The organism is Bradyrhizobium sp. CCBAU 53421, from assembly GCF_015291625.1.
GTDB lineage: Bacteria > Pseudomonadota > Alphaproteobacteria > Rhizobiales > Xanthobacteraceae > Bradyrhizobium.
Genome location: NZ_CP030047.1, coordinates 5,374,098 through 5,429,989 on the forward strand (window position 1 = coordinate 5,374,098; position 55,892 = coordinate 5,429,989).

Genomic DNA, 55,892 nt, shown 5'->3' on the forward strand with positions numbered 1-55,892 from the left:
GGCATCGGGCTTGCCCATGTCCGCGCACTTGTGCGCAGACTGGGCGGCACCATGTCGGTAGCATCGGAACTTCACAACGGCAGCACGTTCACGATCACGCTGCCTATCAAATGGTCAGGCAAGAACTCAAGCAAGAACCGGGACAAGGAATCATGAGCGATCCAGTCACCATCATCATGATCGAGGACGACGAGGGCCATGCCCGCCTGATTGAGCGGAATATCCGGCGCTCAGGTGTCAACAATGCGATCGTTCCGTTCACCAACGGTACAGAGGCGGTGAACTACCTGTTCGGCAAGGATGGCAGCGCGGTCGAGCGCAAGGGCCAGGCCCTGCTCATCCTGCTTGATCTCAATCTGCCTGACATGACCGGCATCGATATTCTGAAGCGGGTCAAGGAGAACAAGCATCTCAAGTCGACGCCGGTGGTCGTACTGACCACGACCGACGACTCCCAGGAGATCAAGCGTTGCTACGAACTCGGCTGCAACGTCTACATCACCAAGCCGGTGAACTACGAAAGCTTTGCCAACGCCATTCGCCAGCTTGGCCTGTTCTTTTCCGTGATTCAGGTGCCGCCAGCTTCGATATGACCAGCGCAACGCCGACACTGCTCTATATCGACGACGACGCGACGCTGGCGCGCCTGGTCGAACGCGGGCTGACGCGCGCCGGCTACAAGGTCGTGCATGCCGCGAGCGGCCAGGACGGCCTCGAGCGGCTCGCGCAGGGCGGCATCGACGTGGTCGCGCTCGACCAGTACATGCCCGGCCTCGACGGGCTGGAGACGCTGGAGCAGATCCTCAAGATTGCCGACGCGCCGCCGGTGGTGTTCGTCACCGCTTCGCAGGATTCGGCGATCGCCGTCACCGCGCTGAAGGCCGGCGCGGCGGACTATCTGGTCAAGGACGTCAGGGGCGAATTCATCCCCCTGCTCCAGGTCGCGGTAAACGGCGCGGTCAAGCGCGCCGCGATCCAGAAGGCGCGCGACGAGGCCGAGGCCGAGGTGCACGCCTCACGCGACCGCTACGCCGCGCTCGCCGCCGAGCGCGAGGTGCTGCTGCGCGAGGTCAACCATCGCGTCGGCAATTCGCTGCAGATCATTGCCTCGCTGCTGCATCTGCAAGCCAATTCCGCGAGCCAGCAGGATGTCAAGGCGGCGCTCACCAATGCGATGGGGCGCGTCGCGGCCGTCGCGCAGGTGCACCGCCGCCTCTACACCTCGCACGACTTCAAGACGGTGATGCTCAATCAATATCTCGAGGCGCTGCTCGAGGATCTCAGGCGATCGGCCGAAGGCAACAGGATGTCGCGGCTGACGCTGAAGGCCGACCCGGTCGAGATCGATCCCGACCGCGCGGTCGCGATCGGCATCATCGTCAACGAGCTGGTGATGAACGCGGTGAAGTACGCCTATCCCGATGGCGCCGGCCCGATCCATGTCGAGCTGAAGCCGCAGGCGGACGATTTGCAGCTCGCGATCAGTGATGAAGGCGTCGGCTACTCCGACAAGGCCGATCCACGCGGCACCGGCATGGGCCAGCGCATTGTCGCGGCGATGGCTGCCAAGCTCGACGCCAGCGTCGAGCGCGACCCTGGCCACAAGGGCACCCGCTTCGTGGTGCGGTTTGCCCGCGTCAGCCCGGCGCCGGCGAAATCGACCAGCGCCGCCGCCAGCTAGACTGCTGCCGGCTAGCGGATCGGTCGATTTTTCACGTTGGCCTTAACGGCCGCCTCACCCTGTTGTTCGATAGCCGCCGCCTGCCCTGACCGGTTAAGACAAATCTGGGCATTGTTTGCCACGCTTTTCCCCCAGCTTGGCAGGAACGGCACGCAATGTTCGAGCGCAGGGTGGTTTTCGGAAAGAAGCAGGTGATCTCGGGCGACCTCAAGGAGCCCGTGCGTCCGGCGCCGGATGCCGACGCCGCGCCGCCCGCCTTTCACAAGAAGCAGTGGGACGATCCGCGGATCGGGTCGATGTTGCGCGATGCGGGTTTCGCGCCCGATGACACAGCCAGCATCGCGCCGACGGCGGACAATCGCCTCGCCGTGTTCGCGGCGGCCAACCAGCGGCTGCAGCAGCGCACCGAGGCCTTCAACCGCGACATGACGGCGCGCCACGGCCACTGCGATGCGTTGCCGTTCCTGGTCATCGACCAGAAGATCTGGGATGGACCGCATGGCGCGTTTCTCTACGCGCAGATGAATCTGGTCGGCTACGACGAGTGGAACGTGATCATGCTGGCGGGAGATCCGCAGACCACGGAAGCCTGCGGCCTGGCGGGCCATCCCGGCTTCGTTCCGTCGGTGACGCAGGTCATGACCGAGCATGTGATCGCCTGGGAGGCGCGGCACAGCGCGCTGCTCAAGACGTTCGGGATCACCGCGAGCGGCGGCCGCCAGCTCCCGAACGAGCAATACGAGATGGAGAAGGACACGCTGCGCCGGGAGATCATCGACAAGGCCGGCTGGATGAAGCCGCGCATCATCGAAGACCTTCTGCGCAAAGGCTAGAAGCGCCGACCGCCTCCGAACGTCACTCTTGCCGATCGCGGTGCCGCCGCGTGCGATGCGGACGGCAATCCTGACATGGCGCGCCGAAGGTCACCTGCGACGGATAGGGCCGCGCGGAGTGATACGGCGTCGAGCCGAACGGGCCCGCCGCGCCGAAGCCCGCGCTGAAGGGATCGGCGGCAAAGCTGCCCGGAAACGAGCCGTTGCTGCTGAAATCGCGGGCGTCGTCCCGGCCGTCGAAATACGCACCGCCGGTGCTGCCGTAGCGCAGCGGCCGTTGCGGCGTGAAGTCCTGTGCCGAGGCTGCGGCCGTGCCGAGCGCGATGGCGGCGCAGGCGATCAGTGCTCTGATGGCGGTCATGCCCAAGGCCCTCATTGCGGAATGGTTCCCCAATCGCCCTTCCAGGCGATCAGGCGTCCCTTGCCGAATTGCAGATAGAGCCCGTCGCTGCGCCTCGACAATATGCTGCCCCTGACGTTGGGCAGTGCGACGAACAGTTCATTGCCCGGTGTGCCGCGCACGTAGTTCAGGGGAACGCCGAGCGACTGGCTGGCCTGGTCGGGGCTCATGCCGAAGGCCAGCGGAACGCTGTTGGGCGGTCGCTGCTGCGCGCGGGCCACGCCGGCCGGCGCGCCCAGCGCAATGACGAGCGTAACGACGAAGAGCGTGACGAGCCGCTGCATGACCGACCTCATGGCACCGCCGCCGCGAGCGTGCCGGCGGGCGTCCAGCCGCCGCCGAGCGCCTGGAACAGGCTGCTCGCCGCCAGCAGCTTGTTGAGCCTGACCGTGACGAGATTGTTTTCGGCCGTGAACAGCGTCTGCTGCGCCTGCAGCACCGTGATCAGGTTGACGGTGCCGCCGCGCAATTGCGTCTCGGCGACCTCGAACGCCTTGCGCGAGGCGGCGACGACGTCGGACTGCAGGCGCTCCTGCAACGTGTACTTCTGCAACGCGATCAGCGCCTTCTCGACGTCGGCGAAGGCCGACAGCACCGCCTTGCGATAGGCCTGCAGGTTTTGCAGCTGCTGGCCCTTGGCGAGCTTGAGTTGGCTCTCCAGCAGGAAGCCGTCGAACAGCGGCTGGGTCAGCCCTGCGGCGAGGGTGTAGTACCAGGCGCCCGGCGCGAACAGCGAGGCGAGCGCCGCGCTCTGGAAGCCCGTGGTGCCGGTCAGCTGGATCTGCGGGAAGAACGCCGCGCGCGCCGCGTCGACGCTGAAATTCGAGGACGCAAGCTGCGCCTCAGCCTGGCGCACGTCAGGCCGCTGGTAGAGCAGTTCCGACGGCAGCCCCGGCGTCACGCGCGGCACCGCGATCTGCGTGGTGCTGCCGCCGCGCACAGTGAAATTGGCCGGCGCGCGCGCCACCAGCACGGCGAGCGCCGCGCTGTTCTGGCCGACCGTCACTTCGAGCGGCGGGATCGCCGCGCGCTGCGTCGCGACGAGCGCTTCCTGCTGCGACAGGTCGAGCTGCGAGGCGGTGCCGCCGGCGAATTGCGACTTGATCAGCGCAAGGATGCGCTCGGCCGCCGCCAGGTTACGTCGGGTGACCTTGATCTGGTCCTGCGCCGCCAGCACCTGGAAATAGGTGTTGGCCACCGTCGCCATCGTGGTCAGCGCGACGACTTCTCGATTATAGCGGGCGCTGGTGGCGCTCTCCTCCGACGCCGACAGCGTCGCGCGGTTCTTGCCCCAGAAATCGACGATATAGCTCGCGCTTAAGCCCAGACTGTACTGCGAGAACGTCCCGCTGCTGCCGCCGAGCACGGAACTCGATCCCGTCGCGACCTTCTGACGCTCGGCATTCGCCGATCCCGAGATCGACGGCAGCAGTGCGGCGCCGGACACGCCGGCCTGCGCGTCGGCCTGCACGATCTGGGCGATCGCCACCGCGATATCGAGATTGTAGAGCTGCGCCGACTCCATCAGCCCGGTCAGCTCGGGCGAGCGGAAGCCGCGCCACCAGGCCAGCGCCGGGACCGCGGCGTCGGCGTCGCCCTTGGCCGCGGTCTTGTAGCTCGCCGGCACTTCGAGGCTGAGCTCGGGCTTCTCCGCCCCGGGAATGCAGCCGGACAGGCCGAGGCTCAGACCAAGGCTGAGGCCGCCGAGCGCAGCCACGCGCAGAACCCGGACCGGTTTCTGCAACTTCCGAGAATATCGCAACGCTGCACCTGTCGGCATTTACTCGCCCGGTTGAAGTGAGGAGCCCGCCATCCGCACGGCGCCGCCGCGACGGACGCGCTGGGCCCACAAGCGGAACCGGTCGAGATAGAGGTAGATCACCGGCGTCGTGTAGAGTGTCAGGACCTGGCTCAGGATCAGGCCGCCGACGATGGCGATGCCGAGCGGCTGCCGCAGCTCGCCGCCGTCGCCCATGCCGATGGCGAGCGGCACGGCGCCAAGCAGCGCGGCCATCGTCGTCATCATGATCGGGCGGAAGCGCAGCAGGCATGCTTCCCTGATCGCTTCCAGCGGCTCCAGCCCGCGCTTGCGTTCCGCCTCCAGCGCAAAGTCGATCATCATGATGGCGTTCTTCTTCACAATGCCGATCAGCAGGATGACGCCGATCAGCGCCATGATACTGAACTCGGTCTTGAATGCCATCAGCGCCAGCAAGGCACCCACACCTGCGGAGGGCAATGTGGACAAGATGGTCAGCGGATGGACGTAGCTCTCATAGAGCACGCCGAGCACGATGTAGATCGTGACAATCGCCGCCAGGATCAGGAACGGCTGATTGCCGAGCGAATCCTGGAACGCCTTCGCGGAGCCCTGGAAGGTACCGCGGATCGTGGCCGGGACGCCGATCCGGTTCATGGTCGCCTCGATGCTGCTGACTGCGGTGCTCAGCGACACGTTGGGCGGCAGGTTGAACGAGATTGTGTTGGCGACCAGCAGGCCCTGGTGGTTGACCGCAAGCGGCGTCGCGCCCTGCTTGAACGCCGCCACCGCTGACAGCGGGATCATGGTCTCGCTGTTGGTCGAGACGGCCGACCCGGTCGAGGCCACGCCCTTCCCGGTCGAACCGATCGAATTGGTGGCCTGGTTGCGCGCGGCCTGGGCGTTGGCCGAACTGGCCGCGCTCGAGGTTCCCGGCGTCACCACGGTGCCGGCCACCGCGTTGGTCGATTGCGAGCCGCCGACCGATCCGCCCGACGTGCTGATGTAGACGTCCTTGAGCGTCTCGGGGTTCTGCCAATAGCGCGGCGCGACCTCCATGATGACGTGGTACTGGTTGCGCGCGACATAGATCGTCGACACCTGGCGCTGGCCGAAGGCGTCGTAGAGGGTGTTGTCGATCTGGCTCACCGTGATGCCGAGCCGGGCCGCGGCATCACGGTCGATCACGAGGTCGGATTCCAGGCCCTTGTTCTGCTGGTCGCTGTTGACGTCGGCAAGGTTCGGGTCACGCTGCAAGGCCGCCGCGATCTTCGGCGTCCATTCATTGAGCTCTTCCAGCGTCGAGCCCTGCAGCGTGTACTGGTACTGCGCGTTGGACTGACGTCCGCCGACCCGGATGTCCTGCACCGCCTGCAAAAACAGGCTCGCGCCGGGCACCACCGCCATCTCGCGGCGCAGCCGCGCAATCACGCCATCGGCGCCGATCTTGCGCTGGTCGAGCGGACGCAGCGAGACGAACACGAATCCCGAATTGGTCTGGCCGCCGCCGGTGAAGCCGACCACGGTCTCCACCGCCGGATCCTTCTGGATGATGCCGACGAACTGCGCGAGCTTCTTCTGCATCAGCTGGAACGACACGCTCTGGTCGGCCTGGATCGAGCCGACCAGCCGTCCGGTGTCCTGCTGCGGGAAGAAGCCCTTCGGGATCACGTCATAGAGATAGAAGTTGAGGCCGAACACCGTCGCCAGGATCAGCATCACCGACAGCGGGTGCGCCAGCGCCGCGGTCAGCGTCCTGCGATAGAAACTCAGCATCGCCTCGAAGAAGCGCTCGCTGGCCCAATAGAGCCGGCCATGGCCGCCGCGGTCCGGCTTGAGCAGCACCGCGCACATCATCGGGGTGGTCGCCAGCGACACCGCGAGCGAGATCAGGATCGAGATCGAGATCACCATCGCGAATTCGCGGAACAGCCGCCCGACGATGCCGGCCATCAGCAGGATCGGGATGAACACCGCGATCAGCGAGATGCTCATCGACAGCACGGTGAAGCCCACCTCGTTGGCGCCCTTCAGCGCCGCTTCGAGCGGGCTCAGGCCGTCCTCGATGTAGCGGGTGACGTTCTCCAGCACGACGATGGCGTCGTCGACCACGAAGCCGGTCGCGACCGTCAGCGCCATCAGCGACAGATTATCGAGGCTGTAGCCGAACAGGTACATCGCCCCGAAGGTCGCGACCAGCGACACCGAGACCGCCACGACAGGGATGAAGGTGGCGCGCAGATTGCGCAGGAACGCGAACACCACGATGATGACCAGCAGCACCGCCAGCACCAATGTCCGCTCGACATCCCGGAGCGAGGTGCGGATGGTCGTCGAGCGATCCACCGCAAGGCCAATGTCGATCGCCGGCGAAATCGAGGCTTGCAGCTGCGGCATCAGCCCCTTCACCAGGTCGACGGTCGAGATGATGTTGGCGTTCGGCTGCCGGTAGAGGATGAGCAGCACCGCGGGCTTGCCGTTGGCGAGCCCGGCATTGCGCAAATTCTCGACGCCGTCGGCCACCTCGCCGACATCGGACAGATGAACCGGCGCGCCATTGCGGTAGGCCACGATCAGCGATCTGTAGTCGTCGGCCTTGTTGGCCTGGTCGTTGGCATAGACCTGGTAGCGCTGGTCGCCGACATCGATGCCGCCCTTGGGGCTGTGGGCGTTGGCGCTCGACAGCGCCGCTCGGACGTCTTCCAGACCGATGCCGTATTTGTAGAGCGCCTGCGGGGTCAGATCGACCCGGACGGCCGGTAGCGAGCTGCCGCCCACCACGACCTCGCCGATGCCCTCGACCTGCGACAGCTTCTGCGCCAGCACCGTGGAGGCGGCATCGTAGAGCGCGCCGCGGGTCAGTGTATCCGACGTCAGGGTCAGGATCAGGATCGGCGCGTCGGCCGGATTGACCTTGCGGTAGGTGGGATTGCTGCGCAGGCTGGTCGGCAGATCGGCCCGCGCCGCGTTGATCGCCGCCTGCACGTCCCGCGCCGCGCCGTCGATGTCGCGGTTGAGGTTGAACTGCAGCGTGATCCGGGTCTGACCGACCGAGCTCGACGACGTCATCTCGCTGACGTCGGCGATCTGGCCGAGGTGCCGTTCAAGCGGGCTGGCCACCGTGGTCGCAACGTCCTGCGGGCTGGCGCCGGGAAGCGTCGCCTGCACCGAGATGGTCGGAAAATCCACCTGCGGCAGCGGCGACACCGGCAGCTTGAAGAACGCGAAAATGCCGGCCGCCGCAAGCCCGAACGTCAACAGCGTGGTTGCGACCGGCCGGCGGATGAAGGGCGTTGACGGATCCATTGGCGCCCCCTGGCTCAACGCGACCCGCTCGCCTCGCCGACCTCGTCAGCCCGACCGGCAAACCGCAACGCCAGGCGATCGAACCAGAGATAGATCACCGGCGTCGTGAACAGCGTCAGCAGCTGGCTCACCAGGAGGCCGCCGACGATCGAGATGCCGAGCGGATGGCGGAGCTCGGAGCCGGCACCGCTGCCGAGCATCAGCGGCAGGGCGCCGAGGACCGCGGCCATCGTCGTCATGATGATCGGCCGGAACCGCAGCAGACAGGCCTGATAGATCGCCTCCCGCGGCGGCTTGCCCTCGTTGCGCTCGGCGTCGAGCGCGAAGTCGATCATCATGATCGCGTTCTTCTTCACGATCCCGATCAAGAGGATGATGCCGATGATCGCGATGATGGTGAGATCCTGCCCCGCCATCATCAGCGCCAGCAACGCACCAATGCCGGCCGACGGCAGCGTCGAGAGGATGGTCAGGGGATGGATGAAGCTCTCATAGAGCACGCCCAGCACGATATAGACCGTGATGATCGCGGCCAGGATCAGGAACAGCTGGTTGGAGAGCGACGACTGGAACGCCAGCGCCGCGCCCTGGAAGCTCGTGATCATGCCGAGCGGCTGGTTGATCTCGGCCTGCGCCTGCTTGATCGCGGTCACCGCCCCGCCGAGCGAGGCGCCCGGCGCCAGGTTGAACGAGACGGTTGCCGACGGGAATTGGCCGAGATGCGAGACCTGCAGCGGCGCGGTCTCCACCCGCATCTTGGCCATCACGGAAAGCGGCACCGGCGTCGAGCCCACCGATGACGGCAGATAGATCGACGACAGCGAATCCAGCGAGTTCTGCAACGACGGATCGGCCTCGAGGATGACGCGGTACTGGTTCGAATTGGTGAAGACCGTGGAGACGATGCGCTGGCCGTAGGAATCGTACAGCGCATTGTCGATCGTCGCTGGCGTGATGCCGAACCGCGCGGCCTGGTCGCGGTCGATGTCCACGAACACCGAAAGGCCCTGCGCGGAGATATCGCTGCTGACGTCGCTGAGCTCGGGCAACTCCCTGAGCTTGTCGACCAGCTTCGGCGTCCATTCCGCGAGCTCGTTCGGATCGGCGTCCTGCAGGATGAACTGATACTGCGTCCGGCTCACCGTGCCTTCGATGGTGAGGTCCTGCACCGGCTGCATGTAGAGCGCGATTCCGGTCAACGCCGCGGTGCTGGCCTTGATCCGGTCCATCACTGTCGAGACGCTGGCCTTGCGCTGCTCATGCGGCTTCAAATTGATCAGGATGCGGCCGCTGTTGAGCGTGGTGTTGGTGCCGTCGACGCCGATGAACGACGACAGGCTCTCGACGTCTGGATCCCTGAGGATCGCGCTGGCGAGCCGCTGCTGCCGCTCGGCCATCGCCGCGTAGGACACCGATTGCGGCGCCTCCGAGATCGCCTGGATCACGCCGGTGTCCTGCACCGGGAAGAAGCCCTTGGGGATCACGACATAGAGCAGCGCCGTGAGACCAAAGGTGGCGAGCGCGATCAGCAGCACGAAGGTCTGGCGGTCCAGCACCCAGTTGAGCATCCGGGCGTAGATCGCGATGACATGGTCGAAGCCTTCGCGGCTGAGCCGCTGGAAGGTGTTCTCGCGCGTCATGCTCTCCGGCTTGAGCAGTTTTGCGCAAGCCATCGGCACCAGCGTCAGCGACACCACGGCGGAGATCAGGATCGTGACCGACAGCGTGATGGCGAATTCGCGGAACAGGCGGCCGACGACGTCGCCCATGAACAGCAGCGGGATCAGCACCGCGATCAGCGACACCGTCAGCGAGATGATGGTGAAGCCGATCTGCTCGGAGCCGCGCAGCGCCGCCTCGAGCGGCGACTCGCCCTCCTCGATATAGCGCGAGATGTTCTCGATCACGACGATGGCGTCGTCGACGACGAAGCCGGTCGCGATCGTCAGCGCCATCAGCGACAGATTGTTCAGGCTAAAGCCGAACAGATACATGGCGCCCAGCGTGCCGACCAGCGAGAGCGGCACCGACAGGCTCGGGATCAGTGTGGCGCGGGTCGAGCGCAGGAACACGAAGATGACCAGCACCACCAGCACCACCGCGAGCGCCAGCTCGTATTCGACGTCGCGGACCGAGGCCCGGATCGTCACGGTACGGTCGGTCAGGATGTTGAGGTCGATCGCGGCCGGCAGCGTCGCCTGCAACTGCGGCAACAGGTCCTTGATGCCCTGCACCACCGAGATCACGTTGGCGCCGGGCTGGCGCTGGATGTTCAGGATGATCGCCTGCGTCTCGTTCATCCAGGCGCCGAGCTTGTCGTTCTGCGCACCGTCGACGACGTTGCCGACGTCGCTGAGGCGGACCGGCGAGCCGTTCTTGTAGGCGATGATCAGCGAGCGGTAGTCGCTGGCATTGCGGATCTGGTCATTGGCGTTGATGGTGTAGGCGCGCATCGCGCCGTCGAAATTGCCTTTCGGCGTGTTGACGTTGGCGTTGCCGAGCGTGGTGCGGAGATCGTCGATGTTGAGGCCGTAGGCCGCGAGCTTGCGGATGTCGGCCTGGATCCGCACCGCGGGCCGCTGGCCGCCGCTGATGCTGACGAGGCCGACGCCGGGCAGCTGCGAGATCTTCTGCGCCAGCCTTGTGTCGACGAAGTCCTGCACCTGGGTCAGCGGCATCGTCTTCGAGGTCAGGCCGAGGGTGAGGATCGGCGCGTCGGCCGGATTGACCTTGGCGTAGATCGGCGGCGCCGGCAGGTCCGACGGCAACAGATTGCCGGCGGCGTTGATCGCGGCCTGCACCTCCTGCTCGGCGACGTCGAGCGAGATCGACAGGCCGAACTGCAGCGTGATCACGGACGAGCCCGCAGAGCTCACCGAGCTCATCTGGTTCAGATTCGGCATCTGGCCGAACTGCACCTCGAGCGGCGCCGTCACCGACGAGGTCATCACGTCGGGGCTGGCGCCCGGATAGAAGGTCTGCACCTGGATGGTCGGATAATCGACCTCTGGCAGCGCGGCGACCGGCAGGAACCTGAATGCCAGCATGCCCGACAGCATGATGGCGATCATCATCAGGGTCGTCGCCACCGGCCGCAGGATGAATGGCCGCGACGGGTTCATTTCTTCTGCCCGTCCTCGGACCGCTTGTGGTCGCCGCCTCCCGCCTTGTCGGGGTCGGCGCCGCCCTTGCTATCTTTCGCGCTGTCGCCCTTGGCGGCCCCACTCGCCGTCCCCTTGGCGGCGGCGGGGTTCGCGGCGTCGGCGGCGGAACGCACCACCACCTTGGCGCCCTCGCGCAGCTTGTCGGCGCCGTCGATCACGACGCGATCGCCGGGAGTCAGTCCCGAGAGCACCTCGACCCGGTCGCCGTCGGTGACACCGAGCTTGACCGGCTTCACCGAGACCGTGCTGTCGGCGTTGACGAGATAGACGAAGGTGCCGGGAACGCCGCGCTGGATGCCGGCGGTCGACATCGTCGTGGCATCCTTGTGGGTGTCGAGCAGCAGGCGGATGTTGACGAACTGGTTCGGATACAGCGTGCGCTTGTCGTTCACGAACTGGGCGCGCAGCTTGATCGTGCCGGTGGTCGCATCGATCTGGCTGTCGAAAGTCTGCAGCGTCCCCTCGGCGAGCTTGTTGGCGCCGCTGCGGTCATAGGCCGCCGTCGGCAGCACCGCGCCCTCCCTCAACCGCTTCGCGACCGCTTGCAAATTGTCCTCCGGCAGCGTGAGCAGCACGCTGATCGGCTCGAGCTGGGTGATCACGACGAGGCCGTTGGTGTCGCCCGGCGTCACGTAATTGCCGAGGTCGACCTGGCGCAGTCCGACCCGCCCGTTGATCGGCGACACGATGTGGCAATACGCCAAATTGACTTCGGCCGATTTCACCGAGGCGCGGTCGGCCTCGACCGTGCCCTGATACTGCGCGACCAGCGCGACCTGGGTGTCGAGCGTCTGATGCGGCACCGCGTTCTGCGCGGCGAGGTTCTGGTAGCGGGTGAGATCGACCTGGGCGCCCTTCAGCTGCGCCTCGTCGCGGGCGAGCTGTCCCTTGGCCTGCGCCAGTGTCGCCTCATAGGGACGCGAATCGATCTCGGCGATCAGGTCACCCTTCTTGACCTCGTCGCCTTCCTTGAAATCGATCTTCATCAGGTAGCCGCTGATCTGGCTCCGGATGGTCACGGTCGCGAGCGACGTCACGGTGCCGAGCGCATTCAGGCTGACGCCGATATCACCCTTGCCGATCGTCTCCGGCACGATCGACATCGGCCCGGCGTTGCGCCCGCCGCCGGCCTGCGGTGGCGCGGCCTGCTGCCGCGTCCACCAGACGATGCCGGCGAGCACCGCCAGCACGACGCATCCGGTCAGGAACCCCCGCCAGCGCGATGGCCGCCTGGTTTGCCCGGGCGCCACGATCAACGGGTCTTTGACATGCTGGTCCATAACTTGCCCACGAAGAAACACGAACGAGCTCGCGCGGCTCTATGTGTCCCCTGACATCCGCGCGCGCCACATCCGAAGAAGCATTTTGAACGCTTCGGTCGGACAAAGCGCGTTAAGAATCGGAAAGGATGGCCCTCCTTCCCGATCGGCCGCTGTTTCTCGCTGGATTGTGGCTATTTTACCCGATCGTCTGTAACCAGGGCAACACGATCAGCAACAATCCGGCAAAGTAGATCAGGCCGAAGATCAGCCCGAACTTCCAGAAGTCGCCTTTGCCGATATAGCCGCTGCCGTAATACATCGGCGCCGGTCCCGTGGCGTAGGGCGAGATCACCCCCATCAGCCCGAGCGAATAGACGCACAGCAGCATCAAGGTCTGCACCGACAGGCCGGGGATGCTGGAGCCGACCGCGAGCACCACCGGCAGCACGGCGGCAGTATGCGAGGTGATGCTCGAGAAGAAATAGTGGATCCAGAAGAAAAAGGTGACGAGCAGGATCATCCCGACCAGCGGCGACGTGCCTGCGAGCGGCTTGGCATAACCCTCGGCCACCCATTTGATGAAGCCGATCTCGTTGAGACCCGACGACAGCGTGAGCAGCGAGGTGAAATAGAAAAATACCTCCCACGCGCTCTTCTCGGCGACGATGTCCTCGAACGCGATCACGCCCGTGAGCAGCATCAGCGAGATCACGACGAACACGACAGTGGTCGCGTTGATGAAGTTCGAGCCGAGCAGCGGCACGCTGATATTGGGATTGGAGCCGCAGATCCACAGGAACATCGCGAGCAGCACCAGCACCGCCATGATCCATTCGTGGCGCGAAGGCGGCCCCATCTTGGCGAGCTCGCCCTCGCTCCAGGTCACGATCTCCGGGCTCTCCTTGATCTCGGGCCGGCAGACGACGTAGCTCAGCAGCGGCACCAGCAGCAGCAGAAGGATGCCGAGCGGCGCGAAGCCGATGAACCATTGCGACCAGCCGACCTCGATATTGACGAGCTTCTTGGCGATCGACAGCGCGGCGGCGTTCGGCGCCAGCGCGGTCAGAAACAGCGAGCTGGTGACGGCCGTGGTCGCGAACGCCGTCCACATCACGAAGGTGCCGATCTTGCCCGCGGTCGGACCGGGCTCGGAGCCGTAGATGCGGGGGATGTTGCTGACGATCGGATAGATGGTGCCCCCCGAGCGCGCGGTGTTGGACGGCGTCGCCGGCGCCAGCACGAGATCGGAGAATGCCACCGCATAGCCGAGCCCGATGGAGCGGCGGCCGAGCCCGCGCACTAGGAGCAGCGCCAGCCGGCGGCCGAGCCCGCTCTTGCGGTAGCCGATCGAGAACACGAAGGCGCCGACGATCAGCCACACCGTGCTCTCGGAGAAGCCGCCGAGCATCCAGCGCAGCGACTTGTTCGGATCCGGCTCGACATAGCCGCCGACGCCGGCGACCGTCAGTCCGATCAGGCCCACCGCGCCGACCGGCATCGATTCCAGAATCAGCCCGGTGATGACGCCGGCGAACACCGCAAAATAGTGCCACTGATTGGCGTTCAGCCCTGACGGCACCGGCACCAGATAGATCACGAGCCAGACCAGCAACGGCGCAAACGTCCGCCATGACGTCTTCATGGAGCGTCCCCCTCACCCAGTGTTGATTGTCGGCGCGCAAACCGCCATGTCCCGGGCGGCGGCGCCATCTTTTTGCGGCAATGTAGCATGGCCGCGCAGTCCGTCTCGGGAAACTGCGGCGGAATGGCGCGGCTTGTGGAGGAACCAGGGCGTTTCGTCAACACGTAGCGTCCCGGTGGCAGGCCCCATCGCAAGACCGCCCGCGCTTTGCTATCCTCGCCGGCATGACCTCACGCGACTCCGCCTCCTCCGAGATCACGCCCGAGGTGCTGTTGCGCGCCTATGCCTGCGGCATCTTCCCGATGGCGGAGAGCGCCGACGATCCGACCCTGTTCTGGGTCGAGCCGGAATTGCGCGGCGTGATTCCATTCGACGGCTTCCGCGTCGCCTCCCGCCTCGCGCGCACCGTGCGCTCGGATGCGTTCACCGTCACCGTCGATACCGCGTTCAAGGCCGTGATCGCCGGTTGCGCGGCGCCGCAGCCCGGCCGTGACGACACCTGGATCAACAAGCGCATCCGCGATCTCTATGTCGGGCTGTACACATCAGGCCATTGCCACAGCGTCGAGGTCTGGCAGGACGACAATCTGGTCGGCGGCCTCTACGGCGTCAGCCTCGGCCGCGCCTTCTTCGGCGAAAGCATGTTTCACACCGCGCGCGACGCATCGAAGGTCGCGCTGGTGCATCTGGTGGCGCGGCTGATCGCGGGCGGGTTCGAGCTGCTCGATACGCAATATGTGACCGAGCATCTGAAGACGTTCGGCGCGGTCGAAATCTCGCGCCGCCGCTATCGCGCGCTGCTCGACAAGGCGATCGCGGGCGCCCCGGCGGAGTTTCTCAAGCTCGACGCGACGCAGCCGGTCAAGGGTGCCGACGCGCTGGCGATCATCGCCGCGCGCAATTGAACGGTTGATCGCGTAGCCCGGATGAAGCCAACGGGTCGCGCAAACGCGCGCCCGATGACAGGCTCCGCGCAATCCGGGGGCCGGACTATCCACGGAGAACCCGGATTTCGCTTCGCTCCATCCGGGCTACACAGTGCCAATCAATTTCCGAACAAGCCGCCGAACAATCCGCCCGGCCGCTGCTGCTGGGGCGGCGGAGGTGGCGGCTGCTGCTGGTACTGCGGCAGCGGCTGCGGCGGCGGACGCGGCGCGGCCTGCTTCGGCGTCGCGCGCTTCTGGGCCGGCGGCGGAGGCGGCGTCGGCGCCTTCGGTGGATCGGGCGCGGCGGTCACGATGGTCTGGTCCGGCCCTTTGCAGTCGGTCAGCCAGATGTCGTAGATCGGATGCTCGACGCCATGCAGGCCCGGGCTCGCCGCGAACATCCAGCCCGAGAAGATCCGCTTCACCTCGCCCTGCAGCGTGATCTCGTCGACCTCGACGAAGGCGTCGGTGTTGGCGGCTTCCGTCGACGGCCGCGTATAGCAGGCATCGGTTTTCACCCGCAGCGCGCCGAACTGCACGGTCTCGCCGATATCCTCGTCGAAATTGATGATGCGTCCGGTGATCTTGTCGAGGCCGGAGAAGCTCGCCTTCTTGTTGGTGATCTTGGTCGACGGCGGCTCCTGCACGACCTCATCGCCCGGCTGCAACGCGGCCGGCGTCTGCGGCGCCGTGCCCGGAGCCGCGCCCTTCGCGGGCGGACGCTGCCCCGGCGCCGGATTGGCACCGGGCGGCGTGTTGGCAACGGCGGGCCCGCCGGGCTGCGGCGGCTGCACGGCAACGCCGGGCTGGGTGCCCGGAGGAGCCACCGTACTGCCGGGCGGCGGCGCCAGCGGCTGCGACTGCACGCTGCCGGGCGGCGGCACCGCCTGGCCGGGCGGTAACGCCCGCGGCTGCGTCGGCAGCAGGCGGCCGCGCGGCAATTCCGGCACTTCCTCGTCGTCGTCGCTGGGAGGCGCCACCTGACCGCGCGGGATCGCGCCGGGCGGACGCGGCGGCGGATCGGAGAAAATCGTTCCGATCTGCGCGCGCGCGGGCGGCGCAAGCGAGATGGTTGAGGCGGCAACCAAGGCCGCAAAGCCAGTCAGGGCAATGGTTCGAAGCATCTCGCGCGGCTTTAAAGGGCGAATCGGGCTCGCGACAGTCTACCTTGATATCGGCCGCTCGCAGGGCACCGGTTAACACGCCGAATACGGCGGGGAAAGGGCGCCCGGCCGGCCCTCCCCGGCCCACTGGTCACCCACTGGTCACCCTTGGGAACACGTGTGATAGTCCTCACGCTGAAGCCGCGCGGCAGCGCGTGAAAACCTGAGAAAATCCGGATCGAACCGGACCAGCCAGAGGAAACCCAAACATGCCAGATCGCATCAGGCTCGACGGCCGGGTTGCCGTCGTCACCGGGGCTGCCGGCGTCATCGGAACCGCCACGCTCCAGCTGCTCGCCGAGCGCGGGGCGCGGATTGTCGCAGTCGACCGCAAGGGGGCCGATCTTGCGGCCGCCATCAAGGACCTGCCCGCCTCGGCCGAGGCCCTCCCGATCACCGCCGACGTCACCGACGAGGACGAGGTCAGGGACTATGTCCGCGCCGCCGTCGACCGCTTCGGCACCATCGACGCCTTCTACAACAACGCCGGTATCGAGGGCGACATCAAGCCCATCCCGGAATATTCGCTGGAGAGCTTTCGCCGCGTGCTCGACGTCAACGTGGTCGGCGTCTTCCTCGGCATGAAGCATGTGCTGCCCGTCATGCTGAAGCAGAACAAGGGCAGCATCATCAACACCGCCTCGATCGCGGGCCTCGTGGGATCGCCGATGATCGCGGTCTACAGCGCCAGCAAGCACGCGGTGATCGGGCTGACCAAGAGCGCGGCCTGGGAATGCACCGGCACCGGCGTGCGCGTCAATTGCGTCTGCCCCGGCATGATCGAGAGCCGGATGCTGAGCACCATCCTGCAAGGGCGTTCCGGCGGCAACGCGCCGCCGCCGATCGAGAAGATCGTCGACCGCATCCCGGCGCGCCGGCTCGGCCTCGCGAGCGAGGTCGCCTCGATCGTTGCTTTCCTTGCCTCCGACGAGGCGAGCTACGTCTCCGGCTCCGCCTACACCGTCGACGGCGGCCGCACCGCCGCCTGACATTTCAGTTCAGCATCACCAGAAGGTTTATTGCCTATGCCCGTCGTTCTCGATCCCGATGCCGCCGCCGTCTACAAGGCGTTCCAGGAGGCCGGCCGCCCTGCCTATGAATCGCTGACCGCGCCGGAAGCGCGCGAATATTACCGGGCCGCCCGCATCGTCTCCAATCCCGAGCCGCCCGCGCTCGAGTCGAGCAAGGCGCTTGCGATCCCGGCGCCGCACGGCACCATCCCGGCCCGCATCTACACACCGCAGACGCTGCGCAAGAAGGATGGGCTCGCGCCGTGCCTGGTGTTCTTCCATGGCGGCGGCTGGGTGATCGGCGATCTCGATACCCATGAGGTGGTTTGCCAGAAGCTCGCCCATGAAGGCGAGCTGATCGTGATCTCGGTCGACTATCGGCTCGCGCCCGAGCACCGCTTCCCGGCCGCGGTGGACGACGCCGTCATCGCAACCCGATGGGTCGCCGCCAACGCCAAGGATCTCGGCATCGACGCCACGCGCCTGATCGTCGGCGGCGACAGCGCCGGCGGCAATCTGGCGGCGGTCGTTGCCCTCACCGCCCGCGACGGCGGACCAAAGCTCGCGGCCCAGCTGCTGGTCTATCCGGCGACCGATTTCTCGCGGACGCATCCCTCGCACAGCGAGCCCGAGACCAGCATCCTGTTGACGCATTCGGTGATCGGCTGGTTTGGCGATCACTATCTCGGCGGCGCCGACAACAGCGACTGGCGCGCCTCGCCCGCGCGCGCGAAAAGCTTTGCCGGATTACCGCCGGCCTATGTGCTGACCGCCGGCGCCGATCCCTTGCGCGACGAAGGCGACGAGTACGCGAAATTCCTGAAGGAGGCCGGCGTGCCGGTGACCTACCGGCATTTCCCCGGCCAGTTCCACGGCTTCTTCACCATGGGCAAGCTGCTCAACCAGGCCAATGTCGCGGTGACCGAGATCAGCGCCTGGCTGAAGTCGCTCGGCTAGGCGATCTCCGATCGGCGGCGACGTGCGGCGGGAGCGTCGCCACTGATCAAGGCACGGAGCACGTGACAAGCGCAGCTTGCGGCGTTAGCGCGCCTTGAAGTTCCCCGTACCGCGCGATAGTGCGGCCGGACACCCTTCATGCCGCCGGGCGCTCCAGCCAGCGAGATCGTCTTGTTCACGCCACTCCTCGTCTACGGTATCCCGCTCGATTTCATCCTGTTCGCGCTGACGCTGCTCGGCGTCGCGATCTTCCATCACCATACGCTTGCGGTGGCATTGACGGGCCTTGCCGCGATCGTCGCCTACAAGCTGATGTTCGCGGGCTTTGCCAAATTCGGCGCCGGCCTGCCCGGCCTCGTGCACCACATGGAGCATGAGTGGGTCACGCTCGCGAACGTGTTCCTGCTGCTGATGGGATTTGCGCTGCTGTCGCGGCATTTCGAGGAGAGCCGCATCCCGGACAAGATGCCGGCGCTGCTGCCCGACGACTGGAAGGGCGGACTGATCCTGCTGGTGGTCGTGTTCGTGCTGTCGGCGTTCCTCGACAATATCGCGGCCGCGCTGATCGGCGGCACCGTCGCGCGCTACGTGTTCCGCGGCCGCGTCCATATCGGCTATCTCGCGGCCATCGTTGCCGCCTCGAATGCCGGCGGCTCCGGCAGCGTCGTCGGCGACACCACGACGACGATGATGTGGATCGACGGCGTCAGCCCGCTCACCGTCGTCGACGCCTATGTCGCGGCGATCGTCGCCATGCTGGTGTTTGCGGTGCCGGCCTCGCTGCAGCAGCACCGCTTTTCCCCGATCGTGAAGAACGCGCCGTCCGGCCTCGCCATCGACTGGACGCGGGTCGCAATCGTCGCGGTGATCCTGCTGGCGGCGCTCTCAGCCAACGTGACGGCCAATCTGAAATTCCCGGCGCTGCTCGACGCGCTGCCGGTGCTCGGCCTCGCCGTCTGGGCCGCGATCCTCGTCACCTCGCTGCTGCGGCGGCCGGACTGGTCGGTGATGCCAGAGACGCTCAAGGGCACCGTGTTCCTGCTGGCGCTGGTGACGGCGGCCTCGCTGATGCCGGTTGAGAAGCTGCCGGCCGCGTCATGGCAGACCGCGCTCGGGCTCGGCTTCGTCTCGTCGGTGTTCGACAACATTCCCCTGACCGCGCTGGCGCTGAAGCAAGGCGGCTACGACTGGGGCTTTCTCGCCTATGCGGTCGGATTCGGCGGGTCGATGGTCTGGTTCGGTTCGTCCGCGGGCGTTGCGGTGTCCAACATGTATCCGGAGGCCAAGTCGGTGGTCCGCTGGATCACCCAGGGCTGGCCGATCATGGTGGCCTATGTCGTCGGCTTCTTCGCGATGTTGGCCCTGCTCGGCTGGCATCCTGACGCGCCACACTGACGCAAAGGCGGAACTTGTCCTGCTGCACCGCACAATTTTACTGTTTCAAACTTGTGGAAAAGCGAGACAAATCCGTTGACATTGCTAAACTCCATTCGCCGTAACAACTTATGGAGCGTTCGCATGAGTGTTAGTGCAGAAGTCCTCGCCCGCGCCCCGTTGGAAACGACGGAGGGCGACATCGACACGGTGAGCTCGCATCGGCCACGCAGCAATATTCGGCCTCTCTCACCGATGCCGGACTACGTCGAGCATCGCAACGGCGTCAACGAGGTCGGCAAGCTGTCGGCCGAGGCGGTCGTGCGCGAGTACGAAGCAGCGGTGAAGGAGATCGAGGCGCTTGGATCGGAACTGCAACTGGCCGCCAAGAACTGCGAGGTCATGGTGGCAGGCGTCCATGAGATGATCGCGGAAATCAAGGAGTTCGCTGCGGGTTACCGCGATCAGGGCAAGCGTTTCTTCCTGCAGATCGAGGCGGTCTCGTTGATGACCACGGAGGTCAGGGATACCTGCGAAGCACTCAAGAAGAAGATCGCGACCGACACATTGACCCGGTGATAGTCGGCCGGCACGTTTCGTGCTCAGCGCATCCGTGGATTTTCAGCGTGCATAGGTGAACGGCTGCGCTACTCCGGCGCGGCGGAACCGTTAGTTCTATTCGAGACCAGATAGTTCAGCGTCAAGTCGTTCAACGTCAAGTCGTTCAAGATCCTGCCCCGCTTCGGCGGGGACTTTTGTGCTGCAGCAAACCCTGCGCGCCTCGAATGGCCGGGGCTGACCGATTTAACGCGCGTTAGGTGCGCGCTCAGCCGTGTCCGTTGCCGGAGGCAAAGCGGATATCGCGGACCAGCGGTCGCTGAAATCCTTGGCCGGAAGCGCGTCCGCGTCGGAGACGACAGCGCCCTCGGTCCGGGGCATGTGCGACCTGATCGTCGCGGCGGTTGCGGTGACAGCCAGCAGGGCGACGGCCACGAACCCGGTAATCGTTCGATGCTTTGTCATTAGAACCTCCTCGGGTCCCCAACGCCCACTTAACGTGGGTCACAGGAACCTTCGCGCTGGTTCAGCACAAAGACAGCATCGATCGCGCAAGATCGGACAACGAACTTGTCCCAAACTCAAACCGCCTCTGCCGGCAATGCCGATGAGTGTGGCGACGGTCCCTCGACGGCGGCAATGTTCGCTTCGCCGTTGGAATGCACGACCTACCCCGCGCGCGATGCCCGGCGCAGCGATTGCGGCGGCTGGCCGAAGGCGCGGATGAAGGCGCGGCGCATCCGCTCGGGATCGCGGAAGCCGGTGATCTCGGCGACGCGCTCGATCGCCTCGCCAGACGACTGCACGCGCTGGCGCGCGACCTCGATCCGTAGCCGCTCCACCGCTTTCGACGGCGTGATGCCGGTCTCCGCGATGAAGGCGCGGGTGAAATGCCGCGAGCTCATCCCGGCCTTGTCGGCGAGATCCTCGACCGTCAGCGGCGCGTCGAGATGCTCGCGCGCCCAGGCGAGCAGCGGCCCGAACCGTCCGTTCGGCGCCTTCAATTCCAAGAGCGAGGAGAACTGCGACTGCCCGCCGCTGCGCCGATGGTACAGCACGAGCTGCCGCGCGGTGTTCTGCGCGACCTCGTCGCCATAGTCCTCGGTGATCATCGCGAGCGCGAGGTCGATGCCGGCGGTGATGCCGGCCGAACTCCAGATATTGCCGTCACGGACGAATATCTGGTCCGGCTCGAGCCGGATCTTCGGATAGGTCTTCACGAAATGCGGCGTGCGCTGCCAATGCGTGGTGGCACGGCGGCCATCGAGCAGGCCGGCCTCGGCCAGTACATAGGCGCCGGAGCAGACGCTGGCGACGCGGATGCCGCGGTTCGCCATCCGCCGCACGAATGACAGCGTGGTCGGACAGCTCGCCGGCGTGCGCACGCCGTTGCCGCCCGCGATGATCAGCGTCGTGATCGCCGCCGACGGCTTGAGGCCGCGCGCAAGCATCTCGACGCCGGACGAAGAGCGTACCGGCCCGGCCTTCACCGCGATCGTCTTGATATCAGGCGGATTGTTGGCGAAGCGCGCCGCGATCTCGAACGCCGCGATCGGGCCGGCGGCATCGAGCAGCTGGAAGTCGGGAAAGATCAGGATGCCGATCATCTGCCAGATCCTTGCAATGCCAAATCCTTAGGAAGCGACGTCCGTCCGAAAATGAGGGAATTACGCCATTTTGGACAGGAGGCCACCATGGCATCGTGGTTCCGTCAAGCGCTATTTGGAGGTCTCCGATGTCCGAACCCCTGCAGATTGGATTGCTCGTCTTCCCGAAGGTGACCCAGCTCGACCTGACCGGCCCGCTGCAGGTGTTCTCCTCGGTGCCCGGCGCCAAGGTGCATCTGATCTGGAAACGGATCGAACCCGTTCCGTCCGACTCCGTCATGGTCCTGACGCCGACCACGACCTTCGCCGACTGCCCGCAGCTGGACGTGATCTGCGTGCCCGGCGGATCCGGCACCGACGACATGGTCGGCGACACGGAGATCCTCGCCTTCCTGCGCAAGCAGGCCGAGGGAGCGAAATACGTCACGTCGGTCTGCACGGGCTCGCTGGTGCTCGGCGCCGCCGGTCTCTTGAAGGGCTATCGCGCCACCACGCATTGGAGCGCGATCGATTTCCTGTCGGGGTTCGGAGCCATCCCGACCAAGACGCGTGTCTGCGTCGACCGCAACCGCTTCACCGGCGGCGGCGTCACGGCCGGCATCGATTTCGCGCTGACGCTGGTGTCCGAGCTCGTCGACCGCAAGACCGCGGAAGCGATCCAGCTCAGACTCGAATACAATCCGGCGCCGCCATTCAATGCCGGCTCGCCCGACACCGCGCCCGCCGAGATCCTCACCTTCATGAAGGAGCGGATGGGACCGGCCCACGCGCGCCGGGGCGAATTGATGCGCCAGGCGGCCGGACGGCTCGGATCGGGTGCGTCCTGACGGAGCCTGGCGGCAATCGCCGTCAGCCCCTCGCACGGAGCTTCAGGGAGCAATGGGCTCCAACACCTTGCCCCGTATCGCAGCGGCGGCAGCCGGCGAATGCAGGAATGCGATCAGTTGCTCGGCGGCCTTCGGCTCGCCGGCATTGGCGCTGATGCCGACGCTGAACGTGGTGTAGTTCTGCAGCTCGTCCGGTAGCACCCCTGCGAGAGCAACGCCCTCGACCCCGATGATGTTCGGCACGGTAATCACCGTCAGCTCGGCTTCGCCGCGTGCGACGGCATCGACCGGGCTCCGCGCTGCCACAGCCAGGAGCTTCGGCTTCACGTCGCCCGCGATTCCGAGGCGATCGAGCAGATGAAGGAAATAGCTTCCGCTCACGCTCTCGCTTGAATAGGAGATTGATCTCGCCGCCAGCAGCGCTCGCTTCAGGTCGTCGCTGGAGGCGAGCTGGGGCTTCAGTGCACCCGCGCGGATCGCGACGCCCGCGGCCGTGCGGGCGATGTCGGACCGCGAGCCCGCAGCGATCTTGCCGAGCCGCGCAAGATCATCGACCGCCGCAGGCAGCAAGACGGCGGCATCGAACCTCTCGCCCGCCTCGATCTGCCGCTTGAGCACCGGCACGCCCTCAAAGGTGAGGATCAGCGTATGGCCGGTCGCCCGTGCGAATGCTGGCGCAAGGTCATTGAAGACCCCCTTCATGGTCGGCGTACTGAGAACCGCGACCTCGGCCGCACCGCCGGTCGTGGCGCTCATCGCCAAGACAAGCGCGGCGCCCATGACGCGAATGCTCCTCATCACCGCCTCTCCTGCGTCTCAAGCGCACCCTTACCGAAGCTCAGGCCCGGAGCTGGAGTCAGCGTCAAAACAGGAGTATCCACAAGGTCGATTATTCGACAGGCCGGTAGCCATTTAGGTACGTCACGTGCGCTGGGCCGACAGGATTGGGCGTTCTCTCAAGCCTCGCGACCTCCACGTCTTCATGACGGTGGTCGAGGAGCGCAGCATGGCGAAGGCCGCCGAGCGCCTGGCGATCTCGCGGCCGGTGATCTCGCGCACGATCGCCAATCTCGAACACATGCTCGGCGTGACCCTGCTCGACCGCACGGCTCGCGGCATCGCGCCGACGCTGTTCGGCAAGGCGCTGCTCAGGCGCGGTACCGCGGTGTTCGACGAACTTCGGCAGAGCGTCGAGGAGATCGCGTATCTTGCCGATCCCAAGGCGGGCGAGCTGCGCATCGCCTGCACCGAGGTGTGGGCCGCCGGCCTCGTGCCGAAAGCCATCGAGCGGCTGTCAAAGCGACTGCCGCGTCTGCGCGTCAGGCTGGAGCAAGGCACTGCACTCCATCAGTTCAACCTGCTCCGGGAGCGGCAATGCGAGATCGTGATCTCGCGGCTGCTGACGGAGACGCCGGACTCCGACATCGACATGCAGCCGCTGTTCTACGAGCCGCTGGCGGTCGTCGCCGGCCCGCAAAGCTCCTGGTCGCGCCGCCGCAAGCTGACGCTGTCAGAGCTCGTCGACGCACCGTGGATCCTGTCAACGCTTGAAGCGGAACCCGGCTCACCCTTCGTCGAAGCATTCCGTGCCGCGAAGCTGCCGATCCCGACCGCAACGATCTTCAGCAACTCGCTACACCTGCGCATCAGCCTGCTCGCCACCGGACGTTATCTCACGCTCGTGCCGGGCTCGGCGCTGCGATTCGGCCCCGGAGCCGGTCTGCTCAAGGCGTTGCCCGTCGCATTGCCGCGATGGCACCTGCCGACGCGGATTTTCACCCTGAAGGGCAGAATGCTGAGCCCTGTTGCGCAACTGTTTGCCGATTGCGTGCGCGAGGTGGCCATGCCGCTTGCCCAAAACAAGGAGGCGCCCTGACACTTGTCGGCTGGACGGAGCTATCAGGCCGGATTAAGCGCGCTGATGGTGACGTAGTATCCGTCGGGATCCCGGAGTGAAAATTCCATCGTTCCGGTGTTGGGATTTCGATGCGGCTCTTCCTCCAGCCGGCTGACGAGTGCGCGCGCCCTTGGCAGCGCGACGTCAAGATCGTCGACCCGGAAGAACAAGAGGAGGCCGTTGCCGGGCTTGGCGTCGTGGGGACTTGTCAATGAGGGGTGCTCGTGGGCACCCCAGGCGTGCAGACAGAGCAAGACGGTTCCATCGACATCGACGATCTGCCCGAAATAGTCGTGGGCGGGCACCGCGCCCGGCAGGCCGAGCAGCGACTGGTACCACCTGAAGCTCCGGGGTACGTCAGCGACGCCGATGATCGTCCACAACCGCTTCATGGAATGCTCTGCGGTGCGCCGCATTGATTGCAGGAAAGATGCGGGCATGCCGTCCGGCCTGCAACAGAAAAAGGCCGCCCGGTTTCCCGAGCGGCCCTTCCTGTCTCACGGTAGCCTCACATTTGCGGGCGATTTCAGGACGTCTGTGCCGGGGGCCTATCTCCCGGCCGCATCCAACTCGGAGGCCGCTGCTTATCGGGACAGTCGCGATCTGGAGCCCGATCCGACGCGATGGTCTCCCATCTCCGTAAGATGACTACATTGAGCCGCGAAGGAGCCCTCAGCGCAAGCGGGCAGCGCCGGCCGCAGCCCATCTGTCCCCGCTGTTACCGTTGTCCACAGGCACGCACTCGCGTTGCCTCAGGCACATGTGCGCTGCACGCGCGCTGTCGCGCACGTGCACGTCAAAATCAGCAGTTCGTTAAGGTCAGCTTCCCGGCGTCCAGGCGTGGTAGTCGCCGGTCGCCTTGGGGCGGCGGCCGCTCGCCAGGGTCGAGCCGGACGGACGGTAAGCCTGCGCGGTGCCGGTCAGGTTCGGCAGATGCGGCTTTTCCCATTCCCGCGGCGCGTACTTGTCCTCGGTCGGGGGCACATCAACCGTGTGATGCAGCCAGCCGTGCCAGCCGGCCGGGATCCGGGACGCCTCGGCATAGCCGTTATAGACCACCCAGCGGCGCTCGAAATGCAGTGTCGGGTCGATCTCGCCGCCCTTGGTCCGGTAGTAGCGATTGCCCTGCTCGTCCTCGCCGACCAGCTCGCCATAGCGCGAGGTCCACAATTGCGTGCCAAAGGTCTGGCCGTTCCACCAGGTGAAGAATTTCAGCAGGAATTGTTTCATGCGTGGCCGGTCGTCGGTTCGAGGCAGTCAGGCTCTGATGCCACCTGAATCTCCAAATGTCCAGCCGCCGCCAAGGTAGCCCGGCACTCCCGGGAGCGCCCCGGGTGACCGGCCCGTTTGGCGACCAAATGACGCGGTCACAAGGAGTTTTGTTCACCTGCCATACATGCGCCGCTGGCTACGCAAAGATGACGGACAATCAATGTCACGCGCGGGAACGTCCGACCGCAGAGATGGTTAGACATTGTCCGTTTTGATGGAGTCCAAGATGATCAATATGAAGGTTCTGAGCACCGCCGCGGCGCTGGCGCTTGCGCTGCCGTTGGCTGTGGCGCCGACCGTTTCGTTCGCCCAGTCCGCCGCGCAGATGGGCGCGATGGGCGGTGGCGGTGGTGCGCGCGGCGGCGGCGGCGGTGGTGGCGGTGGCCATATCGGCGGCGGCGGCGGTGGTGGCTTCGGCGGCGGCCGTGGTGCTGCCATGGGCGGTGGCGGCGGCTGGCACGGCGGTGGTGGCGGCGGCCAGTGGGCCGGTGGCGGCGGCGGTGGTTGGCGCGGCGGCGGTGGCGGCTGGCACGGCGGCTATCATCGTGGCGGCGGCTTCTGGCCGGGCGCAGTTGCCGGTGCAGTCGTCGGCGGCGCCCTCGCCTCGGGCGCGTATTACGGCGGCTACGGCCCCGGATACGGCTACTACGATGACAGCTACGGTTATTACGACGACAGCGCACCTGTCGCCGTGGAGGCCGCGCCGGGCGGCGATGCGAGCTACTGCGCGCAGCGCTACAGGTCCTACGATCCGGCCTCGGGCACCTATCTCGGCTTCGACGGCCTGCGGCACCCCTGCCCGTAGTGAAGGCGTGAATATCTGAGTCCCGAAGGGCGGCGGCAACGCCGCCCTTTTTCATGTCCGCAATGCCACCGCGACGGCTGCGAACGTCACCACGAGCGCCACGATGTCGCTTCCGCTGAGCGGCTCGCGCAGCATGGCCGCTGCCGCCAGCACACCGACGACGGGCACCAGCAGCGTACCGATCGACGCCGTCGCCGCCGGCAATAGCTCCAGCGCCGCGAACCAGCAGACGTAGCAAAGGCAGAACTGGATCAGCGTCATGTAGAGCATCGACGCCCAGCCGAGCTGCGACAGCGCAGCGAGCTGCGGCTGCTCGATCAGAACACCGGCGATTGCGATCGGCACGCAGCCGATTGCAAGCTGCCAGGCTGCGAGCGACAGCGGCGGCATCGCTAGCTTGAAGAACTTGGTCAGCACCGTGCCGAGCCCGACGCAGAGCGCGCCGGCGAGCGCGAACAGGATGCCCGGCAATTTGCCGAGGCTCGCGTCGATGCCGCCACCGCCGATCAGCGCGGCGATCCCGGCGAGCGCCACGCCGAGCGCGAGCGCACGCGGTAGCGAGACACGCTCGCCGAGCACCGGCCAGGCCACCAGCGCGACCCACACCGGGATCGATATCCCGAGCACGGCCGCCTCGCTGGCGCGAAGCCAGATCAGCGCCAGGCCCATCGACGCGACCCAGCCGCCGATAGAGAGCGTCGACACCAGCGCAAGCCGCAACCACATGCCGTCAGGGACGCGCAGCTTCTGGCCGCGCGCAAGCGCCACGAGACCGAGCGCGATCGCTCCGACCACGCCGCAGAGCCCGCGCGACGACAGCGGCGGCCATTCCGTGAGCAGGAACTTCATGATCGGGAAATTGAGGCCCCAGCCGGTCGATGCGACCACCAGGAGTGCGAGGCCGAGCGGTGACAGCGGGGCGCGGCCGGCGACTGGAACTGCGGTCATGGACCCGTCGTAATGTGAGCGGACAAATACAAGTGATGGCGTCAGGGCTAGCTGGAAATCTGCTTGTCAGCAAACAGCATATGCATTCTATGATACAGACTTTCCGTCCAGGTTCCGCCTTAATCGGCAGACGGGCCAAGCGAGTCGCCGGCACGCGAGGCCGCAGCAAGAGGATGCATCGTGCCGAGCGTTCTCGTGGTCGATGACGACCCGATGGTGTGTGTTGCCATCGAGGTGTGTTTGCAGCGCCAGGGCTTCGACGTCACCGTCGCCGACGGCGGTGAAGCGGGCATGCGTGCGCTGGAACAGGCGACGTTCGACGTCATGCTGGTCGACGTCTTCATGCCGCATATGCGTGGTTTCGAGGCGATCCGCGTCTTCCACGAGCGCGCCCCCGATATTCCCGTCATCGCGATGTCCGGCTATGCCTTCGCCAATGCCGACCGCGCCCCGGACTTCCTGCGGATGACGATCGAGCTCGGCGCGTCGGCCTGCCTGCGCAAGCCGTTTACCCCGCAGGCGCTGATTGCGGCCGTTAACGAATGTCTTGCGAAGTCCGCTCCTTCTGCTCGTCTTTCCAAATAATTGCTCGTACTAATCGTCGATGGCTTCCCAGCGTCTCATTCTCGGCAGCGGCCTTGCGATCCTCCTCGTCATCAGCGCGGCGTCGATCGGGCTGGACGTCAAGTCGCGCAGCGAGATTGATTCGGTCGATCACGCACTCGCCGTCCTCAAGCGCATTTCGGACGCGCGTTCGCTGCCGCGCGGCGTCGAGAGCGCGGCGCGCGGCTTCGCGCTGACCGGCGAAGCGTCCTTTGCCGACGAGTTCCGCGAGCAGAGCAAAGTCCTCACCGCCGCCTTCGACGACTTGATGGCCGCGGTGAAGTCGGCCCCCGACGAAGCGCAGCTGATCGCGGGCACCCGAGGACAGGTCGCGCGCGCCATTGCGCTCGGTGACGAACTGATCAGGTTGCGCACGGCGGGCGACACCGCCGGCGCCGCGGCGCTGATCTCCGCGGGTGAGAGCCGCGCGCTGATGGACAATGTCGGTGGGGCGCTCGACCGCCTGGTTGCCGAAGAGCGCCGCCTGCTCGGGATTCGCACCGAACAATCGAAGACCAATGGCCGGCTGCTGCTGGCCATCGACCTCGCCGGCGTCGCCATGATCCTGCTGCTCGCGGTCGCGCTGACGCTGACGGCGCGGCGCGCCAGCCGCGAACTGCAAGGCGCGCTCAGCGCGACCAAGGCGACCAATCTGTCGCTCGAGGGCAAGGTGGCCGAACGCACCAAGGATCTCGGCGCCGCGCTCGAAGAGCTGCGCCGTTCCACCTCTGTCATGGAGACCACCTTCCGCAGCATGGCGGAGGCGGTCCTGGTGATCGACGGCAGCGGCACCGTGCTGCTGTCGAATCCGGCCGCCGAGAAGATGCTGCGCTACAAGCCGGGCATGACGGTCCGGCAGCTGCGCGCCATGAGCAACGTGTTCCAGGCCGACGGCGTCACGCCGATGCAGGCCGACGACATGCCCTCGGCCAAGGCGCTGCGCGGCGAGGAGTTCGACGGGCTTGAATTCGTCGCCCGGCCGGTGCGCGGCGCGCCGGAGATTCACCTCGTGGTGTCGGGCCGGCCGCTGCGCGACGGCGACAGCACCATCACCGGCGCGGCGCTGATCTATCACGACATCACCGCCTCGCGCGAAACCGAGCACAAGCTGCAGCAGGCGCAGAAGCTCGACGCCATCGGCAAGCTGACCGGCGGCGTCGCGCACGACTTCAACAACATGCTGACGGTCATCACCGGCACCACCGAGACGCTGGTCGACAGCCTGCGCGGCCAGCCGAAGCTGGCGCAAACCGCCGAGCTGATCGACCGCGCCGCCGAGCGCTGCCGCGAGCTGATCCAGCATCTGCTCGCGTTCGCGCGGCGCCAGCCGCTGGAGCCGCGCACCGTCGACATCAACGGCACCGTGGTCGACATCGCCAAGCTGCTGCGGCCGACGCTCGGCGAGCAGATCGAGATCAGCTCGGTGCTGGCGTCCGACGTCGCCAGCGTCCATATCGATCCGTCGCAACTTGCCAATTCGCTGCTCAACATGGCGATCAATGCGCGCGACGCGATGCCGAACGGCGGCAAGCTGCTGTTCGAGACCAGCAACATCGTGCTCGACGATGCCTATGCGGCTGTCAATCCCGACATCACGCCGGGCCGCTACGTGCTGCTCGCGGTCAGCGATACCGGCACCGGCATGTCGCACGCAGTGCAGGACAAGGTGTTCGAGCCGTTCTTCACCACCAAGGAGGTCGGCAAGGGCTCCGGCCTCGGCATGAGCATGGTCTACGGCTTCGTCAAGCAGTCCGGCGGCCACATCAAGATCTACAGCGAGGAAGGCCACGGCACCACGATCAAGCTCTATCTGCCCCCTGCCCGCGGCCAGGTCGAGGTCGAGGCGCCTGCGCCGGAGCCGGTGCGGCGCGGCAGCGAGGTCATCCTGGTGGTGGAGGACGACCAGCTGGTGCGCAACTACGTGGTTACCCAGCTCGGCGCCCTCGGCTACAAGACCATTGCCGTGCCCGACGCCCGCGCGGCGCTGGCGCTGGTCGACAAGGGCGAGAAGTTCGACCTCCTGTTCACCGACGTCATCATGCCCGGCGGCATGAACGGCCGGCAGCTCGCCGATGAAGTCATCAAGCGGCGGCCCGGTCTCAAGGTGCTCTACACCTCAGGCTATACCGAGAACGCGATCGTGCATCACGGTCGCCTCGACGAAGGCGTGCTGCTGCTGGCCAAGCCCTATCGCAAGGCTCAGCTCGCCAGCATGCTGCAGCAGGCGCTCGGCGAGTGATGTGACGCGTGCCTGGATGATCCATCAGCCCCGTCACCCTGAGGAGCGCGCATCGCGCGCGTCTCGAAGGGTCGACGGCCATCAGTCGGGCCGATTCATCCTTCGAGGCTCGCTCCGCTCGCGCCTCAGGATGACGGAACGCATTCCAGTGCGATTCTACGCGGAGCGGGATAGAGCTACCTTGTCGCCAGCGCGACGCCGGCGAGCGTGAACAAGAGCGCCGTGATCTGGGTCGGCCCGAGCGGCTCGTGCAGCGCGACCGCGGAGGCGACCACGCCGATGACTGGCACCGCCATGGTGCCGATCGCCGCCACCGAGGCCGGCAGGCGGGCGAGCGCGGCGAACCAGGCGACATAGGCGACGCAGAACTGGATCAGCGTCGAATAGACCAGCAGCCACCAGCCGACCGTCGTGATGCGATCGAGATGCGTGGTCTCGATCAAGAGGCCGACGATCGCGATTGGCACGCAGCCGAGCCCGATCTGCCAGGCCGCGGCCGGGATCGGCGGCATCACCAGCGGGTATTTCTTCGCCAGCACCGTGCCGAGCGCGAAGCCGAACGCGCCGCCGAGCGCCATGATGATGCCCGGCAGCTTCTCCCTGCTCGCGGAAATGCCGTTGCCGCCCATGATCGCGGCAAGGCCCGCGAACGCCATCACCAGCGCGATGGTCCGCAGCAGCGTCGGCCGCTCGCCGAGCACCGGCCAGGCCAAGAGCGAGGCCCATACCGGCATGGTGTAGGCGATCAGCGCGGTCTCGCTCGCCGGCAGCCACAGCAGCGCCAGCCCCATCAGCACCATCCAGCCGGAGACGTTGAGCCCCGCATACAGCACGAGGCGCGGCCACAGCCTCGCCTCGACCTGCAGGCTCTGGGCGCGGAGCAGCGCCAGCACGGCGAGCAGCACCGCGCCGATCACCCCGGTGATGCCGCGCAAGGTCAGCGGCGGCAGCTCGCTGAGCAGGAACTTGGTGGACGGCCAGTTGAACCCCCAGCCCACCGAGGTGATGGCGAGGAACATCAGGCCGGCGGGCGCAAGGCGCGGCCGCGCGGATGGCTTCTGGTCTGTCATGGAACCCGGCAAGGGTGTGGTGAGGATGTGAGTCGGCCGCAGCTTGCCCGCGATTTTGTCGCCCGACCATCACGCCTCTGACATGCCTGATCCGTAGTTTGCCCGTAGGCCTACGTGAGTCCCCAAAATTCAATCCGGGACGGCGAATAAAAACTTCGCCTGTGAACAGCGGGGCGAAACTCCAATCCACAGGCGATAGGAATATTTTTGGCTTGGGAATCCCTGAGGACTCACCGATAGTTGGCTCGATCACAGGCGCGGCATCGACCCCTGTTATCCCCCTCCTTCCACCATATTTAGTGTTTGATTCAGAAACTCGTACTAGTCCTTGACGGGCGTGACGGACATGGCCTAGCTTTCAACCTGTTCGGCGCGAGTGTGTTTGGGTCCCCGCCGGTCGCTCCCACAAGGGTTCCAAAATGACCACTCCGCCAGGCCTTCGGGCCGCGGGTGAAGGGCTTTTCTGCCCTGATTTTGGGCCGCCGTCAGGGACGACAAACGGGCCGAGAAGGACCCGGAAACAGAGGCCGTAACCGGCCCGCGAGAAGCGTTGGCGTGACGTGTCGCGTGAAGCGTTTTGGGGCGTTGAATGCATGACCCGGAGGACCCGACCAGTCGGGCCCCCTAGGGATTGTGCCGCCGCTGAGCCGGGTCAAACCGGCGCTTGGCGGTTGAGGAGAAAACAGGCCGGATCCACCGGCTGAGCTGCGGATGACGGGAGGCGTGCCGACACGTTTTCCCAGAGTCCGCGAACAGACAACATTCCGGTAACCTGCGGGGAAACGTGGGACCGGGCAGAAGAAGAGACGGGGCTCGACCATGCGAATCGAACGACGCAACACCACCAGCGGACAATCTCCCTACGCCGGGATCAATTTCCGCCTGACCACATCAGAGATCCGCAACCCGGACGGCTCGGTCGTGTTCCGTGCCGAGAACGTCGAGGTTCCGGAGTTCTGGTCGCAGGTCGCCTCCGACGTGCTGGCGCAGAAGTATTTCCGCAAGGCCGGCGTTGCCGCGCGCCTGAAGAAGGTCGAGGAAGAGACCGTGCCGTCGTGGCTGTGGCGTTCGGTGCCGGACACCGAGGCCCTTAGCGCGCTGCCCGAGAACGAGCGCATCGTCGGCGAGACCTCGGCCAAGCAGGTGTTCGATCGCCTCGCCGGCTGCTGGACCTATTGGGGCTGGAAGGGCGGCTACTTCTCGTCAGAGGAAGATGCCCTCGCCTTCTTCGACGAGCTGCGTTTCCAACTGGCAAAACAGATGGTCGCGCCGAACTCGCCGCAGTGGTTCAACACTGGCCTGCACTGGGCCTACGGCGTCGATGGACCGGGCCAAGGCCACTACTATGTGGATTGGAAGACCGGCAAACTGACAAAATCGAAGTCGGCCTATGAGCATCCGCAGCCGCATGCCTGCTTCATCCAGGGCGTCGGCGACGACCTCGTCAACGAGGGCGGCATCATGGACCTCTGGGTGCGCGAGGCGCGCCTGTTCAAGTATGGCTCCGGCACCGGCTCCAACTTCTCGAGCCTGCGCGGCGAAGGCGAAAAGCTGTCCGGCGGCGGCCGCTCCTCGGGCCTGATGAGCTTCCTCAAGATCGGCGACCGTGCCGCGGGCGCGATCAAGTCGGGCGGCACCACCCGCCGCGCCGCCAAGATGGTCGTGGTCGATGCCGATCACCCCGATATCGAGACCTATATCGACTGGAAGGTGAAGGAGGAGCAGAAGGTCGCCGCTCTTGTCACCGGCTCCAAGATCAACCAGAAGCACCTCAAGGCCGTGATGAAGGCCTGCGTGAACTGCGAAGGCTCTGGCGACGACTGCTTCGATCCCGAGAAGAACCCGGCGCTCCGCCGCGAGATCAAGCTGGCGCGCCGCAACCTCGTGCCCGACAACTACATCAAGCGCGTCATCCAGTTCGCCAAGCAGGGCTACAAGGACATCCAGTTCGACATCTACGACACCGACTGGGATTCCGAGGCGTACCTCACCGTCTCCGGCCAGAACTCCAACAACTCGGTGTCGCTGAAGGATGACTTCCTCCGTGCTGTCGAGACCGACGGCGACTGGAATCTGGTCGGCCGCACCACGAAGAAGGTGACGAAGACGCTGAAGGCGCGCGACCTCTGGGAGAAGATCGGTTACGCCGCCTGGGCGTCGGCCGATCCCGGCCTGCACTTCAACACCACGATGAACGACTGGCACACCTGCAAGTCGTCCGGCGACATCCGCGCCTCCAATCCGTGCTCGGAATACATGTTCCTGGACGACACGGCGTGCAATCTCGCCTCCGCCAACCTGCTCACGTTCTACAGCACGTCAACCAAGCGGTTCGACATCGAGTCCTACGAGCATCTCTGCCGGCTCTGGACCATCGTGCTCGAAATCTCCGTCATGATGGCCCAATTCCCGTCCAAGGCGATCGCCGAGCTGTCCTACGAATTCCGTACCCTCGGCCTCGGCTTCGCCAATATCGGCGGCCTGCTGATGACCATGGGCCTGCCGTATGACTCGAAGGAAGGCCGCGCGCTGTGCGGCGCGCTGACCGCCGTGATGACCGGCATCTCCTACAAGACCTCGGCCGAAATGGCGGCCGAGCTCGGCACCTTCCCCGGCTACAAGAAGAACGCCGCGCACATGCTGCGCGTGATCCGCAACCACCGCCGCGCCGCCCACGGCAACGCCACCGGTTACGAAGCGCTCTCGGTCAACCCGGTGCCGCTCGATCACGCCTCCTGCCCACAAGCCGACATCGTCGCGCATGCCAAGCTGGCCTGGGACGACGCGCTGGCGCTCGGCGAGGTCAACGGCTATCGCAATGCCCAGACCACTGTCGTGGCGCCGACCGGCACCATCGGCCTGGTGATGGATTGCGACACCACCGGCATCGAGCCTGATTTTGCGCTGGTGAAGTTCAAGAAGCTCGCCGGCGGCGGCTACTTCAAGATCATCAACCAGGCGGTGCCGTCCGCGCTGCGCGCGCTCGGCTATCGCGAAAGCGAGATCGCCGAGATCGAGGCCTACGCTGTCGGCCACGGCTCGCTGTCCAACGCGCCTGGTATCAACGCCTCGACCCTGAAGGCAAAGGGCTTCACCGATGAAGCCATCGCCAAGGTGGAAAAGGCGCTGCCGACCGCGTTCGACGTCAAGTTCGCCTTCAACAAGTGGACTTTTGGCGAGGACTTCATCCGCGACCAGCTCGGCATCGGCGCGGAAGCGATCGCTGCCCCCGGCTTCGACCTGCTCCAGGCCGTCGGCTTCACCAAGCGCGAGATCGAAGCCGCCAACGTGCACATCTGCGGCGCGATGACGGTGGAAGGCGCCCCACACCTGAAGGCGGAACACTACCCGGTGTTCGACTGCGCCAACCCCTGCGGCAAGATCGGCAAGCGTTACCTCTCGGTCGAGAGCCACATCCGGATGATGGCGGCCTCGCAGCCGTTCATCTCGGGCGCGATCTCCAAGACCATCAACATGCCGAACGACGCCACGGTGGAGGACTGCAAGTCCGCCTACCTGTTGTCGTGGAAGCTGGCGCTGAAGGCCAACGCCCTCTACCGCGACGGCTCGAAGCTGTCGCAGCCGCTGAACTCGCAGCTCATCGCCGACGACGAGGACGAGGACGACGCGGTGGAGGCGCTCTACGAGAAGCCGATGGCCGCGCGTGCCACCCAGGTCTCGGAGAAGATCGTCGAGAAGCTGGTCGAGCGCATCGTCGTGATGCGCGAGCGCGAGAAGATGCCCGATCGCCGCAAGGGTTACACCCAGAAGGCGGTCGTCGGCGGCCACAAGGTCTATCTGCGCACCGGCGAATATGACGACGGCCGGCTCGGCGAGATCTTCATCGACATGCACAAGGAAGGCGCGGCGCTGCGCTCCTTCATCAACAATTTTGCGATCGCGGTGTCGCTCGGCCTGCAATACGGCGTGCCGCTGGAAGAGTACGTCGACGCCTTCACCTTCACCCGCTTCGAGCCCGCTGGTCCCGTCCAGGGCAACGACTCGATCAAGTACGCGACCTCGATCCTCGACTACGTCTTCCGCGAGCTCGCGGTGAGCTACATGTCGCGCTTCGACCTCGCCCATGTCGATCCGAACGAAAGTGGCTTCGACGCGCTCGGCAAGGGCGTCGAGGAAGGCAAGGAGCCGGATGACGGCCCCGCCCAGCAGGCGACGAAGTACGTGTCGAAGGGCCTGACCCGTTCGCGCACCGACAACCTCGTCGTCATGCGCGGCGGCTCGGCGGCGGTCAGCGGCAACGCCGACAACGCGCCCGCCGGCGGCAACCGCGTCACCGCGCTCGCCTCCCACGGCGCAACCGCCCGCGGCGCCTCCGACACCGTCGAAGGCGCAGTCGCCCTGAAGCAGGAAGTCAGCCACGACCTCTCGCCGACCGAGAAGCTCGAGGCCCTGAACTGGAGCAAGCCCGGCACCGCCGCAGCCGCCGCCCCGTCGAAAGCGGAGCGCCGCGCCGAAGCCAAGGCCAAGGGCTACGAAGGCGAGATGTGCTCCGAGTGCGGCAACTTCACGCTGGTGCGGAATGGCACGTGCATGAAGTGCGATACTTGCGGCAGCACGACGGGGTGTTCGTGAGGGCTCACAAACTCCGCTGAAAGCGGACCTTCACTGGGTCTTGAGAGGGGCGGCCGAAACGGCCGCCTTTTTCTTTTGGATTTTCGGCAGAGTATTGCCAACGCCACGTTTGCGGCCGTCGGCTGGAAACTCGCAATCACCCGGTCGATGGCTGCGCAGCGTCGATCCCGCTTTCCACCATCTTGCTCAAAGCTTGGCCTCGGCCAGAGCCGTCACGAAGCCGAGAATGAGAACCGACGCAACGAGCTCGGGCTCGCCGGCGAAGCCGAACACGACAACTGTTGCCGCAATCACCGCAGCGAGGCCCGCAATCGCAAAGCCGACGCCGGCTATCAAATGAACGAGAGCGGACAGGGACGTGAGCATCTTCTGCATCAGTGCCCTGCCAATTCGAAACCAGGCAGCATCATCGGTTTGCGATCCTGTCACGGCAGTCGCCCGGTTCCCTCGGGTTCCGGTCAGCCATGGGTCATAGCGATGTCTGATGAGCAAGACTTGGACAGACGCGACCATCACGTCGGACTACGGCGACATCGCCTGATGCTTCGAACCGATTGCGGATTGCGTGCACATATCAGGATGACCTGCCGCAATTGGAGATTGATGGATGACCTCGACGCGAGCGGAGTGCGATCCCATTCGATTCTCCACCTCCGATTGGGCCGAGCGGGACCGCTTTGCGATGTTACGGGAGCTATGCGGACGCGAGATCATGAAACTCGACCCATTTCCGCTGACCGACGGTCCATTTCATCTCGCAACGACGATGCGTGCGTTTCCAGGACTTGGAACCGGATCCTGGACGGTTACCAACTTGCAGGTGACCAGAACGCGCCAACGCCTTGTTGACGGAGGCTCCGACGATCTCCTGATGTTGCTCGTCAGCGGTGGCGTTCAGATCGTGTCGCAGCGTGGCCGGGAACGGACGCTGCGCGCCGGTGATGCTTGCCTGATGTCGATGGCCGAGACCGCCACGATGAGCTATCCTTCGCCATCGCAGCTGACCAGCCTCCGGCTACCGCGGCGGATGCTGGCACCACTGGTCTCCAACCTTGATAACGCGGTGATGCGTCCCCTACCGCACGACACCGACGCGCTGCGGCTGCTCACTCGCTACATGGGACTGAACGGCGGCTTTGAACTCGCCACACCGGAGCTGCGGCACGTCGTCATCAATCATGTGTACGACCTGGTGGCGCTTGTCATCGGCACGAACGGCGAAGCGGCAGCGCAGGCTAGTGGCCGTGGGGTCCGCGCAGCGCGGCTCACGGCGGTCAAGGCCGACATCATCCAAAATCTCGATCGCCACGATCTGACGATTGGCATCATCGCCGCGCGCCAGGGCCTCACGCCACGCCACGCGCAGCGGTTACTCGAAACCGAAGGCATCACCTTCTCCGAGTTCGTGCTGCGTCAACGCCTGATCCGGGCCTATCGGTTGCTCGCCGATCCGCGCTTCCTCGACCGCAGCATCAGCACGGTCGCGTATGAGGTCGGATTCGGCGACCTGTCTTACTTCAACCGGACATTCCGCAGGCTCTACGGTGCAACGCCATCCGACGTGCGCGCCGCCATGCGAAGGGAGAGCCGTTAGCAAGCGTCGGTCGGAGTAGCCCACCGGGTCTGCGCGAAGCGCGGCCCGATGACGGGCTCCGGCGTAATCCGCCACATCGCTAGCAATGCTCGCGGTGGTTACGCATCGCTAAGCCGCGCTACACAACTGACGACGCGGCGTAGCTCGGCCTACACCTCCACCAACACACCACCGGACGAGACTTCACCCGCTTCCACCCGCCGGTTCCCCTCATCCACCATCACCACGCGCGGCCGGAACCTGCGCGCCTCCTCTGCGTCGAAGCCGGCATAGGCGACGATGATCACCTTGTCGCCGGCCATGGCGAGGCGCGCGGCGGCGCCGTTGAGGCCGATCGTGCCGGAGCCTGCGGGCGCCTCGATCACATAGGTCGAGAAACGCGTGCCGGTGTCGATATTGTAGATGTCGACGCGTTCGTTGATCAGGAACCCGGCGGCCTCGATCAAATTACGGTCGATCGAGATCGAGCCCTCGTAGTGCAAGTCCGCTTCGGTGACGCGCGCGCGATGAATCTTGCCCTTCATCAAAGTCACTTGCATCGAGGCCATCCCGTATCGTTGCGTCGGAATTTTCCGAGGCCGCCAATACGGACCGCGCGGCTCGCGGTCAATACGTGTTGCGCGACCGGCACGTCGCGGCGCCTCCGTGCGTCGACAGGTTTATTCTGGGATCGCCGATTGCGTTGGTTGGATTAGGCTGCCTGTCGCGGCACCGCTGAAATAATCGCGCTGCAATTTGTCCCTCAGGGAGCATGGCATTATCTTGCCATCGATTGGCCGGCAGCGGGCGCTTCTCACTTCAGCCAATCCAGCAAGACAGGCTCTATGAGGACGAAAGTAAGTATTCCGGAGCCAACGACCGCTATCGCCCAGAGCCTGCTCAGTTGGCTGGACCTGAGGTCGCCCTTTTCCCTGCGTGCATCCGCCCAAGGTGTCGCCCACCGTTCGTTCAACATCGCCACTGCGAGCGAAGCAGCAAGGGCGATCAGCACTGCGGTGGTTTTCATAGGGCTCGACACCAATTGCGTTGTTTGTCTGTCGCGCTGCCCGATTGGCTGTTTATGCCGCCTACTGGCTGGCGCGCTTTTCAAGAAGCAGCGTGCGGTCGGCGATGTCCTTCAATTCGAACGCCTGGGAGTCGAGGAACGCGACGGACCCGTTGTCGGGGTCCGCGGCGAGGCGATGGGTTTCACCCAGATGATGCTTCAGCCAGGCCCGCTGCTCGGTCTGCAATTGCGCGTGCGCCTCGCCCTTCGACTTTGCGAGAAGCGCTTGATAGGCGGTGTTGAGCCTGATGTCCCACTGCTCGATTGCGGCCTTGCCGCACGCGAGCATCTTCGTTGACACCCCTTCGGCCTTGTCCATGCACGCATCATACTCAGTGTTTTGCTGCGCGCGCACCGACAAAGTCCCGAGCACGAGCGTAGCTGCAGCAATGACAAGCCTTCGCGACAGCATGACCACGTCCAAATCAACTCACCGGCATCGCGGCGGGTTACGCTTCGCTAACCCGCCCTACTCGCTACTGCTTATTTATGGAAGCGCACGCGCGCGCCTCCGCTCACGCCGCCTTCGCTTCCTTGTCTGCCGGCGCGGTTTCCATGGCGCGCATGTAGAGATCGAGCAGGGATTCACGCTCGTCGCGCTCGTCCTGGTCCTGCTTGCGCAGCTTGATGATCTCCTTGAGGATCTTCACGTCGAAACCCTCGCCCTTCGCCTCCGAGAAGACTTCCTTCTTCTGCTCGCTCAGTTCCGCCATTTCGGTGTCAAGGTTCTCGATCCGCTCGACGAAGGAACGAATTTTTCCGCCGGGAATGGTGATGTCAGACATGGTGCCTCTTTGCTGAATGAGGTCGTGAAAATGAAAGCAAAGAGATGACCAATGTCTTAAGCCACGCGATCGCCACGACGTGTTCATAGCTTGAATCATGCATTGCTTCGCTTCGCTCGCGACGAAACGATGAACGCAGCTCTGATAGATCATGTCGCGAGAACGCAAAGCTGCGCCCTCACCCACACCGTCATCGCCCGGCCTGTGCGCAATTGCGCACATGGACCGGGCGATCCAGTACGCCGCGGCCTCCCGGCTCTAGCACCGGCGTCTCTGGAACACTGGATCGCCCGGTCGAGGCCGGGCGATGACACCGACCTAGCTGTTTGACAGGGTGAATCAGGCGGATCCGTCATCCCCGCGAGCATCGCCCAGCGGCGGAGGTATTTTTGGGACGACGGCGCAAATCGCATCATCGCATGCGAGACAAATCAATCAGGTGCCGCCCGCCACCCGCAGCGTAATCCGGGTCAATTCGGACGGCCGGCCGAGCCGCAAGGCAAAACCCGGCCACAGCGCGGTGCCGTTGTTGACGTAGAGCGTCATGCCGTCGACGTCGTAGCGGCCGGAGACGAAGCCGGCATTGGCGGGCGCGGCGAGGCGATCGATCCCCCAGATCAATCCGCCATGGGTGTGTCCGGAGAGTTGCAGCGCGACGCCGAGCCGGGCTGCGTTGCGTGCGTCACTTGGCTGATGGTCGAGCAGGACGACGGGCGCGCCCTCGGGGGCGCCGTCGAGCACCGCGGCAAGGTCGCGGATGGAATGCCCCCGGTGGCGCGACGCGCGGTCGGTGATCCCCGCGATCACAAGCTTGCCGCCGCCGCGTTCGAGCACGATGTGCCGGTTCTCGAGCGAGCGCAGGCCGAGCGCTTCGTAGTGTGCCATCCACGCGTCATAGCCGAAGATATATTCGTGATTGCCCGAGATCACGTAGACGCCATCGGCGGCCACAAGATCGCGCAACGGCTCGATGTCCTTGCGCCGCGCATCGATGCTGCCGTCGATCAGATCGCCGGTGATCGCGATCAGGTCGGCGCCGAGCTTGTTCGATCGCGCGACGACCTCGCGCGCCCATGGCGCGGGAAACAGCCGGCTGATGTGCAGATCGGTCAGTTGCAGGATGGTGTAGCCGTCGAACTCTTGCGGAAGTCCTGGGATACCGACCTCGACGTTCTTCAGCGGCGGAATGCGCATCGCCTGCTGCACGCCGATCGCGGCGGCTGCGGCCGCCAGCGCCGCGATTGCGTAGCGGACGCCGTCAGGCGCGCCGACGAAGCCGCCGTGGATCAGGGCTGCGACCAGCAGCCCGGCATCGAGCGCCAGTTGCAGCAGCGCCAGCAGCAAGATCGCGCCGAACGCCCAGTTGAACAGCACGACCACCGGACGCGGAAACTCCGGCGCGAATTCCGATCCCGACGACAGCCTGTTCCAGCGGTGAAATTGCAGGGCGACCAGCACCAGCAACGCGGCGACGATCTTTGCCGGCAGCGGCCAGTCGAGCGGCCAGATGAAGCGGGCCAGGATCAGCAGGCTGGTCAGGCCGAAGATGAGTTGGGGAATAGGTCTCGCTCCGGATCGGATCGGTGGGCTGTGCGGTCGGCGCCCAGCAAAGTTAGGGTGGGTCGGCCGCAGGCGTAAGCGGCCATCATCAGCACATTTTCGGCAAGTTGCGCCGCACTGAGGCGCCCTGCGCGCGTGGCCTTGCTGTGGTGCAAGGCTGACGCTGCCGCAGCCCTCGTCCCAGCAACGCCGAAAGCCACGTTGAAGCTTTGGCGGAGGTCTCCAGGCACCTCCCCGTCGCATCATCAGTCGCGCCTTCGGAAATAGAACTTGAACATCGCTCATTTCCATGCCAAATATTGAACATTGTTCATTTTTGGGAGCCGACGATGCACGCGACCTTTCGGATGGACGGATTGACCGGGTCCGAGCGGCCCGTGAAACCGTGGATGAAAGTCGCCCCGGCGATCATCACGATCGGCATCATTGCGGCATTCGCGGTGCACGGACGCATCGCGCAGCCGGCCCACTACAACGATTTCGCCGACCACTCGGCCTTGTTCGGCATCCCCCACGCAGCCGATGTCCTGTCGAACGCAGGCTTCGCGCTGATTGCGATCTGCGGCTGGCTGACGCTGCGCCCTCACCGCAGCAGCGACCGGCTGCGCGCCGGATGGCCGGGCTATCGCCTGTTCCTGATCGGCCTGTTCCTGACCGCCTTCGGGTCCGCCTTCTTTCACCTTGCCCCCGGCAATGGCCGCCTGACCTGGGACATGCTGCCGATCGCGCTTGCCGGCGCCGGCCTGCTGGTCGGCGTCCGCGGCGACACCCAGCCGGGATCGAAGACGAACCCGGGATCGAAGACCAACTTCGAAGCGATCCTTCTCGGGCTTTACGCCACCGCCAGCGTCGCATGGTGGGTTTATACCGACCGGCATGGTGCGGGCGACCTGCGGCCGTATCTGCTGCTGCAGGTGCTCCCGCTCCTCCTGATCCCGCTGTGGCAGGCGATCTATCGTGCGCCGCGCACCGAACGCATCGCGTTCGCCGCCGCGATGGGGCTGTACGTCGTGGCCAAGGTCGCTGAGGTGCTCGACCATCAGATCGCAGACACGCTTCAGTTCGTCAGCGGACATACGTTGAAGCATCTGCTCGCGACGGCCGCCACGGCTGCCATCGTCTGGGGCGTGACGCGACGATTTTCCGGCAGCGGCGGTCGAAAGCGAGCGTAGCGCCAAAGGCGCAATCCACCCTTTCCTCGCCTGGATTGGCCGTTATGCTTCGCTACGAGTCTCAAGCCAATCCCGTCATCCTGAGGTGCGAGCGGAGCGAGCCTCGAAGGATGCACGGCCACCAGCCGGGCCGTCGACCCTTCGAGACGCCGCTACGCGGCTCCTCAGGGTGACGGTGATAGCATGTGGAGCGACTTGTCCGCCGTAGCTCGAAGAGCGAAGGCGATACCCATCGCTTGCTCACCAAGGTCACCCCTACGTGATCTGCATAATTTCGGAATAATGGAAACGTACCGCTGAGTTGCCCGACGCGTCAAGTCGCTTCTCCGGGTCGCCGCGGCGACTGCTACTTTGCATGGGGTTGTTTTCGATATTTTGGGACGGGTAGCTTTGCCGCTTCACGCATCTCGGTCGGATCAGGCGGATTGACCCGGTTGGCGACCGTATCCATATGCATCTGCATGAACCGGCTGCCCGCCGTTTCGCCCCCACCTGGACACAGCCAAATACCACCGGCTCCCGTCCCCAACGTTCCGGAGCCCCCGTGGCCGCCCTCTCCATTCTCGATCTCGTCCGCGTCACCGAGGAAACCGATGCGCGCGGCGCGCTCTACAATGCGCGCGATGTCGCCCGCCATGCCGAGGCGCTCGGCTATCGCCGGATCTGGGTGGCGGAGCACCACAACATGGCGGGGATCGCGAGCGCCGCGACGTCGGTGGTGATCGGCCACATCGCGGCGGGCACCAAGACCATCCGGGTCGGCGCCGGCGGCATCATGCTGCCGAACCACGCGCCCTATGTGATTGCCGAGCAGTTCGGCACCTTGGCGCGGCTGTTCCCTGACCGGATCGACCTCGGCCTCGGCCGCGCGCCGGGCACCGACCAGCTCACCTTGCGCGCGCTGCGCCGCACGCCCGAATCCGCCGAGAACTTTCCGCAGGACGTGCTCGAGGTGCAGGCCTTCCTCGCCGCCGCCGGGCCCAACCAGCGCATCCAGGCGGTGCCGGCCGCGGGCACCGACGTGCCGCTGTGGATCTTGGGATCGAGCAATTTCGGCGCGATGCTGGCCGGCGAGCTCGGCCTGCCCTACGCCTTCGCCTCGCACTTTGCCCCCGAGCTGCTGCTCCAGGCGCTGCAGATCTATCGCGCGCGCTTCAAGCCGTCGGAGCAGCTCGAGCGTCCGTACACCATGGTCGGCGTCAACATCATCGCCGCCGACACCGACGCGGAAGCGCGGCGGCTTGCCACCACGCAGCAGATGTCGTTCACCAACATCTTCCGCGGCGCGCGCGGCCTCAGCCAGCCGCCGATCGACGACATCGAGACCTACTGGTCGCCTTCGGAGAAAGTCCAGGCGATGCGGATGCTGGAGCGCTCCATCATCGGCTCGCCCGCGACGGTGCGCGCCGGCATCGATGCGCTGGTCGCGGAGACCGGCGCCGACGAGTTGATGATCGTGTCCGACGTCTACGATCACCAGAAGCGGCTGCGCTCGTTCGAGCTGATCGCCGAGGCCGGCGGGATCACGCCGCAGGCATAACCCACAACGCGATCACTTCGGCAGACCGGCAGGCGCCTGCGACTGCGCGAGCTGGCCCAGCGTCACGCTCAGCGAGTTCTGCGCCTTGTCGCGCACCATCGAAAGCTTGACCGAACTGCCGGGCGCCGCCGCATAGACCTTCCTGGTCAGTTCGTTCGCGCTCTTGATCGGCTCGTCATTGACCGAGGTGATCGCGTCGCCGCGCTTCAGTCCGGCCTTCGCAGCCGGGCCGCCGCTCTGCACGCCGACCACGACCGCGCCGCGGAGACTGTTCGCGCCCAGGCTCTCGGCAACATCGGGCGTAATCGATTGAACCTGGGCTCCCATCCATCCGCGCGTGACCGCGCCCTTCTCCTTCAGCTGCGGGACCACCGTCTTCACGGTGTCGGCGGGAACGGCGAAGGCGACACCGACAGAGCCGCCCGAGGGCGAAACGATCAGGCTGTTCACGCCGATCACATCGCCATGCGCATTGAAGCTCGGTCCGCCGGAATCGCCGCGATTGATCCGCGCATCGATCTGAACGAAATCTTCCGAAGGTCCGCTCTCAAGATCTCGCGCACGGGCCGAGACGATGCCCGCGTTGACGGTGTTGCCGAGCCCGAATGAATTGCCGACCGCAAGCACCCAGTCGCCGGCGCGCGGCGCTTGATCCGCGAGCCTGACAAAGGCGAAGTCGGTCCGCCCGTCGACCTTGAGCACGGCCAGGTCGCTGACCGGGTCCTTGCCCACGACTTTCGCCTTGTAGACCTTGCTGTCGCTGGTGCGGACGTCGGCTGCATCGCTGCCGCCGAGCAGATGATTGCTCGTCACCGCATAGCCGTCCGCGGAAATGAAGAAGCCCGAACCGATCGAGGTCATCTCGCCCGACCCCGGCATGCTGCCCGGACCGCGCCGGCCGGGACCGGGAGCAAGCCTCGGCGTGTCCTGGTCGGGCGATCCATCCGGCTCGGCGGACTGGCCGGGGGAATTGTCATCGTCAGCCGCAACCACCTTGGCGTTCACGCCGATCACGGCCGGCCCGACCTTCTCCGCAAGATCGGCAAAACCGCCAGGACCATCGCTGCGATGATCCGCGCTCGAATTCAGCGGCTGGGCATGGGCGATGCTTGCAACAACCAGCACTGCCGACGCGAAGGCGGCGCTTGCGACCGACATGCGAGGGCGGACCAAAGCCGGGTTTCCGTGAATCATCTTTCGCATCCATGTTTTGGATCAGCCAGGTTCTGGATCGGCAAAGCGCCGGTAAGGCCGCGATGCCCAGCGACAATTGGCAACGGAAAGCGGGACAGACCGTTCCACCGGCAGCCGCGTTGGGCAGGAAACTCGCCGCCTCCGCGCTCTTGGCAGACAAATCGGCAGGTTTTCGCTTGCTTTGCCCGCACACGCCCCTACGGTGCGCCCGCCACAATGGGGACGATCTCGACTATGGACGCTGCCACGAACTGCCCGAAATGCAATTCCGAGCATGCCTATCAGGATGGTGCTCTCTGGGTCTGCCCGGAATGCGCCCATGAATGGAGCGCCGAGGCGGTCGCGGTAGCCTCGCAGGAGGCAGGCGTGCGTGATGCGCACGGCAATCCGCTGGCGGACGGCGACAGCGTCATCGTGATCAAGGATCTCAAGGTCAAGGGCTCGTCATCGGTCGTCAAGGGCGGCACCAAGGTCAGGAACATCCGCCTCACCGAGGGGAGCGACGGACACAACATCGCCTGCAAGATTGACGGCATCGGCGCGATGAACCTTAAGTCCGAGTTCGTGAAGAAGGCCTAGCGAGCATAGTGTGTGAAGCGGATTAGCCGACTACGTTCGCCGTAGCTCAACCAGCGAAGGCGGAAGGCGCAATCCGCCGTTTCTCGCGTGCCATCGGCGAGTTTACGTTGCGCTAACCCGCCTTGCGCGTTTGGCTACACCCTACTCAACGCCTGCGCGATGTCGGCCACCAGGTCGGACGGATGCTCGATCCCGATCGAGAGCCGGATCGTGGTATCGAGCACGCCGATCTTCTTGCGGATATCGGCCGGCACGCCGGAATGCGTCATCGTCGCCGGCAGGCTCGCAAGCGACTCGGTGCCGCCGAGGCTCACCGCGAGCTTGAATATCTGCAAGCTGTTGAGGAATTTCTCCGCCGCCTGCTGCCCGCCGACGATGTCGAACGAGAAGGTCGAGCCGGCGCCGCTGCTTTGGCTGGCGAACACACGCCCCGCCGGTGACGCCGTGTCGTGATGACCGAGATAATGCACCTGCGCCACCTTGGGATGGTCGCGCAGATAGTCGGCGACGATGTGCGCATTGCGGTCGGCCTTTTCCATGCGCAGGCTCAGCGTTTCCAGCGAACGGCTGATCATCCAGCAGGAATGCGGATCGAGCTGGGTGCCGATCGCGCCGCGCAGCGCCTTGACGTCCTTCATCAGTTTCTTCGAGCCGAGCGCCGCGCCCGCGATCAGGTCGGAGTGGCCGCCGACATATTTGGTCAGCGAGTACAGCGACAGGTCGGCGCCGTGCTCGATCGGGCGCTGAAACACCGGCCCGAGCAGCGTGTTGTCGCAGGCGATGATCGGGGTGAAGCCCTGCGCCTTGCCGATCGCGTCGGCGATGCGCCTGGTGAGCGCGATGTCGACCAGGCCGTTGGTCGGGTTGGCCGGTGTCTCGATGAAGATCATCGCGACGCGGCCCTTCTTCATCGCCTCGTCGGCGGCGGCACGGACGACGCGCTCGTCGAGGCCGTCGGCAAAGCCCACGGCCTGAATCGAGAACGCCGCCAGCGTCCTGGTGAACAGCGTCTCCGTGCCGCCATAGAGCGGCTGCGAGTGCAGGATCACGTCGCCGGGCCGCGCGAAGGCGAGCACCGTGGTCGAGATCGCCGACATGCCTGACGAGAACAGCGCGCAGCTCTCGGTGCGCTCATAGATCGCAAGCCGGTCCTCGACGATCTCGCTGTTCGGATGATTGAAGCGCGAATAGACCAGTCCCGCTCCCATGCCTTCCGGAGGCTCGCGTCGTCCCGCAACGAAATCGAAAAAATCCTTGCCGTCCTCGGCAGTCCTGAACACGAAGGTCGAGGTCAGGAACACCGGCGGCTTGACGGCGCCCTCCGACAGCTGCGGATCGTAGCCGTAGTTGAGCATCTGGGTTTCCGGATGCAGCAGATGGTTGCCGATGTGGGTCTTGGACGGAAACGGTTTTGTCATGGCCGGTCTCCTTGATATCGAAACCTTTCGAGGGACCATCGCACGGGCGGCAGGCCCTTCAGAATCTGCCGCAAGCATACTCCACCTTTGTGCCATTCAGCCAAAGCACGGCGGAAGACATCTCTGGATAACGAACGGCCGGCGTGCGCCCTGCGCCGCCGGCCGTTCGAAAAACCGTTGCCCGCATCGTGCGTGCGTGATGTCACTCAGCTGGCGACGTCAGGACGATCGCCGACACGGCTGCTCACGCTGCGGTGAATACGCGGCTACCAGCCGCGCTCCACGTTGCGCACCTCGCCGGTTCGCGCGTCGACATCGACCTGCATCCAGCGGCCGAGCCGGTCGCGGCCTTCGACTTCCCACTCGTCGCCGAGGAACTTGGTGTTGGACACCGTCACGACGCCGAGACTGGTCGCGACGTCAAGAGCTGCCTCCATCGAGATCTGACTTCCGGAATCATAGGCCATCGCCGGCGTCGCGAAGCCGATCGCAATGGCCGCGATAGCGGGAATAATGAAGTTTCGCATGGTTCACTCCTCATGGAACGGGATGTTATGCCGCGTAAAACGAGCGGCAGACCCGATCAGTTCCAGGAACTGCAACCACGGAGCAGCGCGAAACTTCAGCAGTTGAGACAATTTGGTGACGGTTCCGGTTTCATCGACGCGCGTTGCGCGGCTTGCGCGTCGCGTTCTTCCACATCCGAAAGCCGCCCTCGAATGCGTTGGCGTTGTCGCCGAACCTCACTTTCGGTGGCGGGTTGTCGACCTTGTCGGCATTGCCGCCGCCGAGCACGATGTAGTCGGGCTCCAGCGCTGCCGACAGCCGCGCGATGACGTCGTCGACGCTCTTGCGCCATTTCTTCCGGCCACGCCGCTCGAGGCCTGCGGCGCCGACATAATCCTCGAACGTCGCGTCCTTGCGATAGGGCAAATGACCAAGCTCCATCGGCTCAAACACGCCCTCCACGATCATCGCCGAGCCGAGCCCGGTGCCGAGGCCGAGAAACAGCATCCGCCCGCCCTGATAGCTGCCGATCGCCTGCATCAGCGCATCGTTGACGACTTTCACCGGCCGGCCGAACGCGCTGTGAAAATCGAAGCCGGCCCAGCCACGGCCGAGATTGTGCGGCTCGGTCAGCGGACGGTTGTGAACCACCGGTCCGGGATAGCCGATCGAGATCACGTCATAGGACCAGTCCCTGGTCAACGCCTTGACCTGCCGCACCATCTCGGTGGCGGACAGCGTTGGACCAGACTCGAATTCGCGCTTGATGCGCTCCTTGTCGGTCATGATCTTCACATGCGTGCCGCCGATGTCGATCGCCAGCACCGTCCGCCGTGACGCCGGTGTTGCTGCCGTCTTGCTTGTTCTCTTGCTAGCCTTGTTGGCTTTCTTCTTGGTTTTCCTGGCCATCGATCCGCTCTCCCGCGTGCGCCAAGTGGAGCAGAGAAACGCATCAAGCGCCACAGCCCCGTTCTGCATCTGACTCCAGTTTGTTCGCGAAGAACGAATCGGAATCGAGAAAATCGGCGCGGCTCAAGCATTAACAGGACGTATGCATCCGCAGCATCCGAGCAGCCGATGTTGTACCGAGATGGGATAATTGCTCCCGGCGCGAAATATCCCGGCGTACTCCTGACGCATTGCGTTCGATCGCTTCAGCGATCAAGCGACGACTCGCATCACAATCATGTTCCCCATCCGACTCCAATTTGTTCGCGGGGAACGAATCAGAATCGAAAAATCAGTGCGAAGCGATTCTTAACAACACGTTTGCGCAAAGACGGTGACTCACGCGAAGCCTGTCATCACCCGCGCTTTGGGCGGTGGCGTTTGCTGCCCCGCCCTGCGCGCGGCGAGAGCCGCCAGCCATCCAGATGAAGCCACAGCGCTTCCGCGACCGGTCCGTGCGCACGCTGCCGATGGCGGACCGCCGCCAGATTTTCCTCGCGGCCCGGAAAATTCGGTCCCGCGATGCTGATCAGTTGGCCGTCCCTCAGCTCATCCTCGATCAGCCACGCCGGCAGATGGCCCCAGGCGAGGCGATGCAGGATCAGCTCCTTTTTCATCATCTGATCCGGCACGGTGCACCGATGCGCGCCGTCGATCAGGAAGAAGTCTTCCGATGACGGTCGCCGCGCCGTGTCGCGGATCACGCACTGCGTGAAGGGGCGCATCCGCTCCGGCGTGACCCGCTTGGTCCACGCGAATGGCAAAAATCCGGGAGCGACAACCGGCACCATGGCCGTGGTCGAAAGCTCGATCTGCTCGAAGCGCGGATCGGACGGGTCCGCGCAATGAAATACGAGGTCGGCGTCTCCATCGGCCAAGCGCTCGAGAGGCCCCCCGACGGCCTCATATTCCAGATGCAGGCGTGTGTTGGGATAGCTGGCAAAGAACCCCGAGAGCATTTGCAGGACGGGCGGCCGTGGGCAGAGGTCACCGATGACGACACGCAGAACAACCTCGTCGCCGCTGACAAGCTGGTCCGCATAGGTCTGCAGCAGATCGAGCTCGCGCAGCGTCAGCCGCGTGCGCTCGTGAAACGTCCGCCCAGCCTCCGTCAACCCGACGCGGTATCCGCTGCGATCGAACAGCGTGAGGCCGAGCTGCTGCTCGAGGCGCGCGACCGCCGCGAACACCGACGGGTGCGACCGGTTCAGGGCGGCGCCGGCAGCCTGGAAGCTTCCTTTGGTCGCGACCGCGTCGAAGCAGCGCAGGTCGTGGAGCTTGATCCTATCCATTGTCCGCAAATCCGATAGAGATTGGCCGATCTTAGTAATTTTCTTAGTCCAGCGCGAGCCCTAGCCTGGCTTCACGCGAAGCCGCGGGCTTCTACCAGAAGGAATTGACGAAATGGGCGACGATCAACACTTCACGACGAAGGACGGCTGCCGGATTGCGTACCGGATCGACGGTCCCGACGATCGGCCGGTGCTCGCGCTATCGAACTCGATCGCCACCAGCCTGCGCATGTGGGACGGCTCGGTGCCGGCCCTCGGCCGGTCGTTTCGCCTGCTCCGCTACGACACCCGCGGTCACGGCGGCTCGGACGCGCCCGTGGGAGCCTATTCGATGGACCGACTCGGCCGCGACGTGGTCGAACTGCTCGACCACCTCGCAATCGATCGCGCACATTTCCTCGGCCTGTCGCTCGGCGGATTCATCGGGCAGTGGCTCGGTATCTTCGCCCCTGAACGTATCGATCGCCTGATCCTCTCGAACACCGCGTCCCATCTGGCGTCGGAGTTGCCGTTCGACGACCAGATCCGCGCGGTGCTGGCTACCAGCGATATGGACGGAATCGCCGAAGACTTCATGCGCAACTGGTTTCCCGCGACGATGCTGGCTGCGCCGAACCAGATTGTCGACGAATTCCGCAACATGGTACGCACCACCCCGCCGCGCGGCCTCGCCGGCTGTTACGCCGCCCTGCGCGACGTCGATCTTCGCCGCACCATCTCGCTGATCGCGGCGCCGACGCTCGTCATCGGCGGCGAGAGCGACACTGTCACGCGGGCCAGCCACAGCGAAGCGATCGCGGCGAGCATCACCGATGCAAAGCTCGTTCTGCTGCCCGGCGTTCACATTCTCAACGTGGAGCAGGCGGATCGATTCAACAGCGAGGTCGAGCGCTTCCTGCACGGCGCACCCTAACTGTTCCCCATCCGACTCCATTTTGTTCGCAAAGAACGAATCGGAATCGAGCAAATCGGCGCGAGACAATTCTTAACAACGCGTTTGCAACTTCGATCGTGATCGACTGTGTAGGGCGGATTGGTGCAGGCGTCATCCACCGTCGGTCCGCAGCACGTCGGCGGCGGGTTACGCTTCGCTAATCCGCCCCACGCATTGTCCAACCTCATACGCAAGCTCCGGCCGGAGCGCGCGCATCTTCTCCGCAAGCCTGTGGCTTGAGGTCTCCTTTGCGTGTGCGAGCCGGTTGACGAGCGCGACATAGTCCGCATCGCTCTTGTGCTGGTTGAGTTTCGATTGGCCCTCGATCTCGTCGACGACCAGATCGATCACCCTGATCCCCGCCAGCATCGCCTCGCGCTTGCCGGGCTCCATCTGCGCGAGGTCCCATGGCTGCTTCGGCAGCCGCGCCTCGGAGACCGCGAGCAGCGCGTCGCCGTGGCTGCGGTTGTCGTCGAGCCCGCGCAGATGCGCGATGCCGGACAAATGCACCGCCTCGTAGAGCCAGGTCGAGACGTTATCGCGCGAGACGTACCAGTCGTTCGAGATGTAGGCATCGTCGCCGGCGACGATCAGCAGGAAGCGCCTGACGCCGTCGGCCAATTCGACCAGCGGGTTCTTCGCGGTGAGATGGATCTGCACGATCACGCGATCCTCGCGCCGCTCGATCACGAACGGCACATGCGACGCCCGCGGGCCGCGCGCGTCGGCGGCGACGATGGCGCCGAAACCGCGCGCCGCCGCAAACGCCAGCGCGTGGTCGTCCTCGATGCGAAACTGGGGACGGAGGATGTGCATGGCGGCGGCGCTCGCGGCTGGAGGGAGACGACCCAGCGAAGCTAGCGCAACTTTTGCCGGAGATCACCGCCATGCACCGTCCGGCTCAGCAGATCATCGCATTGTCGCCGTTGTCACAGACGCCGCCGGGCTGATCCCGGGGCAGCGTTTCGAACTCACCGAAGCGCGGCACGGCCACGCGCGGCGGTCCGCCGCCCCAGCGGCCGGCGGCCGCGGCATGTCCCTTCACGAACGCGGATGGGCCGGGCGGGACTTCGCGCGCCATGGCCGATGTCGTCAGCATGCCGAGGGCGAGCAAGCCCGCCGCGACGTATTTGATCGTGGTCATCAAGCGTCTCCTGGTGAATTCAACAGGATGCGATCGTCTCGCCGGCCTGCTGAAGCGCTTTCGCTAGAACCATGACGAGCGGCGCCACCGGATTATTCCGCGACGGCGCAGCGAATTTGCGCGTCCCGCAGTCCGGTTCCACACATTCGGTTGATCGGTGCGTGACCGACCGCCTCGGACAGATCGTGTCGCCAGAATGCAGGTGTGTGACTCACCGGCGGCACCACACACCCAATGTCGTCCCGGCGAATGGGGAGGAACGCGCGCAACTCCCTCACCGTCATCCTGAGGATGACGGGTCTATAAGGACGTAGCGATACCCGAAGGCTCACGTCTACCGTTGAACTGACAGTAACTCGCGGGTTACGCTGTCACCATCACGCCCTCCCGCTGGAAGGACCACCATGAACGGCAATCGATATTATGGCGTCCGCGTCGAGGGTGCGAAATACGGCGTGGGATTCGGCTCGGCGCTGGCGATTGCGATCTCCTACACCAAGAACCATTCGATCCTGTGGGCAATCATCCACGGTATCCTGGGCTGGCTCTACGTGATCTACGCCGCGCTGTTCGGGTGATGCGAACAAGATGACCGTCATCTCGATCCAGTCGCAGGTCGCCTGGGGCCATGTCGGCAACAGCGCGGCCGCCTTTCCGATCCAACTGCACGGCATCGACGTCGTCGCGGTGCCGACCACGCTGCTCAGCAACCGGCCGGGCTATCCGACGATCCGCGGCCGCGTGCTAGACGTCCAACTGGTCGCCGACCTCTTGCGCGGCATCGAGGAGCGCGGCGCGGTCGAAAGTGCCCGGATGGTCCTGTCCGGCTATCTCGGCTCGGCCGACATCGCGATGGATGTCGCCGACTTCGTCGCCCGCGCGAAAGCGGAGAACCCGGCCCTGCTCTATTGCTGCGATCCCGTGCTCGGCGACCGCGACCGCGGCATGTTCGTGCGAGCCGATATCCCGCCGCTGGTGCGCGACCAGCTCTGTCCGCTCGCCGACATCATCACGCCCAACCATTTCGAATTCGAATTCCTCTGCGGCGCGCGCGTGGCGACGATGGATGACGTCATCGCGCAGGCGAGCGTGCTGATGGCGCGCGGCCCTGCGACCATCGTCATCACCAGCGCCGAGCTTGCCGGCACGCCCCACAGTGAGATTGAGACGCTGGCGATCGAACGCACCCAATCCGGCAAGACGTGCGCCTGGCGCGTGCGCACCCCGCGCGTGCCGATCAGCCCGTCCGGCACCGGCGACCTGTTCGCCGCGCTGTTCGTCGCCGCCCGCGTGCGTGGCCTCGCGACGCCGGAGGCGCTCAGCCACGCCGCGTCCGGCATCCACGGCGTGCTGGTGCGCACGGCGGAGCGAGGAACCGAGGAAATGCGCATTGTCGAAAGCGCTGAGGTGATGCTTGATCCGAAGCCGCGCTTCGCGGCGGTCGCCATCCCTGCATCCTGACATCCGGGACATTATTCATGATCGACATCACCACCCTCCTCACCTACGCCGCCGTCGTGCTCGGCCTGTTCCTGATCCCCGGGCCGGCCGTGCTGCTCGTGCTCGCGCGTTCGATCACCGGCGGGCCGCGCGTCGGCATTGCGACCGGGTTCGGCATCGCGCTCGGCGACCTCGTCCACACCGCAATGGCGACGTTGGGCCTGTCGGCCGTGCTGATGACCTCGGCGCTGGCGTTCTCGATCGTCAAATATGCCGGCGTGATCTACCTGATCGTGCTCGGCGTCCGCGCCTTGTTCGAGAAGAATGCCGACCTGCATCTGCCGGCGGCGCAGCCGGTCGACCCGCGTCGCGCATTCCGGCAGGCGATCTGGGCCGAAATGCTCAACCCGAAGACCGCGCTGTTCTTCCTCGCCTTCCTGCCGCAGTTCGTCCATCCCGGCCACGGTTCGGCCGTCGCGCAGTTCGCGACCCTCGGCCTGATCTTCGTCGCGATGAGCGCGGCCTACACCTCACTACTCGCGCTCGCCGCCGGCCAGATCAGCCCGTGGATCCGGCGGCATCGCCGCATCGGCCAGTGGCAGGGCCGCGTGGTCGGCACGATCTACATTGCGCTCGGCGTCCGCCTCGCGTTTCAGGAGCGCTGATGTCTCCGCTCAAGCCGCAAGCCACATATGACGACTTCGCCCGCCTCGATATCCGGATCGGCCAAGTGGTCGAAGTGCAGCCGTTTCCGCGCGCCCGCAACCCCTCTTACAAGGTCGGCGTCGATGTCGGTGCCGGGCGGATCATGTGGTCGAGCGCCCAGATCACGAATTACGAGCCGGCGGCGCTGGTGGGCTCGCAGGTGGTGTGCATCTGCAATCTCGGGCCGAAGAACATCGCCGGCTTCACCTCGGAGCTGCTGATCCTGGGCGCCAAGGACGCCGGCGGCGAGGTGATCCTGCTCGGCCCGCGCAGCGAGGTCGCGATCGGTGAGCCGATCTTCTGACAGCCCGTGCAGATCACGGCCGCGTGATTCAAATTGTCTGAAATCCCCGTAGTTTACCGATGGGGGATCACCCGGATTCTAAGTGCCCGCGCGCGCTGCTATTTCAGCGCACGAGAATCGCTTCGGCATGGGAATCGGAAGATGTCCGCAGTTTTCTTTCACTGCTCTGACGACAAGCACGTCATCCTGGATCGCATCGGCGCCGCGATGGATTTTTCGGAGGCGCGGGTGCATGCGGAGCAGCTGGCGCGCAGCTTTGTCATGACGCCGAGCGCGGAAGATTGGCGCAACTGGGCAGTCCACGTCACCGACGATATCGGGACCGAGATCTTCGAGCTGCCGTTCACCGCCATCCTTGGCGAGCTGCATTGAGGGCGTGCCATGAATTCGATGGAACTCGCCCTGCAGCCGTTGCGCCGCCACCTCGCCCGCCTCGTCACGCGCTGTGTGGCGCTGATCGAGGGCGTCATCAACCCCTATCGCCCCGAGCTGTACTACATGCGTGGGCCCGGCCCGAAATGCCGCGCCAGGCGGCAAGCCACGTTGCGCGACTAGCTCGAGGGTTTGGGTGACGAGAAAAGGCCGATGGGCGTTACGCCACCGGCCTTCTCCTGCGGCTGCCGGTTCCCGGAGCCCGGTTCCACCGCAATTCCACTGGTCCCAAGCTTGCGACGACAGTTTTAATCAAATCTTAACGGCACAGCGGTGAGCTGGCTCACGGGACTCCTTCGCCGTGCGACGCGTGCAGCCTCGTTCATCGTGCTTGAAGCGTTGCACATCGTTTTTGTGCCAATCGCTCGACGATTGTGCGCGATGCATCTTAGGGAATGCTCGACTCAGTGTTACCCTGTGATGCAAACCGAAACGGAGAACTTCGGATGCCGTACTACACCTTCGATCTCGTGGTGGGGGACGAGTTCCGCAATCAAGGAACGATCATCCTCGAAGACATCAGCCTCGCTTCCGATCGGGCCGATCAGCTCGCCAGCGAACTGTCGCAGGTCAAGCCGGAGTTGAAGGCGCGCGGCTGCGCCGTGCGCGTCACCGACATCGACCGGCGCGAGCTGTACCGGACGCCGCTCGATCCCGTGCCGCGCTGGCGCAGGATCGGCTAGCGTCGGCCGGCTTCGGACTCTGCTGACCGCGCTTGTCGGCGCGCGGTCTTGGTTGTGCTACGCACCAGCGGCTTTGGTCTTGCTGCGCACAGCGGCTGATGTTGCCGTAGCTGCGAGATCAATCCACGTGTGGCTCGATCACTTCTTCATATTTAACCGGCCGATGAAGTCACGTTTGCCGAGCGGCGCGCCCTTGTGGCGGAGGATGTCGTAGGCGGTGGTCGAGTGGAAGAAGAAGTTCGGTAGCGAGAACGACATCAGGAATCCCTCGGCGGTGAACGGCATCGACCGCTCGCCGACCTTGAACGTCACTTCGCGTCCGAGCAACGCATTGACCGCGTCCGGCGTTAAGGCCGACAATTCGCTGTAAGCGTCCTTCACCAGCGCCTGCAAGGCGGCGTAATCCAGATCGGGCTTGCCGGACGGCGGGACGAACACGCCGTTCTTGGCGGCTTCCATCGCGCCTCGAGAGTGGTGCGCGAGCGAGACCACCTGAAAGCGGAACGGCAACATGTCCGGAAACAGCCGGGTCTCGACGATCTCGGCCGGATCGATGCCGTTGTCCTTGAAATGCGCGAGGCTCTTCTCGAGGAAGCCCGAGGCGGCACCGAGGATCTGCAGGTAGTTGGCAACGGTCGCGTCGTAGAGTGAAAAGGTCATGGCGAATTCCCCCATATAGAAAATGTTGTCTGCTGCTTGCCGGACCAGAGTTCCCGGAAT

General features: G+C 65.2%; 54 protein-coding genes (1 of these 54 only partly in view). 27 read left to right on the top strand and 27 right to left on the bottom strand.

The window, feature by feature from the left end:
- From XH92_RS25690 to XH92_RS25705, 4 genes are all read left to right on the top strand, one after another.
- A protein-coding gene (locus XH92_RS25690; RefSeq protein WP_246787618.1) for an ATP-binding protein crosses the window boundary here: on the top strand, window positions 1–156 show its final stretch. 1,386 nt of this gene lie to the left of the window's left edge; the window shows 156 of its 1,542 coding nt (coding positions 1,387–1,542); its start codon lies beyond the left edge, outside the window; its stop codon occupies window positions 154–156.
- Window positions 153–593, top strand: coding sequence for a response regulator (locus XH92_RS25695; RefSeq protein ID WP_194454600.1), 441 nt, complete (start codon window positions 153–155; stop codon window positions 591–593). Before XH92_RS25690 ends, XH92_RS25695 begins: the two co-directional genes overlap by 4 nt.
- Window positions 590–1,681: a sensor histidine kinase gene (locus XH92_RS25700; protein ID WP_194454601.1), complete on the top strand. Its 1,092-nt coding sequence runs from the start codon at window positions 590–592 to the stop codon at window positions 1,679–1,681. Before XH92_RS25695 ends, XH92_RS25700 begins: the two co-directional genes overlap by 4 nt.
- 155 nt (window positions 1,682–1,836) lie before the next feature.
- The gene (locus tag XH92_RS25705) at window positions 1,837–2,514 is read left to right on the top strand and encodes a hypothetical protein (RefSeq protein WP_194454602.1); all 678 of its coding nucleotides are present in this window, start codon (window positions 1,837–1,839) and stop codon (window positions 2,512–2,514) included.
- A gap of 22 nt (window positions 2,515–2,536) precedes the next feature.
- Here XH92_RS25705 and XH92_RS25710 read toward each other — a convergent pair whose 3' ends face one another.
- The 7 genes from XH92_RS25710 to XH92_RS25740 all read right to left on the bottom strand — a co-directional run bounded on the left by XH92_RS25710 (window position 2,537) and on the right by XH92_RS25740 (window position 14,047).
- Window positions 2,537–2,875, bottom strand: a complete 339-nt coding sequence (locus XH92_RS25710) for a BA14K family protein (protein ID WP_246787620.1) — start codon at window positions 2,873–2,875, stop codon at window positions 2,537–2,539.
- 11 nt (window positions 2,876–2,886) lie between these two features.
- Window positions 2,887–3,198: a hypothetical protein gene (locus tag XH92_RS25715; protein ID WP_194454604.1), complete on the bottom strand. Its 312-nt coding sequence runs from the start codon at window positions 3,196–3,198 to the stop codon at window positions 2,887–2,889.
- An 8-nt stretch (window positions 3,199–3,206) separates the two neighbouring features.
- Window positions 3,207–4,694, bottom strand: coding sequence for an efflux transporter outer membrane subunit (locus XH92_RS25720; protein ID WP_194454605.1), 1,488 nt, complete (start codon window positions 4,692–4,694; stop codon window positions 3,207–3,209).
- Window positions 4,695–7,979, bottom strand: coding sequence for an efflux RND transporter permease subunit (locus XH92_RS25725; protein WP_194454606.1), 3,285 nt, complete (start codon window positions 7,977–7,979; stop codon window positions 4,695–4,697).
- Window positions 7,980–7,993: 14 nt separating this feature from the next.
- On the bottom strand, window positions 7,994–11,101 hold the full coding sequence (locus tag XH92_RS25730; protein ID WP_194454607.1) for an MdtB/MuxB family multidrug efflux RND transporter permease subunit: 3,108 nt from the start codon (window positions 11,099–11,101) through the stop codon (window positions 7,994–7,996).
- Window positions 11,098–12,423, bottom strand: a complete 1,326-nt coding sequence (locus XH92_RS25735; RefSeq protein ID WP_210345475.1) for an MdtA/MuxA family multidrug efflux RND transporter periplasmic adaptor subunit — start codon at window positions 12,421–12,423, stop codon at window positions 11,098–11,100. The genes XH92_RS25730 and XH92_RS25735 overlap by 4 nt, the downstream gene beginning before the upstream one ends.
- A gap of 178 nt (window positions 12,424–12,601) precedes the next feature.
- Window positions 12,602–14,047 (bottom strand): DASS family sodium-coupled anion symporter, encoded by a 1,446-nt coding sequence (locus XH92_RS25740; RefSeq protein ID WP_194454608.1) that lies wholly within the window; start codon window positions 14,045–14,047, stop codon window positions 12,602–12,604.
- A 224-nt stretch (window positions 14,048–14,271) separates the two neighbouring features.
- Here XH92_RS25740 and aat point away from each other — a divergent pair, with 224 nt between their 5' ends.
- Window positions 14,272–14,952: a leucyl/phenylalanyl-tRNA--protein transferase gene (gene aat, locus XH92_RS25745; protein WP_194454609.1), complete on the top strand. Its 681-nt coding sequence runs from the start codon at window positions 14,272–14,274 to the stop codon at window positions 14,950–14,952.
- A gap of 140 nt (window positions 14,953–15,092) precedes the next feature.
- Here aat and XH92_RS25750 read toward each other — a convergent pair whose 3' ends face one another.
- Complete coding sequence (locus tag XH92_RS25750) at window positions 15,093–16,097, bottom strand: DUF2155 domain-containing protein (RefSeq protein ID WP_194454610.1); 1,005 nt, start codon at window positions 16,095–16,097, stop codon at window positions 15,093–15,095.
- A 248-nt stretch (window positions 16,098–16,345) separates the two neighbouring features.
- Here XH92_RS25750 and XH92_RS25755 point away from each other — a divergent pair, with 248 nt between their 5' ends.
- The 4 genes from XH92_RS25755 (at window position 16,346) to XH92_RS25770 (ending at window position 20,056) form a co-directional block, all read left to right on the top strand.
- Window positions 16,346–17,125: an SDR family NAD(P)-dependent oxidoreductase gene (locus XH92_RS25755; RefSeq protein ID WP_194454611.1), complete on the top strand. Its 780-nt coding sequence runs from the start codon at window positions 16,346–16,348 to the stop codon at window positions 17,123–17,125.
- 36 nt (window positions 17,126–17,161) lie between these two features.
- Window positions 17,162–18,103: an alpha/beta hydrolase gene (locus tag XH92_RS25760; protein ID WP_194454612.1), complete on the top strand. Its 942-nt coding sequence runs from the start codon at window positions 17,162–17,164 to the stop codon at window positions 18,101–18,103.
- A gap of 171 nt (window positions 18,104–18,274) precedes the next feature.
- Window positions 18,275–19,498 carry a citrate transporter gene (locus tag XH92_RS25765; protein ID WP_194454613.1) on the top strand — a complete coding sequence of 408 codons (1,224 nt, stop codon included), beginning with the start codon at window positions 18,275–18,277 and terminating at the stop codon, window positions 19,496–19,498.
- Window positions 19,499–19,621: 123 nt separating this feature from the next.
- Window positions 19,622–20,056: a hypothetical protein gene (locus XH92_RS25770; RefSeq protein WP_194454614.1), complete on the top strand. Its 435-nt coding sequence runs from the start codon at window positions 19,622–19,624 to the stop codon at window positions 20,054–20,056.
- A 647-nt stretch (window positions 20,057–20,703) separates the two neighbouring features.
- Here XH92_RS25770 and XH92_RS25775 read toward each other — a convergent pair.
- A complete protein-coding gene (locus XH92_RS25775; protein WP_194454615.1) occupies window positions 20,704–21,642 on the bottom strand; it encodes a GlxA family transcriptional regulator in 939 nt (312 codons plus the stop codon).
- Window positions 21,643–21,770: 128 nt separating this feature from the next.
- On the opposite strand from XH92_RS25775, the gene XH92_RS25780 reads away from it, so the two are divergent.
- Window positions 21,771–22,469 (top strand): DJ-1/PfpI family protein, encoded by a 699-nt coding sequence (locus XH92_RS25780; RefSeq protein WP_194454616.1) that lies wholly within the window; start codon window positions 21,771–21,773, stop codon window positions 22,467–22,469.
- Between the two features lie 42 nt (window positions 22,470–22,511).
- On the opposite strand, the gene XH92_RS25785 is transcribed toward XH92_RS25780, so the two are convergent.
- Complete coding sequence (locus tag XH92_RS25785; RefSeq protein WP_194454617.1) at window positions 22,512–23,267, bottom strand: substrate-binding domain-containing protein; 756 nt, start codon at window positions 23,265–23,267, stop codon at window positions 22,512–22,514.
- A 208-nt stretch (window positions 23,268–23,475) separates the two neighbouring features.
- Here XH92_RS25785 and XH92_RS25790 point away from each other — a divergent pair, with 208 nt between their 5' ends.
- Window positions 23,476–24,345, top strand: a complete 870-nt coding sequence (locus XH92_RS25790; protein ID WP_246787622.1) for a LysR family transcriptional regulator — start codon at window positions 23,476–23,478, stop codon at window positions 24,343–24,345.
- Window positions 24,346–24,368: 23 nt separating this feature from the next.
- On the opposite strand, the gene XH92_RS25795 is transcribed toward XH92_RS25790, so the two are convergent.
- Window positions 24,369–24,758, bottom strand: a complete 390-nt coding sequence (locus XH92_RS25795; protein WP_194454619.1) for a VOC family protein — start codon at window positions 24,756–24,758, stop codon at window positions 24,369–24,371.
- A 427-nt stretch (window positions 24,759–25,185) separates the two neighbouring features.
- Entirely contained in the window at window positions 25,186–25,596 is a 411-nt protein-coding gene (locus XH92_RS25800; protein WP_194454620.1) for an NADH:ubiquinone oxidoreductase subunit NDUFA12, read from the bottom strand.
- A gap of 268 nt (window positions 25,597–25,864) precedes the next feature.
- Here XH92_RS25800 and XH92_RS25805 point away from each other — a divergent pair, with 268 nt between their 5' ends.
- Entirely contained in the window at window positions 25,865–26,443 is a 579-nt protein-coding gene (locus XH92_RS25805; RefSeq protein ID WP_194454621.1) for a BA14K family protein, read from the top strand.
- 51 nt (window positions 26,444–26,494) lie between these two features.
- Here XH92_RS25805 and XH92_RS25810 read toward each other — a convergent pair whose 3' ends face one another.
- Window positions 26,495–27,391, bottom strand: coding sequence for a DMT family transporter (locus tag XH92_RS25810; protein ID WP_194454622.1), 897 nt, complete (start codon window positions 27,389–27,391; stop codon window positions 26,495–26,497).
- 180 nt (window positions 27,392–27,571) lie between these two features.
- Between XH92_RS25810 and XH92_RS25815 the strand changes: the two genes are divergently transcribed.
- The gene (locus XH92_RS25815; RefSeq protein WP_194454623.1) at window positions 27,572–27,976 is read left to right on the top strand and encodes a response regulator; all 405 of its coding nucleotides are present in this window, start codon (window positions 27,572–27,574) and stop codon (window positions 27,974–27,976) included.
- 19 nt (window positions 27,977–27,995) lie between these two features.
- Window positions 27,996–30,233, top strand: a complete 2,238-nt coding sequence (locus XH92_RS25820; protein WP_194454624.1) for a CHASE3 domain-containing protein — start codon at window positions 27,996–27,998, stop codon at window positions 30,231–30,233.
- A 176-nt stretch (window positions 30,234–30,409) separates the two neighbouring features.
- Here XH92_RS25820 and XH92_RS25825 read toward each other — a convergent pair whose 3' ends face one another.
- Complete coding sequence (locus XH92_RS25825) at window positions 30,410–31,303, bottom strand: DMT family transporter (protein WP_194454625.1); 894 nt, start codon at window positions 31,301–31,303, stop codon at window positions 30,410–30,412.
- Window positions 31,304–32,122: 819 nt separating this feature from the next.
- Here XH92_RS25825 and XH92_RS25830 point away from each other — a divergent pair.
- Entirely contained in the window at window positions 32,123–35,896 is a 3,774-nt protein-coding gene (locus XH92_RS25830; RefSeq protein WP_194454626.1) for a vitamin B12-dependent ribonucleotide reductase, read from the top strand.
- Window positions 35,897–36,082: 186 nt separating this feature from the next.
- Here XH92_RS25830 and XH92_RS25835 read toward each other — a convergent pair whose 3' ends face one another.
- Window positions 36,083–36,271, bottom strand: coding sequence for a hypothetical protein (locus XH92_RS25835; protein ID WP_194454627.1), 189 nt, complete (start codon window positions 36,269–36,271; stop codon window positions 36,083–36,085).
- A 232-nt stretch (window positions 36,272–36,503) separates the two neighbouring features.
- Between XH92_RS25835 and XH92_RS25840 the strand changes: the two genes are divergently transcribed.
- Window positions 36,504–37,490: an AraC family transcriptional regulator gene (locus XH92_RS25840; RefSeq protein WP_194454628.1), complete on the top strand. Its 987-nt coding sequence runs from the start codon at window positions 36,504–36,506 to the stop codon at window positions 37,488–37,490.
- Between the two features lie 149 nt (window positions 37,491–37,639).
- Here XH92_RS25840 and panD read toward each other — a convergent pair whose 3' ends face one another.
- The 4 genes from panD to XH92_RS25860 all read right to left on the bottom strand — a co-directional run bounded on the left by panD (window position 37,640) and on the right by XH92_RS25860 (window position 40,880).
- Complete coding sequence (panD, locus tag XH92_RS25845; RefSeq protein WP_194454629.1) at window positions 37,640–38,029, bottom strand: aspartate 1-decarboxylase; 390 nt, start codon at window positions 38,027–38,029, stop codon at window positions 37,640–37,642.
- A gap of 528 nt (window positions 38,030–38,557) precedes the next feature.
- Window positions 38,558–38,953, bottom strand: a complete 396-nt coding sequence (locus tag XH92_RS25850) for a lysozyme inhibitor LprI family protein (RefSeq protein ID WP_246788585.1) — start codon at window positions 38,951–38,953, stop codon at window positions 38,558–38,560.
- Window positions 38,954–39,050: 97 nt separating this feature from the next.
- Window positions 39,051–39,320, bottom strand: coding sequence for a DUF2312 domain-containing protein (locus tag XH92_RS25855; RefSeq protein WP_194461420.1), 270 nt, complete (start codon window positions 39,318–39,320; stop codon window positions 39,051–39,053).
- Window positions 39,321–39,755: 435 nt separating this feature from the next.
- Window positions 39,756–40,880 (bottom strand): metallophosphoesterase, encoded by a 1,125-nt coding sequence (locus XH92_RS25860; RefSeq protein ID WP_194461421.1) that lies wholly within the window; start codon window positions 40,878–40,880, stop codon window positions 39,756–39,758.
- A gap of 389 nt (window positions 40,881–41,269) precedes the next feature.
- On the opposite strand from XH92_RS25860, the gene XH92_RS25865 reads away from it, so the two are divergent.
- On the top strand, window positions 41,270–42,052 hold the full coding sequence (locus tag XH92_RS25865; protein WP_194454630.1) for a hypothetical protein: 783 nt from the start codon (window positions 41,270–41,272) through the stop codon (window positions 42,050–42,052).
- Window positions 42,053–42,596: 544 nt separating this feature from the next.
- A complete protein-coding gene (locus XH92_RS25870; RefSeq protein WP_194454631.1) occupies window positions 42,597–43,592 on the top strand; it encodes an LLM class flavin-dependent oxidoreductase in 996 nt (331 codons plus the stop codon).
- 12 nt (window positions 43,593–43,604) lie between these two features.
- On the opposite strand, the gene XH92_RS25875 is transcribed toward XH92_RS25870, so the two are convergent.
- Window positions 43,605–44,750 (bottom strand): S1C family serine protease, encoded by a 1,146-nt coding sequence (locus XH92_RS25875; protein WP_194454632.1) that lies wholly within the window; start codon window positions 44,748–44,750, stop codon window positions 43,605–43,607.
- 270 nt (window positions 44,751–45,020) lie between these two features.
- On the opposite strand from XH92_RS25875, the gene XH92_RS25880 reads away from it, so the two are divergent.
- Window positions 45,021–45,365 carry a zinc ribbon domain-containing protein YjdM gene (locus XH92_RS25880; protein ID WP_194454633.1) on the top strand — a complete coding sequence of 115 codons (345 nt, stop codon included), beginning with the start codon at window positions 45,021–45,023 and terminating at the stop codon, window positions 45,363–45,365.
- Window positions 45,366–45,499: 134 nt separating this feature from the next.
- Here XH92_RS25880 and XH92_RS25885 read toward each other — a convergent pair whose 3' ends face one another.
- The 4 genes from XH92_RS25885 to XH92_RS25900 form a co-directional block, all read right to left on the bottom strand.
- Window positions 45,500–46,783 carry a cystathionine gamma-synthase family protein gene (locus XH92_RS25885; protein ID WP_194454634.1) on the bottom strand — a complete coding sequence of 428 codons (1,284 nt, stop codon included), beginning with the start codon at window positions 46,781–46,783 and terminating at the stop codon, window positions 45,500–45,502.
- A gap of 266 nt (window positions 46,784–47,049) precedes the next feature.
- The gene (locus XH92_RS25890) at window positions 47,050–47,310 is read right to left on the bottom strand and encodes a PepSY domain-containing protein (protein ID WP_194454635.1); all 261 of its coding nucleotides are present in this window, start codon (window positions 47,308–47,310) and stop codon (window positions 47,050–47,052) included.
- A 130-nt stretch (window positions 47,311–47,440) separates the two neighbouring features.
- Window positions 47,441–48,199 carry an ROK family protein gene (locus XH92_RS25895; protein ID WP_246787624.1) on the bottom strand — a complete coding sequence of 253 codons (759 nt, stop codon included), beginning with the start codon at window positions 48,197–48,199 and terminating at the stop codon, window positions 47,441–47,443.
- Window positions 48,200–48,594: 395 nt separating this feature from the next.
- Window positions 48,595–49,530, bottom strand: coding sequence for a LysR family transcriptional regulator (locus XH92_RS25900; protein WP_194454636.1), 936 nt, complete (start codon window positions 49,528–49,530; stop codon window positions 48,595–48,597).
- A 112-nt stretch (window positions 49,531–49,642) separates the two neighbouring features.
- On the opposite strand from XH92_RS25900, the gene XH92_RS25905 reads away from it, so the two are divergent.
- Window positions 49,643–50,443, top strand: coding sequence for an alpha/beta fold hydrolase (locus tag XH92_RS25905; RefSeq protein ID WP_194454637.1), 801 nt, complete (start codon window positions 49,643–49,645; stop codon window positions 50,441–50,443).
- A 168-nt stretch (window positions 50,444–50,611) separates the two neighbouring features.
- Here XH92_RS25905 and XH92_RS25910 read toward each other — a convergent pair whose 3' ends face one another.
- Together XH92_RS25910 and XH92_RS25915 are read right to left on the bottom strand one after the other, a co-directional pair.
- Window positions 50,612–51,280 (bottom strand): FMN-binding negative transcriptional regulator, encoded by a 669-nt coding sequence (locus XH92_RS25910; RefSeq protein ID WP_194454638.1) that lies wholly within the window; start codon window positions 51,278–51,280, stop codon window positions 50,612–50,614.
- Window positions 51,281–51,365: 85 nt separating this feature from the next.
- Window positions 51,366–51,608, bottom strand: a complete 243-nt coding sequence (locus XH92_RS25915) for a hypothetical protein (RefSeq protein ID WP_194454639.1) — start codon at window positions 51,606–51,608, stop codon at window positions 51,366–51,368.
- Window positions 51,609–52,012: 404 nt separating this feature from the next.
- Here XH92_RS25915 and XH92_RS25920 point away from each other — a divergent pair, with 404 nt between their 5' ends.
- The 7 genes from XH92_RS25920 to XH92_RS25950 all read left to right on the top strand — a co-directional run bounded on the left by XH92_RS25920 (window position 52,013) and on the right by XH92_RS25950 (window position 55,172).
- Window positions 52,013–52,186, top strand: coding sequence for a hypothetical protein (locus tag XH92_RS25920; protein ID WP_016840760.1), 174 nt, complete (start codon window positions 52,013–52,015; stop codon window positions 52,184–52,186).
- Between the two features lie 10 nt (window positions 52,187–52,196).
- On the top strand, window positions 52,197–53,069 hold the full coding sequence (gene pdxY, locus XH92_RS25925; RefSeq protein WP_194454640.1) for a pyridoxal kinase PdxY: 873 nt from the start codon (window positions 52,197–52,199) through the stop codon (window positions 53,067–53,069).
- 17 nt (window positions 53,070–53,086) lie between these two features.
- Entirely contained in the window at window positions 53,087–53,713 is a 627-nt protein-coding gene (locus XH92_RS25930) for a LysE family translocator (RefSeq protein WP_194454641.1), read from the top strand.
- Window positions 53,713–54,057, top strand: a complete 345-nt coding sequence (locus tag XH92_RS25935; RefSeq protein WP_194454642.1) for a tRNA-binding protein — start codon at window positions 53,713–53,715, stop codon at window positions 54,055–54,057. The genes XH92_RS25930 and XH92_RS25935 overlap by 1 nt, the downstream gene beginning before the upstream one ends.
- Before the next feature lie 141 nt (window positions 54,058–54,198).
- On the top strand, window positions 54,199–54,429 hold the full coding sequence (locus XH92_RS25940) for a hypothetical protein (RefSeq protein WP_194454643.1): 231 nt from the start codon (window positions 54,199–54,201) through the stop codon (window positions 54,427–54,429).
- Window positions 54,430–54,438: 9 nt separating this feature from the next.
- The gene (locus XH92_RS25945; protein WP_194454644.1) at window positions 54,439–54,612 is read left to right on the top strand and encodes a hypothetical protein; all 174 of its coding nucleotides are present in this window, start codon (window positions 54,439–54,441) and stop codon (window positions 54,610–54,612) included.
- Between the two features lie 323 nt (window positions 54,613–54,935).
- On the top strand, window positions 54,936–55,172 hold the full coding sequence (locus XH92_RS25950; RefSeq protein WP_194454645.1) for a hypothetical protein: 237 nt from the start codon (window positions 54,936–54,938) through the stop codon (window positions 55,170–55,172).
- Between the two features lie 138 nt (window positions 55,173–55,310).
- Here the strand turns inward: XH92_RS25950 and XH92_RS25955 are convergent, their stop codons facing one another.
- Window positions 55,311–55,832, bottom strand: a complete 522-nt coding sequence (locus XH92_RS25955; protein WP_194454646.1) for a DUF1993 family protein — start codon at window positions 55,830–55,832, stop codon at window positions 55,311–55,313.
- Window positions 55,833–55,892 lie beyond the last annotated feature (60 nt).

Excerpts from the sequence above, each read along its gene's own strand:
- XH92_RS25935 (WP_194454642.1), top strand. The coding sequence starts at position 53,713 with ATGTCTCCGCTCAAGCCGCAAGCCACATATGACGACTTCGCCCGCCTC.
- XH92_RS25740 (WP_194454608.1), bottom strand. The coding sequence starts at position 14,047 with ATGAAGACGTCATGGCGGACGTTTGCGCCGTTGCTGGTCTGGCTCGTG.
- XH92_RS25880 (WP_194454633.1), top strand. The coding sequence starts at position 45,021 with ATGGACGCTGCCACGAACTGCCCGAAATGCAATTCCGAGCATGCCTAT.
- XH92_RS25800 (WP_194454620.1), bottom strand. The coding sequence starts at position 25,596 with ATGAAACAATTCCTGCTGAAATTCTTCACCTGGTGGAACGGCCAGACC.
- XH92_RS25895 (WP_246787624.1), bottom strand. The coding sequence starts at position 48,199 with ATGGCCAGGAAAACCAAGAAGAAAGCCAACAAGGCTAGCAAGAGAACA.
- XH92_RS25750 (WP_194454610.1), bottom strand. The coding sequence starts at position 16,097 with ATGCTTCGAACCATTGCCCTGACTGGCTTTGCGGCCTTGGTTGCCGCC.
- XH92_RS25885 (WP_194454634.1), bottom strand. The coding sequence starts at position 46,783 with ATGACAAAACCGTTTCCGTCCAAGACCCACATCGGCAACCATCTGCTG.
- XH92_RS25915 (WP_194454639.1), bottom strand. The coding sequence starts at position 51,608 with ATGACCACGATCAAATACGTCGCGGCGGGCTTGCTCGCCCTCGGCATG.
- XH92_RS25795 (WP_194454619.1), bottom strand. The coding sequence starts at position 24,758 with ATGAAGCGGTTGTGGACGATCATCGGCGTCGCTGACGTACCCCGGAGC.
- XH92_RS25730 (WP_194454607.1), bottom strand. The coding sequence starts at position 11,101 with ATGAACCCGTCGCGGCCATTCATCCTGCGGCCGGTGGCGACGACCCTG.
- XH92_RS25810 (WP_194454622.1), bottom strand. The coding sequence starts at position 27,391 with ATGACCGCAGTTCCAGTCGCCGGCCGCGCCCCGCTGTCACCGCTCGGC.
- XH92_RS25950 (WP_194454645.1), top strand. The coding sequence starts at position 54,936 with ATGCCGTACTACACCTTCGATCTCGTGGTGGGGGACGAGTTCCGCAAT.
- XH92_RS25725 (WP_194454606.1), bottom strand. The coding sequence starts at position 7,979 with ATGGATCCGTCAACGCCCTTCATCCGCCGGCCGGTCGCAACCACGCTG.
- XH92_RS25770 (WP_194454614.1), top strand. The coding sequence starts at position 19,622 with ATGAGTGTTAGTGCAGAAGTCCTCGCCCGCGCCCCGTTGGAAACGACG.
- XH92_RS25835 (WP_194454627.1), bottom strand. The coding sequence starts at position 36,271 with ATGCAGAAGATGCTCACGTCCCTGTCCGCTCTCGTTCATTTGATAGCC.
- XH92_RS25890 (WP_194454635.1), bottom strand. The coding sequence starts at position 47,310 with ATGCGAAACTTCATTATTCCCGCTATCGCGGCCATTGCGATCGGCTTC.
- XH92_RS25900 (WP_194454636.1), bottom strand. The coding sequence starts at position 49,530 with ATGGATAGGATCAAGCTCCACGACCTGCGCTGCTTCGACGCGGTCGCG.
- XH92_RS25805 (WP_194454621.1), top strand. The coding sequence starts at position 25,865 with ATGATCAATATGAAGGTTCTGAGCACCGCCGCGGCGCTGGCGCTTGCG.
- XH92_RS25760 (WP_194454612.1), top strand. The coding sequence starts at position 17,162 with ATGCCCGTCGTTCTCGATCCCGATGCCGCCGCCGTCTACAAGGCGTTC.
- XH92_RS25700 (WP_194454601.1), top strand. The coding sequence starts at position 590 with ATGACCAGCGCAACGCCGACACTGCTCTATATCGACGACGACGCGACG.
- XH92_RS25715 (WP_194454604.1), bottom strand. The coding sequence starts at position 3,198 with ATGCAGCGGCTCGTCACGCTCTTCGTCGTTACGCTCGTCATTGCGCTG.
- pdxY (WP_194454640.1), top strand. The coding sequence starts at position 52,197 with ATGACCGTCATCTCGATCCAGTCGCAGGTCGCCTGGGGCCATGTCGGC.
- XH92_RS25940 (WP_194454643.1), top strand. The coding sequence starts at position 54,199 with ATGTCCGCAGTTTTCTTTCACTGCTCTGACGACAAGCACGTCATCCTG.
- XH92_RS25830 (WP_194454626.1), top strand. The coding sequence starts at position 32,123 with ATGCGAATCGAACGACGCAACACCACCAGCGGACAATCTCCCTACGCC.
- aat (WP_194454609.1), top strand. The coding sequence starts at position 14,272 with ATGACCTCACGCGACTCCGCCTCCTCCGAGATCACGCCCGAGGTGCTG.
- XH92_RS25695 (WP_194454600.1), top strand. The coding sequence starts at position 153 with ATGAGCGATCCAGTCACCATCATCATGATCGAGGACGACGAGGGCCAT.
- XH92_RS25790 (WP_246787622.1), top strand. The coding sequence starts at position 23,476 with ATGGCGAAGGCCGCCGAGCGCCTGGCGATCTCGCGGCCGGTGATCTCG.
- XH92_RS25855 (WP_194461420.1), bottom strand. The coding sequence starts at position 39,320 with ATGTCTGACATCACCATTCCCGGCGGAAAAATTCGTTCCTTCGTCGAG.
- XH92_RS25930 (WP_194454641.1), top strand. The coding sequence starts at position 53,087 with ATGATCGACATCACCACCCTCCTCACCTACGCCGCCGTCGTGCTCGGC.
- XH92_RS25735 (WP_210345475.1), bottom strand. The coding sequence starts at position 12,423 with ATGGACCAGCATGTCAAAGACCCGTTGATCGTGGCGCCCGGGCAAACC.
- panD (WP_194454629.1), bottom strand. The coding sequence starts at position 38,029 with ATGCAAGTGACTTTGATGAAGGGCAAGATTCATCGCGCGCGCGTCACC.
- XH92_RS25785 (WP_194454617.1), bottom strand. The coding sequence starts at position 23,267 with ATGAGGAGCATTCGCGTCATGGGCGCCGCGCTTGTCTTGGCGATGAGC.
- XH92_RS25875 (WP_194454632.1), bottom strand. The coding sequence starts at position 44,750 with ATGTCGGTCGCAAGCGCCGCCTTCGCGTCGGCAGTGCTGGTTGTTGCA.
- XH92_RS25775 (WP_194454615.1), bottom strand. The coding sequence starts at position 21,642 with ATGATCGGCATCCTGATCTTTCCCGACTTCCAGCTGCTCGATGCCGCC.
- XH92_RS25705 (WP_194454602.1), top strand. The coding sequence starts at position 1,837 with ATGTTCGAGCGCAGGGTGGTTTTCGGAAAGAAGCAGGTGATCTCGGGC.
- XH92_RS25910 (WP_194454638.1), bottom strand. The coding sequence starts at position 51,280 with ATGCACATCCTCCGTCCCCAGTTTCGCATCGAGGACGACCACGCGCTG.
- XH92_RS25905 (WP_194454637.1), top strand. The coding sequence starts at position 49,643 with ATGGGCGACGATCAACACTTCACGACGAAGGACGGCTGCCGGATTGCG.
- XH92_RS25710 (WP_246787620.1), bottom strand. The coding sequence starts at position 2,875 with ATGACCGCCATCAGAGCACTGATCGCCTGCGCCGCCATCGCGCTCGGC.
- XH92_RS25920 (WP_016840760.1), top strand. The coding sequence starts at position 52,013 with ATGAACGGCAATCGATATTATGGCGTCCGCGTCGAGGGTGCGAAATAC.
- XH92_RS25820 (WP_194454624.1), top strand. The coding sequence starts at position 27,996 with ATGGCTTCCCAGCGTCTCATTCTCGGCAGCGGCCTTGCGATCCTCCTC.
- XH92_RS25755 (WP_194454611.1), top strand. The coding sequence starts at position 16,346 with ATGCCAGATCGCATCAGGCTCGACGGCCGGGTTGCCGTCGTCACCGGG.
- XH92_RS25780 (WP_194454616.1), top strand. The coding sequence starts at position 21,771 with ATGTCCGAACCCCTGCAGATTGGATTGCTCGTCTTCCCGAAGGTGACC.
- XH92_RS25720 (WP_194454605.1), bottom strand. The coding sequence starts at position 4,694 with ATGCCGACAGGTGCAGCGTTGCGATATTCTCGGAAGTTGCAGAAACCG.
- XH92_RS25825 (WP_194454625.1), bottom strand. The coding sequence starts at position 31,303 with ATGACAGACCAGAAGCCATCCGCGCGGCCGCGCCTTGCGCCCGCCGGC.
- XH92_RS25945 (WP_194454644.1), top strand. The coding sequence starts at position 54,439 with ATGAATTCGATGGAACTCGCCCTGCAGCCGTTGCGCCGCCACCTCGCC.
- XH92_RS25865 (WP_194454630.1), top strand. The coding sequence starts at position 41,270 with ATGAAAGTCGCCCCGGCGATCATCACGATCGGCATCATTGCGGCATTC.
- XH92_RS25840 (WP_194454628.1), top strand. The coding sequence starts at position 36,504 with ATGACCTCGACGCGAGCGGAGTGCGATCCCATTCGATTCTCCACCTCC.
- XH92_RS25955 (WP_194454646.1), bottom strand. The coding sequence starts at position 55,832 with ATGACCTTTTCACTCTACGACGCGACCGTTGCCAACTACCTGCAGATC.